This window comes from Actinomycetota bacterium (assembly GCA_035759705.1).
GTDB lineage: Bacteria > Actinomycetota > CADDZG01 > JAHWKV01 > JAHWKV01 > JAJCYE01.
Genome location: DASTUJ010000175.1, coordinates 1 through 45,110, shown reverse-complemented (window position 1 = coordinate 45,110; position 45,110 = coordinate 1). Strand labels below are relative to the sequence as shown.

48 protein-coding genes and 1 pseudogene are annotated in these 45,110 nt (G+C 66.6%); 14 read left to right on the top strand and 35 right to left on the bottom strand.

The window, feature by feature from the left end; genetic code table 11:
* The 3 genes from VFV09_12195 to sucC all read right to left on the bottom strand — a co-directional run.
* The coding region (locus tag VFV09_12195) for a succinate--CoA ligase subunit alpha (protein ID HEU4868473.1) at window positions 1-492 on the bottom strand (492 nt) is incomplete at its 3' end.
* The gene (locus VFV09_12190; protein ID HEU4868472.1) at window positions 493-1,431 is read right to left on the bottom strand and encodes a hypothetical protein; all 939 of its coding nucleotides are present in this window, start codon (window positions 1,429-1,431) and stop codon (window positions 493-495) included.
* The gene (gene sucC / locus VFV09_12185) at window positions 1,428-2,570 is read right to left on the bottom strand and encodes an ADP-forming succinate--CoA ligase subunit beta (protein ID HEU4868471.1); all 1,143 of its coding nucleotides are present in this window, start codon (window positions 2,568-2,570) and stop codon (window positions 1,428-1,430) included. The genes VFV09_12190 and sucC overlap by 4 nt, the downstream gene beginning before the upstream one ends.
* A 99-nt stretch (window positions 2,571-2,669) precedes the next feature.
* Here sucC and VFV09_12180 point away from each other — a divergent pair, with 99 nt between their 5' ends.
* The gene (locus VFV09_12180) at window positions 2,670-3,218 is read left to right on the top strand and encodes an ATP-dependent Clp protease proteolytic subunit (GenBank protein ID HEU4868470.1); all 549 of its coding nucleotides are present in this window, start codon (window positions 2,670-2,672) and stop codon (window positions 3,216-3,218) included.
* On the opposite strand, the gene VFV09_12175 is transcribed toward VFV09_12180, so the two are convergent.
* Window positions 3,208-4,416: an MFS transporter gene (locus VFV09_12175; GenBank protein HEU4868469.1), complete on the bottom strand. Its 1,209-nt coding sequence runs from the start codon at window positions 4,414-4,416 to the stop codon at window positions 3,208-3,210. The two genes, VFV09_12180 and VFV09_12175, sit on opposite strands and share 11 nt — an antisense overlap.
* Before the next feature lie 45 nt (window positions 4,417-4,461).
* On the opposite strand from VFV09_12175, the gene VFV09_12170 reads away from it, so the two are divergent.
* Window positions 4,462-5,190, top strand: coding sequence for an MOSC domain-containing protein (locus VFV09_12170; GenBank protein ID HEU4868468.1), 729 nt, complete (start codon window positions 4,462-4,464; stop codon window positions 5,188-5,190).
* Window positions 5,183-5,491 carry a non-heme iron oxygenase ferredoxin subunit gene (locus VFV09_12165; protein HEU4868467.1) on the top strand — a complete coding sequence of 103 codons (309 nt, stop codon included), beginning with the start codon at window positions 5,183-5,185 and terminating at the stop codon, window positions 5,489-5,491. Before VFV09_12170 ends, VFV09_12165 begins: the two co-directional genes overlap by 8 nt.
* Here the strand turns inward: VFV09_12165 and VFV09_12160 are convergent.
* A complete protein-coding gene (locus VFV09_12160; protein HEU4868466.1) occupies window positions 5,488-6,066 on the bottom strand; it encodes an HD domain-containing protein in 579 nt (192 codons plus the stop codon). The genes VFV09_12165 and VFV09_12160 overlap by 4 nt on opposite strands.
* A gap of 78 nt (window positions 6,067-6,144) precedes the next feature.
* Between VFV09_12160 and VFV09_12155 the strand changes: the two genes are divergently transcribed.
* Together VFV09_12155 and VFV09_12150 are read left to right on the top strand one after the other, a co-directional pair.
* Complete coding sequence (locus VFV09_12155) at window positions 6,145-7,014, top strand: uroporphyrinogen-III synthase (GenBank protein ID HEU4868465.1); 870 nt, start codon at window positions 6,145-6,147, stop codon at window positions 7,012-7,014.
* A 2-nt stretch (window positions 7,015-7,016) separates the two neighbouring features.
* The gene (locus VFV09_12150) at window positions 7,017-8,447 is read left to right on the top strand and encodes a hypothetical protein (GenBank protein HEU4868464.1); all 1,431 of its coding nucleotides are present in this window, start codon (window positions 7,017-7,019) and stop codon (window positions 8,445-8,447) included.
* Here VFV09_12150 and pcrA read toward each other — a convergent pair.
* Window positions 8,444-10,696, bottom strand: coding sequence for a DNA helicase PcrA (pcrA, locus tag VFV09_12145; GenBank protein ID HEU4868463.1), 2,253 nt, complete (start codon window positions 10,694-10,696; stop codon window positions 8,444-8,446). The two genes, VFV09_12150 and pcrA, sit on opposite strands and share 4 nt — an antisense overlap.
* An 81-nt stretch (window positions 10,697-10,777) precedes the next feature.
* Between pcrA and VFV09_12140 the strand changes: the two genes are divergently transcribed.
* From VFV09_12140 to VFV09_12130, 3 genes are all read left to right on the top strand, one after another.
* Window positions 10,778-14,350, top strand: a complete 3,573-nt coding sequence (locus VFV09_12140) for a peptidoglycan-binding protein (GenBank protein ID HEU4868462.1) — start codon at window positions 10,778-10,780, stop codon at window positions 14,348-14,350.
* A gap of 32 nt (window positions 14,351-14,382) precedes the next feature.
* Window positions 14,383-14,727 carry a hypothetical protein gene (locus tag VFV09_12135; GenBank protein HEU4868461.1) on the top strand — a complete coding sequence of 115 codons (345 nt, stop codon included), beginning with the start codon at window positions 14,383-14,385 and terminating at the stop codon, window positions 14,725-14,727.
* 100 nt (window positions 14,728-14,827) lie between these two features.
* Window positions 14,828-15,103 carry a hypothetical protein gene (locus VFV09_12130; protein HEU4868460.1) on the top strand — a complete coding sequence of 92 codons (276 nt, stop codon included), beginning with the start codon at window positions 14,828-14,830 and terminating at the stop codon, window positions 15,101-15,103.
* Here VFV09_12130 and VFV09_12125 read toward each other — a convergent pair.
* Together VFV09_12125 and guaA are read right to left on the bottom strand one after the other, a co-directional pair.
* A complete protein-coding gene (locus tag VFV09_12125; GenBank protein ID HEU4868459.1) occupies window positions 15,082-16,311 on the bottom strand; it encodes a PQQ-dependent sugar dehydrogenase in 1,230 nt (409 codons plus the stop codon). The genes VFV09_12130 and VFV09_12125 overlap by 22 nt on opposite strands.
* 16 nt (window positions 16,312-16,327) lie before the next feature.
* Window positions 16,328-17,926: pseudogene (gene guaA / locus VFV09_12120) on the bottom strand (glutamine-hydrolyzing GMP synthase).
* 391 nt (window positions 17,927-18,317) lie between these two features.
* Between guaA and VFV09_12115 the strand changes: the two are divergent.
* Both VFV09_12115 and VFV09_12110 read left to right on the top strand, forming a co-directional pair.
* Complete coding sequence (locus tag VFV09_12115) at window positions 18,318-19,253, top strand: hypothetical protein (GenBank protein HEU4868458.1); 936 nt, start codon at window positions 18,318-18,320, stop codon at window positions 19,251-19,253.
* Window positions 19,254-19,400: 147 nt separating this feature from the next.
* Complete coding sequence (locus VFV09_12110; protein ID HEU4868457.1) at window positions 19,401-19,931, top strand: hypothetical protein; 531 nt, start codon at window positions 19,401-19,403, stop codon at window positions 19,929-19,931.
* A gap of 31 nt (window positions 19,932-19,962) precedes the next feature.
* Here the strand turns inward: VFV09_12110 and VFV09_12105 are convergent, their stop codons facing one another.
* From VFV09_12105 to VFV09_12090, 4 genes are all read right to left on the bottom strand, one after another.
* The gene (locus VFV09_12105) at window positions 19,963-21,444 is read right to left on the bottom strand and encodes a hypothetical protein (protein HEU4868456.1); all 1,482 of its coding nucleotides are present in this window, start codon (window positions 21,442-21,444) and stop codon (window positions 19,963-19,965) included.
* A gap of 43 nt (window positions 21,445-21,487) precedes the next feature.
* Complete coding sequence (locus VFV09_12100) at window positions 21,488-22,996, bottom strand: pentapeptide repeat-containing protein (protein HEU4868455.1); 1,509 nt, start codon at window positions 22,994-22,996, stop codon at window positions 21,488-21,490.
* Window positions 22,997-23,116: 120 nt separating this feature from the next.
* Window positions 23,117-24,277, bottom strand: a complete 1,161-nt coding sequence (locus VFV09_12095) for a GuaB3 family IMP dehydrogenase-related protein (GenBank protein ID HEU4868454.1) — start codon at window positions 24,275-24,277, stop codon at window positions 23,117-23,119.
* A gap of 115 nt (window positions 24,278-24,392) precedes the next feature.
* Window positions 24,393-24,761, bottom strand: coding sequence for a hypothetical protein (locus tag VFV09_12090; protein HEU4868453.1), 369 nt, complete (start codon window positions 24,759-24,761; stop codon window positions 24,393-24,395).
* A 98-nt stretch (window positions 24,762-24,859) separates the two neighbouring features.
* On the opposite strand from VFV09_12090, the gene VFV09_12085 reads away from it, so the two are divergent.
* Window positions 24,860-25,999, top strand: a complete 1,140-nt coding sequence (locus VFV09_12085) for a peptidoglycan DD-metalloendopeptidase family protein (GenBank protein HEU4868452.1) — start codon at window positions 24,860-24,862, stop codon at window positions 25,997-25,999.
* A 57-nt stretch (window positions 26,000-26,056) separates the two neighbouring features.
* Here VFV09_12085 and groES read toward each other — a convergent pair whose 3' ends face one another.
* The 3 genes from groES to VFV09_12070 form a co-directional block, all read right to left on the bottom strand.
* Window positions 26,057-26,341 carry a co-chaperone GroES gene (gene groES / locus VFV09_12080; GenBank protein ID HEU4868451.1) on the bottom strand — a complete coding sequence of 95 codons (285 nt, stop codon included), beginning with the start codon at window positions 26,339-26,341 and terminating at the stop codon, window positions 26,057-26,059.
* 82 nt (window positions 26,342-26,423) lie between these two features.
* On the bottom strand, window positions 26,424-27,473 hold the full coding sequence (locus VFV09_12075) for a hypothetical protein (protein HEU4868450.1): 1,050 nt from the start codon (window positions 27,471-27,473) through the stop codon (window positions 26,424-26,426).
* Window positions 27,474-27,489: 16 nt separating this feature from the next.
* Window positions 27,490-27,639, bottom strand: a complete 150-nt coding sequence (locus tag VFV09_12070; GenBank protein HEU4868449.1) for a hypothetical protein — start codon at window positions 27,637-27,639, stop codon at window positions 27,490-27,492.
* A 76-nt stretch (window positions 27,640-27,715) separates the two neighbouring features.
* Here VFV09_12070 and VFV09_12065 point away from each other — a divergent pair, with 76 nt between their 5' ends.
* Both VFV09_12065 and VFV09_12060 read left to right on the top strand, forming a co-directional pair.
* Window positions 27,716-28,336 (top strand): DsbA family protein, encoded by a 621-nt coding sequence (locus tag VFV09_12065; GenBank protein HEU4868448.1) that lies wholly within the window; start codon window positions 27,716-27,718, stop codon window positions 28,334-28,336.
* An 86-nt stretch (window positions 28,337-28,422) separates the two neighbouring features.
* Window positions 28,423-29,571, top strand: coding sequence for an SAM-dependent methyltransferase (locus VFV09_12060; protein ID HEU4868447.1), 1,149 nt, complete (start codon window positions 28,423-28,425; stop codon window positions 29,569-29,571).
* A 55-nt stretch (window positions 29,572-29,626) separates the two neighbouring features.
* Here VFV09_12060 and tsaD read toward each other — a convergent pair whose 3' ends face one another.
* The 20 genes from tsaD to infA all read right to left on the bottom strand — a co-directional run bounded on the left by tsaD (window position 29,627) and on the right by infA (window position 43,976).
* On the bottom strand, window positions 29,627-30,763 hold the full coding sequence (tsaD, locus tag VFV09_12055; protein ID HEU4868446.1) for a tRNA (adenosine(37)-N6)-threonylcarbamoyltransferase complex transferase subunit TsaD: 1,137 nt from the start codon (window positions 30,761-30,763) through the stop codon (window positions 29,627-29,629).
* Complete coding sequence (rimI, locus tag VFV09_12050) at window positions 30,756-31,322, bottom strand: ribosomal protein S18-alanine N-acetyltransferase (GenBank protein HEU4868445.1); 567 nt, start codon at window positions 31,320-31,322, stop codon at window positions 30,756-30,758. Before rimI ends, tsaD begins: the two co-directional genes overlap by 8 nt.
* On the bottom strand, window positions 31,322-32,026 hold the full coding sequence (gene tsaB / locus VFV09_12045; protein ID HEU4868444.1) for a tRNA (adenosine(37)-N6)-threonylcarbamoyltransferase complex dimerization subunit type 1 TsaB: 705 nt from the start codon (window positions 32,024-32,026) through the stop codon (window positions 31,322-31,324). The genes rimI and tsaB overlap by 1 nt, the downstream gene beginning before the upstream one ends.
* A 3-nt stretch (window positions 32,027-32,029) precedes the next feature.
* Window positions 32,030-32,608: a tRNA (adenosine(37)-N6)-threonylcarbamoyltransferase complex ATPase subunit type 1 TsaE gene (gene tsaE, locus VFV09_12040; GenBank protein HEU4868443.1), complete on the bottom strand. Its 579-nt coding sequence runs from the start codon at window positions 32,606-32,608 to the stop codon at window positions 32,030-32,032.
* A 1-nt stretch (window position 32,609) separates the two neighbouring features.
* Window positions 32,610-33,269, bottom strand: a complete 660-nt coding sequence (locus VFV09_12035; GenBank protein ID HEU4868442.1) for a uracil-DNA glycosylase — start codon at window positions 33,267-33,269, stop codon at window positions 32,610-32,612.
* Window positions 33,270-33,367: 98 nt separating this feature from the next.
* A complete protein-coding gene (gene alr / locus VFV09_12030) occupies window positions 33,368-34,504 on the bottom strand; it encodes an alanine racemase (GenBank protein HEU4868441.1) in 1,137 nt (378 codons plus the stop codon).
* Window positions 34,501-36,030 carry an NAD(P)H-hydrate dehydratase gene (locus VFV09_12025; protein ID HEU4868440.1) on the bottom strand — a complete coding sequence of 510 codons (1,530 nt, stop codon included), beginning with the start codon at window positions 36,028-36,030 and terminating at the stop codon, window positions 34,501-34,503. The genes alr and VFV09_12025 overlap by 4 nt, the downstream gene beginning before the upstream one ends.
* Before the next feature lie 22 nt (window positions 36,031-36,052).
* Complete coding sequence (locus VFV09_12020; protein ID HEU4868439.1) at window positions 36,053-36,424, bottom strand: STAS domain-containing protein; 372 nt, start codon at window positions 36,422-36,424, stop codon at window positions 36,053-36,055.
* 173 nt (window positions 36,425-36,597) lie between these two features.
* Complete coding sequence (glmM, locus tag VFV09_12015) at window positions 36,598-37,923, bottom strand: phosphoglucosamine mutase (protein ID HEU4868438.1); 1,326 nt, start codon at window positions 37,921-37,923, stop codon at window positions 36,598-36,600.
* A gap of 37 nt (window positions 37,924-37,960) precedes the next feature.
* A complete protein-coding gene (locus tag VFV09_12010; protein HEU4868437.1) occupies window positions 37,961-38,908 on the bottom strand; it encodes a hypothetical protein in 948 nt (315 codons plus the stop codon).
* Between the two features lie 75 nt (window positions 38,909-38,983).
* A complete protein-coding gene (gene rpsI / locus VFV09_12005; GenBank protein HEU4868436.1) occupies window positions 38,984-39,382 on the bottom strand; it encodes a 30S ribosomal protein S9 in 399 nt (132 codons plus the stop codon).
* Window positions 39,382-39,843, bottom strand: a complete 462-nt coding sequence (gene rplM / locus VFV09_12000) for a 50S ribosomal protein L13 (protein HEU4868435.1) — start codon at window positions 39,841-39,843, stop codon at window positions 39,382-39,384. Before rplM ends, rpsI begins: the two co-directional genes overlap by 1 nt.
* Before the next feature lie 24 nt (window positions 39,844-39,867).
* A complete protein-coding gene (truA, locus tag VFV09_11995) occupies window positions 39,868-40,614 on the bottom strand; it encodes a tRNA pseudouridine(38-40) synthase TruA (protein HEU4868434.1) in 747 nt (248 codons plus the stop codon).
* Window positions 40,615-40,637: 23 nt separating this feature from the next.
* On the bottom strand, window positions 40,638-41,231 hold the full coding sequence (gene rplQ / locus VFV09_11990) for a 50S ribosomal protein L17 (protein HEU4868433.1): 594 nt from the start codon (window positions 41,229-41,231) through the stop codon (window positions 40,638-40,640).
* A complete protein-coding gene (locus tag VFV09_11985; GenBank protein HEU4868432.1) occupies window positions 41,231-42,175 on the bottom strand; it encodes a DNA-directed RNA polymerase subunit alpha in 945 nt (314 codons plus the stop codon). Before VFV09_11985 ends, rplQ begins: the two co-directional genes overlap by 1 nt.
* Before the next feature lie 35 nt (window positions 42,176-42,210).
* Window positions 42,211-42,837 carry a 30S ribosomal protein S4 gene (rpsD, locus tag VFV09_11980; protein ID HEU4868431.1) on the bottom strand — a complete coding sequence of 209 codons (627 nt, stop codon included), beginning with the start codon at window positions 42,835-42,837 and terminating at the stop codon, window positions 42,211-42,213.
* Between the two features lie 3 nt (window positions 42,838-42,840).
* The gene (gene rpsK, locus VFV09_11975; GenBank protein HEU4868430.1) at window positions 42,841-43,227 is read right to left on the bottom strand and encodes a 30S ribosomal protein S11; all 387 of its coding nucleotides are present in this window, start codon (window positions 43,225-43,227) and stop codon (window positions 42,841-42,843) included.
* A gap of 3 nt (window positions 43,228-43,230) precedes the next feature.
* Window positions 43,231-43,608: a 30S ribosomal protein S13 gene (gene rpsM, locus VFV09_11970; protein ID HEU4868429.1), complete on the bottom strand. Its 378-nt coding sequence runs from the start codon at window positions 43,606-43,608 to the stop codon at window positions 43,231-43,233.
* The gene (gene rpmJ / locus VFV09_11965; protein ID HEU4868428.1) at window positions 43,608-43,721 is read right to left on the bottom strand and encodes a 50S ribosomal protein L36; all 114 of its coding nucleotides are present in this window, start codon (window positions 43,719-43,721) and stop codon (window positions 43,608-43,610) included. The genes rpsM and rpmJ overlap by 1 nt, the downstream gene beginning before the upstream one ends.
* Window positions 43,722-43,733: 12 nt before the next feature.
* Window positions 43,734-43,976 (bottom strand): translation initiation factor IF-1, encoded by a 243-nt coding sequence (gene infA, locus VFV09_11960; GenBank protein ID HEU4868427.1) that lies wholly within the window; start codon window positions 43,974-43,976, stop codon window positions 43,734-43,736.
* A gap of 352 nt (window positions 43,977-44,328) precedes the next feature.
* Between infA and VFV09_11955 the strand changes: the two genes are divergently transcribed.
* The coding region (locus VFV09_11955; GenBank protein HEU4868426.1) for a hypothetical protein at window positions 44,329-45,110 on the top strand (782 nt) is incomplete at its 3' end.

Below are 45,110 nucleotides of genomic sequence, written 5' to 3'. Positions count from 1 at the left end.
CATGATCTGGTAGGTGAGCGTGCCGGAGCGGGAGACCAGGCCGACCCCTCCCGGGCTCGCGACCGACCCCGGGATGATGCCCACGTTCGACTTGCCGGGAGAGATAACGCCGGGGCAGTTGGGCCCGATCAGGCGGCTGGTGGGCCGGCCGCAGTCGAGATGGTTGTACACCCGGGCCATGTCGTGGACCGGGATGCCCTCGGTGACGCAGATCACCAGCGGGACGTTCGAGGCGGCGGACTCCAGGATCGCGTCGGTGGCGTAGGGCGCAGGGACGAAGATCACGGCGACGTTGGCGCCGGTTGCCGCCACGGCATCCTCCACCGCATCGAAGACCGGGACCCCGTCGACCTGCTGCCCCCTCTTGCCCGGGGTGACCCCCGCCACGATATTCGTGCCGTACTCGGCCATGCGGGCGGCGTGAAAGCGGCCCTGCTCCCCGGTGAGCCCCTGGACGAGAACGCGGGTGTTCTCGTCGATGAAGATGCTCACCTAGGCAAAAACTATGGTCCTGAGGTCCCCGAGGTCGGTGGCCTCCTCGTCGAAGGTCTCACCTCCGTCGTTGGAGTAGAACAGCTGGCCGGTTGACGTGCCGAACACGATTTCGGAGGGCACCTTGGAGTTGATGACCAGCGCCTTTCGGTGCACGCCGCCTTCGAGCCCCCGGACCACCGTGCGAAAGCGCCGGCCGGAGTCGGTGGAGAGGTAGATGTCGCACTGGGCGCCGTCGGGTCCGTCCCACATCGGCGGTGGGCCCTGGGCGGCGGAGACGATCACCCGGTCGGCCTCGGACGGGTGGGCCGCCAGGCCCATCGTGTACTGGCGCTTGTTGGAGGTCCCCATCGCCCGCCAGCCGAAGCCTTCGTCGTCGGAGACGAAGCCCCCCTCCCCGGTGGTGACGTATACCCGCTCCGGCTTGGCCGGGCAGACCTGGATCGAGTGGATGTCGGAGACCGGGGCGTTGAGGTCCGCCCACGACTTTCCTGCGTCCCGGCTGCGGTAGATGCCGCCTACCTCGACTCCGGCAAAGACAGTGCCCGGATCCTTGGGGTGGGTGGCGATAGCCGACACCAGCGGGGTCTCCCACGGCGCGTGCCAGGAGCTTGCGTTCGGGATCTTGCCGAAGGCGTCGAGCTCCTCCCAGGTGTCGCCCTGGTCGGTGCTGACCCACATCGCTGCAGGGATCAGCCCGGCAAAGATCGTGCCGTCACACCCCACCGCCAGGCCCTCCACTCCCCGGCCCAGGTCCTTGGCCGCCACCCGGACGTCGCCGTTGCCCTCGTAGACGAGGATCGACCCGGAGTCGGTGCCTGCAACCAGTCGATTGGAGCTGGGCCTGACCGCGCTGAGAAGCGGCTCGCTGTGGAGCTGGGTGAGCTCCTCGTCCTCGTACAACACCAACCCCTTGGAACCACCAAGGAAAATCCTCATCGTGTAGCCTCCACCGCTTTTTCGGCCCCCTCGAGCATGGTCTCCACAGGGACCAGCATCGGGTGCCCGGCCTCACTCAGGATGCGGCGACCTGCCTCCGCATTCGTTCCGGCCAGCCTGACAACTATAGGAACTTTGACCTCCACTGCGCCGAGGGCGTCGACCACTCCTTCTGCGACCAGATCGCAGCGGGTGATGCCCCCGAAAATGTTCACCAGCACCGACTTGGCCCTGCCGTCCGCCAGGATGAGCTGCAGGGCGCTCGATAGGACCTTCGCATCGGCTCCCCCACCGACATCGAGGAAGTTGGCGGCCTTGCCGCCCACTTGATCAACCAGATCCAGTGTGGACATTACCAGTCCGGCGCCGTTCCCGATGATGCCGACGTCGCCGTCGAGCGCCACATAGTTGGAAAGACCCTGCTCCACGGCCTTCGACTCCTGGGAATCGGACCCCTTGTGGGCGGCGTAGACGGCCAGCTCGGGGTGCCGGAAAAGCGCCGAGTCGTCCAGCGAGACCTTGGAATCCAGGGCCATCACGTCGCCCGACCCGGTGACTATGAGCGGGTTGACCTCGACGAGAGTCGCCTCGGCTTCGGTGTACAGCCGGTACAGCCGGCGGACCACGTCGGCCCCCTGCCGGCGGGAGGCGGCTGGGATGCCGAGACCGGCCAGGATCTTGTTCACCTGAAACGTCTGGAGGCCGATCAACGGGTCGACAAAGACCCGGGTTATCGCGTCGGGCGTCTCGGCGGCCACCGCTTCGATGTCCATGCCGCCCTTCGAGGAGGCGATTGCCAGGTGGGTCTTGGTCGTGCGGTCGAGAAGGATGGAGAAGTAGGACTCGCTTGCGATGTCCACGCCGGCCTCGACCAGGACCTCCAGCACCGGGTATCCCTTGATGGTGAGAGCGAGGATCGCCTCGGCTGCCTTTTCGGCATCCTCGGGGCTCGAAACGACCTTCACCCCGCCGGCCTTGCCGCGGCCCCCTATCCGTACCTGGGCCTTGACGGCTACCACGGGCCCCATTGCCCGCGCGGCCCCTGCCGCAGCCTCGGGTGTGCTCGCCACATGACCTTCAGGCACCGCCAAACCCCACCTGCGAAACAGCTCTTTGCCCTGGTATTCGAGTAGGTCCAAGTGCCAAAGATTATCAGGCGCAACTGTGGCCCAACGACGGATGGATTACGGTAGGCGCTGCCCGGACTCAATTGGAGGCTTCGACTGAACTATCGACTGGTGTTCAACGGCCCTTTGAAGGCCACCCCTGGGAACGCCCTGCGGGCCCGCGTTGCCTCGGTTCTGGAGCAGGAGGACTTCGAGTCGCTCACGATCCTGTTCTCCACCGAGGGCGGCGACACCCGGGAGGGGCTGGCCCTCTACAACTTCCTACGCTCCCTGCCCCAGCCGGTTCACATGCACGCGTGCGGGCACGTCGACAGCATGGGGGTCCCGGTTTTCCTCGCCGGGGCAACCCGGACCTGCGCACCGGCCTCCCGGTTCTACTTCCACCCGTTCGCCTGGAGCTTCGACTCCTCGCAACGGCTGGATGCCCTGGACGACGTGGGCGAGCGAATGTTGAACGACGTCCTGTCGGCACGAAGGATCGTCGCCGAGCGGGCGAACGTGCCCGGCGAGCTGGTCGAGACCCTCTACGGCCGCGGCTCCAAGCCGGTGGTTGCCGACCCGGACAGGGCCGTGGAGTGGGGGCTGGTCACCTCGATCGAAGAGCTCAATCCCAAAGCAGAAGCCCAGGATGACGTGGCGATCTGGGCGGTCAGCTGGTAGTCCGGGTGGCGAAGATCGCACCGAGCGAGATCAACATGAAGGCACAGACGTAGAGGAACGCCACCCGGGGCGACGCTGCGCTCCACAACGCGCCGACAATGGCGCTGGCGGCGAAGTTGCCGAGGCTCTGGATCGTCGCCAGCAAGCCGAAGGCCGAGGATCTGATCGCTTCCGGGGCCAGGGCGGCGACCGCCGCGTGTTCCGAGGTCTCCACGAACCCGATGCCGATCCCGGCGGCGACAAACCACGGCGCCAGGGCCACCACACTGGGGCCGCCGGCCGCAAACCCCAGGTAGGCCAGGGCGAACAGGGCCACCCCGAGGGCGAGAACCCTGGTGGTGCCCCTGGCGTCGCTCATCCGCCCGGCCGGAACGCTGGCCAGGGTGGCTGCGGTGTTGTAGGCGACATAAAGACCGATCGCGAGCTGGGTGGCGGCCTGGCGGCCGTGCTCCGGGCGCAGCAACTCGGTCGCCCTGAGGATCAGCAGGGTGGCGGCGACGTTGCCGAACTCGAACGCGGTCACTCCGACCATCACCCGGCCGAGCCGACCCTGCAGCACCGGGCGGATCTTGAGCCGGATCGGCTCCCGTTTCCCGCGGCTCGCGCGGGGCACCCGCCGGACCGCGTAGTAGATGGAGGCGGCAGCCAGGAGGCCGGGAATGATCGAGAGGGCGATGGCGTTCCGGACCCCGACCAGCCCCACGAGCAGAATCGCCAGCAGGGGGCCGGCGATCGCTCCCAGGTTGTCCATTGCCCGCTCGAAACCGTAGGCCCGTCCGTAGGCTGCGGGCGGGACCAGGTCGGCCAGGATCGCATTGCGCGCAGGCCCCCTGGCGCCCCGGGCGGCCCAGGCCCCGGCCCGGAGGACGCCGACCTGCCAGGCAGCCGTCGCAGCGGCGGAGACGCTCACCAGGACCGCGGTCGTCGAGTAGCCGCCTATGGCTATCGAGCGGCGCCGTGACGGGTCGTCGGCCAGGGCGCCGCCGGCCAGCTTCGCCGCGCCGGCTGCCCCGTCCGAGATGCCCTCGATCAACCCCAGGACCGAGGCCGGCGCTCCGAGGGTTACCGTCAGCAGGTCGGGCAGCAGGGCGGTGGAGATCTCATGGCCTGCGTCGGAGAAAAAGCTGGCCAGGCCGATCCCCGCGACCCCCGGGCTCATCCACGACGCAGGCTCCGGCAGGTACACCTCTTCGCTCACCCGCCGAATCCTAACTAGGGTCGTAGCCGCAACTACTATCTATGCATGGAAAGCAACGGCAAGGGCGTGGTCCGGTCCGTCAACGTCGGGCAGGTCCGCGAGCTGGAGCTGCGCGGCAAGCCCCACAAAACCGGCATATTCAAGGAGCCGGTCGAGGGCCGGGTGCGGCTGTCCGGCAACTCGGTCGAGGGCGACGTCCAGGCCGACCGCCGGTTCCACGGGGGCCCCTACAAGGCGGTCTACTCGTACACCGTGGAGGACTACGCCTGGTGGGAGCGGGAGCTGGGCAGGTCGCTCCCCCCGGCTACCTTCGGGGAGAACCTGACGATCGAGGGCATATCGGCCGTCGACGCCCTGATCGGCGAGCGGTGGGCAGTCGGGACCGCCCTGCTGGCGGTCACCCAGCCGCGGACGCCCTGCTGGAAGCTGGCGGCCAAGATGGGCGAACCATATTTCGTCCGGCGGTTCAAAAACGCCGGGCGGGCCGGCGCCTACCTGGCCATCGTCCGTGAGGGCGACGTCGGCGCCGGCGACACCATCGAGGTCGTCTCGCGGCCGTCGCACCCAGTCAGCGTCGGCATGATCGCCTTCCTCAACAACACCGACCCGGAGCTTTCCCGACTGTTCATGGCGCTCATCCCGGAGGAACCGACCCCCGACGAGTGGGCCGAGGTCCTGGGCGCCCTCAATCTCCCGCCAAAATACCCTTGGAGCGACGAGGCGCCTTCACCTAATATCCCAGCAGGGGACAGTCGGGAGGGTGAGGATGAGTGATTTTGTTCCGGTAACCACGGTCGGCGACATGGAGGAGGTCGAGGTCAAGCAGTTCGACGTCGACGGCCAGCTCATCTCCATCGCGGTGGTCGGCGACCAGTACTACGCCTTCGACGACACCTGCACCCACGAGCACTGCTCGCTGGCCGATGGAGACCTGAGCGGCACCACCATCATCTGCCCCTGCCACGACGGCGAGTACGACATCACCACCGGCGAGGTTCTCGACGGCCCCCCTCCGGAGGCGATCCTGACCTACCCGGTCAAGGTCGTCGGCGACGAGATCCAGGTCGAGATCTAGAGCCCCAGCCGCTCCCTTTCACCCCGAAGGGCGTCGATGCAGGTCTGGATGTGCTGGGTGCCGAACGCGGCCGGGTCGGGCTCCCCGCAGACCGGGCCCAGCTCGTTGAACCCCCGGGAGATGTCCTCCCGGTTGACCGCGGCGGCGAAGGCCTTGTCTTTCAGCTTCTTCTTGACGCTCTTGGGCTCCAGGTCCCCGATCCCGTTCGGCCGGACCTTGCAGCAGGCGACGATGAAGCCGGCCAGCTCGTCGCAGGCGTAGAGGGCTATGGACATCGGGGACTCCCGGGGAACCCCGCTGAAGTCGGCGTGTCCGAGGATTGCGTTGCGAATATCCTCGTCCACCCCCAGGCGCTCTAGCTCCTTGACGCCCACGAACGGGTGGTCGCCCAGGGTCGGGAAGCGTTCGTAGTCGAAGTCGTGGAGCAGGGCGGCGACCCGCCAGCGTTCGGCGTCGTCGGGGTCGAGGCGGTCGGCGTAGGCTCCGACGCAGACCGACACCGCCTCCATGTGGATGCGGAGAGCCTCGCTCGAGACCCACTCGTGCATGAGGGCCCGGGCCTCGTCCAGTGTCATGGCAAAAAGTCTACCCGGCCTACATCCCCAAGCCCCCTAAAATGGACTGCCCACCACGACCGTTAGGACACGACTGCGTTGAGCTCTGAGTCTGAACAACCCGTGCCGGGGGGCCTTGCGGGCATGGTCGTGGGCGTTCCCGCCGGCCGGAGGGCGACCGAGACCGCCAAGCTGATCGAACGGTGGGGCGGGATCCCGCTGCTGGGCCCCACGGTTGAGGAGGTCGAGGTCGACGACCCGGCCCCGGTGCTCGCAGCCACCCGCGAGGTGATCGACTCCCCCGCCGGCTGGTCGGTCCACCTGACCGGCGTGGGCACCAAACGATGGTTTGCGATCGCCGGGGACCACGACCTGCTGGACCCGCTTCTCGCCGCGCTGGGCCGGGCCCGGGTGGTGGCGCGGGGGCAGAAGGCGTCGTCGGCGCTGCGCGGCTTCGGGCTGACCCCGGAGTGGGTGCCGGAGGGCGAGACCTCCAGGGAGATCGCAGCCTGGATGCAGGACAGGGTCGCCGGGGGCGAGGTGGTGGCGGTCCAACGCCACGGCGAGCGCGTCCCCGGCCTGACCGACCCGCTGGAGCAGGCGGGAGCCCGGGTCGTCGAGCTGGCCACCTACCACTGGGAGATCCCGGCCGACCGGGGGCCGGCGAACCACCTGGTCCGGGAGCTGGCCGCAGGGCGGGTCCACGCGCTGGTGATCACCAGCGCCCCCCAGGTGCGCAACCTGTTCCAGGTCGCCCGCGACATCGGCCGGGAGCAGGAACTTCAGGACGCTTTGCAGAACCGGGTGTTCCTGGCGTCGGTTGGGTCGGTGGCGTCGGTCTCCCTCGAGGAACGGGGCCTGGCGCCGGGCCTGGTCGCCAGCCCGCCCCGGCTCGGAGCGCTGCTCAGGTCCCTGGCCGCGGCCCGGGAGCAGGTTCTGGCCAAAGCCGGCTCCCCCGGAGCGGCTTAGTTGTGGCCCTGACGTTGGGGACCCGGATGCTGGCCGCCCTGGTGGCGACGCTTCTGGCCCTCGGCTCGTCGATGGGCGCGGCCCGGGCGGACGAAACCCCCCACAGCGGGCCCGTCGACGCCCCCGCTCCCACGACGGAGGCCGGCCACCACGAAGAGGTGGCGCTGCCCGGCATGGCCCGGAAGATGGCAGGCGGCAACGCCCGGGCCTACTCCGACGGCGACGAGCTCTCCTACCGGGTCGAGGTGACGCAGAACCTGCAGCCGAAAGGCCCCCAGGCGGCCGACCCCGTGAGCGGGACCCTGGAACTGGTCCTCACCGAGAGCGTCACCGAGGACGACGACGGCCCGCTGGTGACGGTTGAGGTCACCGAGGCCAAAGCGGAGGGGTTCCTGGCGGAAGCCGAGGAGGAGTCCGCCCTGGGCCGCGAGCTTCAGCTGCGGCCTGAGTCCGGCCAGATGCAGGTGATCTTGAAGGAGGACTCAAACGGGGACCCCGACCTGACCGACGCCGAGGCGATCTCGGCATTCGGCGACCCGGGAGCCATCCGAATGGTCGACCTGGCGATCTGGTCCCACCTGCTGAACCCGGTCATCCCATCGGACGACTACCAGGACGGCGAGAGCTTCACCGACACCGCGGCGCTGCCCTCGGGCTGGTCGCTCGGGCACCGGACCGTCGACGGGTCGATAACGGTGGAGGGCCCTGCAACAGAGGAGGGCCGGGACGTGGTCAGGGTCAAAGGCGTCCACGTATCGAACGACGGGATGCTCCGGGTCCGAGCGATGGACAACGCGGTGGAGGCGTTGCAGGGCAAACAGAAGCCGGTTCCCAACGACTTTTTCGCCGGAACGATCTTCAGCGCCCTGTTCCCCGAGGGGTCGACCTACGAGTCGCTCATGCCGCCCCTGCCGCTGAAAGCCATCCCGGCGCAGCGGAGGCGGCCGGAGAGGGCCCGGAGGCGGTCACGCCGTGGAACCCGGATGGTGATCGCCTGCCTGATGACGCTCCTCGGGCTGGCCGCGTGCAACAACCCGGCCCAGAACGAAGGCGTCGTCTCCCTCAACCTACAGGGGCCGGTGCAGCTCAACCACCGGTCGGTGGTCGACCGGGAGACCGGGGTGCTCATCAGCTCCGAGGTCGACGCAACCGCCAACCTCACCGGGAACGTCCACAAGATTCCGCCCGAGCTGCTGGAGGCGGTTCCCGAGAACCTCCGGTCGCTCGCGGGTGTGGAGGTCGGCATGGACGCGAAGTGGACAGTTACCGAGGAGCTCGCCGGCGAAGTGCCCGAACGCTCGGCTTTCGCGTCGATCGCACCGAAGGCGTTGATCGCCGTGGGATCTGCACTTCTGGCGCTGGCGCTGGTCCTGTCGTTGCGTCGCAGGAGGCCTTCAGGCGAACCCGGGGCGCCGGAAGCCGGCTCCGACTAGTCCATTGCCTTGATCGGGGCGTAGGCGAGCAGCAGGGTCTTCTCGCCGATGTCGCTGAACCAGATCTTAGCTTCCGCCTTCTCGCCGCTGCCGGTCAGGGCGGTGATCACCCCGGACCCCCAGCGGGTGTGCGAGACCTCCTGGCCGATCCGCCAGCCGGCGGTGGCCCGTTCGAGGTTGGGGTAGCGGGTGGGGGTGGTCGAGACGGGACGGGAGGGGTAGCGGTTGCCCGAGTAGCCGGTGTTGCCCCCCGTGCCACCCGAGTACCCTGAATTTGCTCCGTTGCGGCGCGGCTTCTCCCCCATCCGCTTGACCAGCTCCTCCGGGATCTCCTTTAAGAACCTCGACGGCGGGTTGTAGTTGACCCCGCCCCAGAGCGAGCGGCTCCAGGCGTGGGTCAGGTAGAGGCGCTGACGGGCCCGGGTGATGCCGACGTACGCCAGCCGGCGCTCCTCCTCCAGCTCGTCGGGCTCGGTGAGCGACCGCATGTGCGGGAAGACGCCCTCCTCCAGGCCGGTGAGGAAGACAATCGGAAACTCCAGACCCTTGGCGTTGTGCAGGGTCATGAGGGTGACGGTGGACTCCTCCTCGTCGTACTCGTCCTGCTCGCTGACCAGTGAGGTCTGGGCGAGGAAGTCCTCCAGCGTGCCGTCGGGGACGCGGTCCTGGAACTCGGCGGCCACACCCGCCAGCTCCTTGAGGTTCTCCACCCGGCCGAGGGCCTCGATCGACCTCTCCGACTCCAGCTCCGCCATGTAGCCCGACCGCTCCCAGGTGACCTGGACGATGTCCCGCACCGACGCGCCGTCCCGGCGATACGCCTGCAGCTCGGCCATGAGGTTGTTGAACGCCAGCAGGCCGCCCAGCGTGCGCTTGGTGAGAGCGGGGTTGTGCTCTGCGGTGGCGATGGCCTCGTACAGCGTGATGTTGCTGATGGCGGCAAACGCCTCGAGCTCGGCGATGGTCCGGTCGCCGATCCCCCGCCGGGGCGTGTTGACGATCCGCCGGAGGCTGACGCCGTCGGCCGGGTTGACCAGGACTTTCAGGTACGCCAGCAGGTCCTTGACCTCCCGACGGTCGTAGAACCGCTGGCCGCCGACGATGCGGTACGGGATCCCGAAGCGGGTGAAGATCTCCTCGACCACCCGGGACTGGGCGTTCGTGCGGTAGAACACTGCAGCGTCCTTGAACCGGTGCCCCTCGGTCTCCCTCAGGCGTTCGATCTCCATGGCAATGAACGCCGCCTCGTCGTGCTCGTTTCCCGACAGGTGGACCACCACGTGGTCGCCGGGGCCGGAGTCGGTCCACAGGTTCTTGGGCTTGCGGGCGTGGTTGTGCTCGATAAGCGCGTTCGCCGCGGAGAGGATGCGCTGCGTCGACCGGTAGTTCTGCTCCAACGTGATGACCTTGGCCGTGGGGAACGCCTCCTCGAAGCGGGCGAGGTTGCGGTAGTCGGCGCCCCGGAACCCGTAGACCGACTGGTCCATGTCCCCCACCACCGCGACGTTGCCGTCGGGGGCCCCCAGCAGACGCACCAGCTCGAACTGGGCGCCGTTGGTGTCCTGGAACTCGTCGACCAGGATGTGCTGAAAGCGCTCCTTGTAGTGGGCCAGGATCTCGGGGAACTCCTGGAACAGGCGCACGGTCAAGTTGATGATGTCGTCGAAGTCCAGGGCGCTGGCTTCTTTCAGGCGGCGCTGGTAGTGGGTGTAGACCTCGCCGATCTGCCGCTCCATCCAGTGGGCCGCCCGGGCGACGTACATCTCCGGAGTGATCATCTCGTCCTTGGCCCGGCTGATGGCGTGGCGGACGCCCGAGGGCTTGACCTTCTTGGGGTCGATGTTGGCGTCCTTCATCACATAGGAGATGAGCCGGTCGCTGTCGGCGGAGTCGTAGATGGTGAAGGCCGACTTGTAGCCGAGGCTGCCGATGTTGCCCCGCAGGATCCGCACGCAGGCGGAGTGGAAGGTGCCGATCCACATCTTCTGGGCGACCGGGCCGACCAGCCCGGCCACCCGGTCCTTCACCTCGCCGGCCGCCTTGTTCGTGAAGCTGATGGCGAGAATCGCAAAGGGCGAGACCTGCCGCTCGTTGATCAGGTTGGCGATCCGGCGGGTCAGCACGGCGGTCTTGCCGCTCCCGGCCCCCGCGACGATAAGAAGCGGCCCATTCCCGTGGGTAACCGCCTCGCGTTGGGGAGTGTTGAGACCGCTGAGATCGTCCAGCAGAGAACCTTCGGTACTGCTCACCTTGTAATTATCCCTCGGAGAGGTGACCGCCGGGTGGGAAACGGGAAACTATGATTCGTCGAAGAGTGAAAGCCGCCTGCGATGTCTGAACTGGTCACGCCCGAAGAGCCGAGGGAGTTGCGTCCGGCCAGCCAGGGCGAGGACGTCACCAACCTACAGACCGCCCTCTTCAACGCCGGATACGACCCGGGCCCGGTGGACGGCGTTTACGGCCCGAAGACGGTGGCCGCCATCAGGGCGTTCCAGCTTGAGGTGGGATTTCCGGATGACGGGATGACGGGCCCCCCGACCTGGCGGGCACTGAGCGAGAGGGACGGAGCCCAGTTTCTCCGCGATTTCCCGCTGCGCCGGATGCTGCACGGCGCCAGCGAAGGACCCGACGTGGCGGAGCTCCAGGAAGCCCTCGCCTCGGCGGGACTGATCTCCGGCGCGCCGAACGGCATCTACAGCTCCGGAACCGAGTCCGCCGTCAAGCGGTTCCAGAACAACGAGGGTCTGCCGGCAACCGGGGTCCTGGACGCAGCAACGAGGGCCTTGTTGATGCCGGTCAGAATCGGCGACCATCTACTGAGCCCGACTGCCGCCGAGGTGATGACCCTCGCCGCCAGGCTGGTGGGCAACAACCCCGAACGGGTACCGGGACCTCCAGCGGTTCTGGTGGCGGCACTCAAGATCGCAGTCGACGCCAACCGGGATGCCGTCGCAGTGGCTTTCACCGATCAACTGCCCGGCTTGGAGAGCTCGCGCCCGTACGCCGAACGGGACGCGGCGCTCCGCCGCTTGGCCGGTTCCGCCGGGACCATCAGCGACTTCAGCCTTCTGGACCCGGCCCCGGTGAACTTTGGACGGATTATGAGGTGGCCGCTGCCCCAGATCCTGGGCACATCGGCCGAGATGGCGGCGGTGGATCACAGCTCGACCGTCGGTGTCGTCCACCTGCTGGTCGCTTGCGTCTCGGGCCGGGTGGAGGTTCTTTCCGGTGCCATTCCTCTGGTACTGGGTATCTCGGGCGAGGAGCTGCAGTCCCGGCTGGGCCTGGCCATCCAGGCAGTTCGTCCCAACACCTCTTCAGAGCCGTGGCCCCCCTGGTGGGCCGCCGCCCTCGATCTACCTGCTCCGCCGGACGAGCATCTCGCCAGCCCGGAGGCGGCCGAGCCGCCCACCGAACCCGAGCCGGGCCCCGAGGAAACCTCGGAACCCGCCAACTTCCTCCTCAGCGGGGGCCTCAGCGGCGACGCGGTCCCCTCCCTCGACGGCGCCACCAAATTCGTCGACGAGCTGGATGTCCAGATCTACGTCTCGATGCTCGCCCTCGCCATCGCCGACCGCAACACCCCGATGCCGCTGTCGGTCGGGCTGTTCGGGGAGTGGGGCACCGGCAAGAGCTACTTCATGAGGCTCCTGCAGCAGGAGATCGGCGAACTCACCTCCCGCTCGGGCGAGCCGGGCTCGACCTTTCTCTCGGACGTCGTCCACATCAACTTCAACGCCTGGCACTACTCGGACGCCAACCTGTGGGCCAGCCTCGCCGACGAGATCTTCGAGCAGCTGGCGGGCCGGGACGGCGTCGCCGACCCCAACTCCGACCGGCGCGACAAACTGCGGGAGGAGCTGGGCCGCACCCTCAACAAGCGCAAGGAGCTCGAGGAGAGCACCGCCCAGGCCCGGGCCCGGGCCGAGGAGCTCCGCGGTGAGCTAGAGGCGGAAAGGGCGAACCACGAGGCGTCGGCCATCGGAGTAGCCAAGGCTCTGTGGGCCGATCCCGAGGTCAAAAAGCAGCTCGACGTGGCCGCCGACAAGCTCGGTCTGAACAAGGAGGACGAAATCCAGCGGCTGGCCGACGAGCTTTCCGGCACCCACCGGGACGCCCGCTCAACCTGGCAGCTGCTTGCCTCGGCCAAGTGGTCTACCGGGCGGGCTGTGACTTTGGTGCTCCTGCTACTCCTGGGGGTGGGAGCGGTACTGATCGCCGATCAGGTGGAGTTCAAATGGGCCGGTCTCGCTGCGATCGCCGCGGCCGCGACGAGTGTGACGAAGTTCCTGTCCGGGCTCCGTCAGGGCATGGTCGCCCTGCAGAGCGGGATGGTCAAAGCCCGCGAGCTGAAACGGACGGCGACGAGCAACGAACTGAAGGACAAGATCGGCGAGCTTCAGGCCGCCGAGGCTGGGGTCCAGGTCGCAAGCGCCCAGCTCGACGAGGTCGTCGCAAAGGTGGGGCAGCTCGGCCGGGAGCTGGCCGAGCTCAACCCGGGTTCCCGCCTCTACGCGTTTCTGGCGGAACGGGCCGCCAGCGCCGAGTACCAGCAGCAGCTCGGCATCGTATCGATGATCCGGAAGGACTTCGAACAGCTGGTGGCGCTCATCGCCTCCTGGACCAAGGAGCGGGACACCCCGCTGCCGGCCACCGACCAGGCCGTCCAGCCGCCTCCGCTCGACCGAATTGTCCTGTACATCGACGACCTCGACCGCTGCGAGCCCGCCCAGGTGGTCGACGTTCTGCAGGCGGTCCACCTGTTGCTGGCGATGAACCTGTTCGTCGTCGTGGTTGGAGTCGACCCCCGCTGGCTCCAGCGTTCCCTCCGGCTGCGGTACCAGGGGATCATGGGGGCTTCGGACGAGGTCGAACAGGATGGGTTCCGGGGCTCGACCCCCAACGACTACCTGGAGAAGATCTTCAACATCCCTTTGGTGCTGCCCGCCATGGACAAGAAGGGATTCTCCAAGCTGCTGAGGGTCATGGCTTACGGCACCTCCAAACAGGCCCCCAGCCCGGATTTATCCTCCGAGCCGGCAGCCCCGTCCGTCGAAGCCGTCGTTCAGGCGGACCCGGCACCCGTCCCATCGGAAAGCCCGGCCCCGGAGGAGGCTCAGCCGGCGCAACCAGTCGAGACAAAACCCCAGGAACCCACTGCGGAGGCTGCTCCTGCAACACACGAGCAGGCTCCCGCCGCCACGGACGCCGCACAGGCTGCAGCCACCATCGCCGCCGCAGCGGTGCCGCTCACCGGCCAGGAGGGCTCCGCGGTCGACAACCTCGCCACCGGCAAACAACCCGTCATCCAGCCGCTCACCGACCGGGAGCTCGAGTTCCTCGATGAGCTTGGCGACCTGGTCAGGACCCCCAGGTCGGCCAAGCGGATGTTCAACCTCTACCGCATGCTGCGCTCCGCCCGCAGCGTCGAGGAAGCTTCCGAGTTCCTCGGCACCGAGAAGCACCCCGGCGAGTACCAGGCGGTGGCCCAGCTCCTTGCGATCCTGACCGCGCACCCGAAGATCCTGGGCCACATCATCACTGCCCGGCCCGACGGAGGCGACATAAGGCTCGGCGGCCTGCTCCACCGGCCGGCCGGCGGATCGTGGAAGGAGTTTGTCGAGGGGCTCGCACCCAACTACTACTACAGCGGAACGACAATCGTGGCCGAGAATGCCCTGCTGGCGTCCATCCCCCCGGCCGACAGACCGGCGTGGGACGAGATCGCTACAACTCTCAAGGACCTGCTGCCCAAGGTGAAGCAGACCACCATCCGCCCCTACCAGGAGTGGGCGCCCCAGGTGGCCAGGTTCTCCTTCCTGCTGTCACCGTTCGCCGCCGACGTGGAGATCCCTCCCCAGCCGGCGGAGCCGGAAACAACACCGGAACCGTCCCCGGCATAGGATTCCAATAAGGGTTCAACAGAGAGGCGATCATGGGCTTTTTCGACAAGAAGATGAAAGAGGCGGAGGGCGACGCCGAGAAGCTGATCACCGACTACATGAAGTTGCTCGAATCAAGCGCCGAAGCGGCGTCGATCAAGCAGATGGCGCGGAAGGCCGCTCCCGCCACCTCAACCGGGGACCGGGCCGCCGACACCCACAAGGCGCTGTTCAAACAGCTCCTAAGCAACGCGGACAAGTCGTCGCTGCTCCGGAGCAAGACCCGCCAGCAGATCGTCGAGCAGTTCTGCGTTGCGTTGTGGCGCAAGTGGCTGGGCGACGACGCCTACCTGGAGATGACCAAGTCCCTGAAGATGATCCAGGCGCCGAAGGCCTAGTCAATCTCCGTAACCGGTTCCGCAATCCCACGGAAGTATCCGTAACGCCGCCCTCATAGGTTGGGAGCTAAACAAACCCAACCCAGGAGGCTCGAACACCATGACCCAGAACGCAGTTTTCGCCGACGACGAAGCTCCAGAGTTCCAGGCCTCCCCCGGCACCGGCACCCAGCTTCTCGCTTTCGGGTCGGCCGCTTGCGTCGGACTGGCGCTCTTCTTCGGAAGCATCCTTCTGGGCGTGGCCTTGTTCGCAATCGTTCTGGTCACCATGAACGTCGATGCCGGCGCCAGGTGGGCCGCCAAATTCAATAACCTGGCTGAGAGGCGCAACTGCCGCGTTATGCGGCGCGTCTCTCAGCCGGCTGTAATCCGGTAGACGTCGCCCTCGAGCGAGGTGATGTACACCTCGCCCTCGGAGTCGACCCCGAACGAGGACAGGTTCGCAGCGCTCAGCTCGTCGAACGTCCTCCTCTCCACCGCACGGCCGCCCTGCACCTTGAAGCCGTGCACCACGCCGCCGCAGTAGTCGGCGTACAGGTAGAAACCTTTGAGCTGCGCCACCCTTCCTCGGTAGACGCCTCCGCCGGTCACCGAGCAGTTGCCAGAAGAGTTCGGGTAGGTGTGGATAGGACGGATCAGGCGTGACTCGTCGATCCGTTCGCCCTCTGCGAACTCTTCGTTTCCTTCGAACTTCCGCCAGCCGTAATTGGCGCCCGGCTGGTCGGCCGGTGCTGCGTAGTTTACCTCTTCGATGGAGCTCTGGCCGACGTCACCGATGAACAGGTCCTTGGTCTCGGGGTCGAACGACCACCGCCACGGGTTTCGCAGCCCGTAGGCCCAAATCTCGGGGCGGGCGCCCGACCGGTCGACGAACGGGTTGTCGGCGGGGATGCCGTAGGCCCGGTCGCCGGAAGGCCTGCTCGGGTCGATCCGCAGCAGTTTGCCTAGCAGAGTGTTGAGGTTCTGCGCCCGGTTGCCCGGGTCCCCGGCCCCTCCGCCGTCGCCGAAACCGATCATCAGCATGCCGGTGGGGTCGAAGGCGATCAGCCCGCCGTTGTGGTTGGAAAAAGGCTGCTCCACCGCCAGGATCTCCCGCCGGGTTGCCGGGTCCAGCCGGCCGGGGTTGCCCGGGTCTACCTTGTACTCGTCGATGCGGCTGTCGCCCTGGGTGTTCGTGTAGCTGAGGTAGGCGAGGCCGCTCTCGGCGTAGTTGGGGGCGAAGGCGATTGAGAACAGACCCCTCTCGCCGCAGCAGCCGACCCGGTCGGTAATGTCGATGAACGGCGGGCTTTTGGCCCTGCCGCCGTCCACCTCGACCACCCGGCCCTCCTGCTCCACTACGAAGAGCCTCTTGTCGCCGGGCGGAGAGATGACGTGGATCGGACGGTTGAACGAACCGACCCTCTCCAGGCGGGGGTCTCCCTGCAGGTCCGCTGCAGCGGCCGGAGGACTCGCCGCAGGGGACTCGCTGGCCGCCGGGGAGGCCTCGGTGGGTGTCGGGTCGTCTGGCTCCACGTTGGGGTCCTGCCCGCACCCGGCGAGCAGCACCAGGAGGGCGAGGAAGCCCAGCAGCCGGAGCTTCAAGCCGGGATGCGAGGCCCTACTCCCACTCGATGGTGCCCGGCGGCTTGGAGGTGATGTCGTATGCGACCCGGTTCACGCCGGGAACCTCGGCGACAATCCGGTTCGCCATCCGTCCCAGCAATTCGTAAGGCAGGCGGGCCCAGTCGGCCGTCATCGCATCCTCCGAGGTGACCGCCCGGATGATCACCGGGTGGCCGTAGGAGCGGGAGTCGCCCTGGACGCCCACCGAACGGATCGTCGGCAGGACCGCGAACGACTGCCACAGGTCCTTGTACAGCCCGGCCCGCTTGACCTCCTCGATGACGATCGCGTCGGCCGCCCGGACCATGTCCAGGCGTTCGACGGTGATGTCCCCGATGATGCGCACCGCCAGTCCCGGTCCGGGATAGGGCTGGCGCCACACCATCTCCTCGGGCAGGCCGAGCTCCTCGCCGATCTTGCGGACCTCGTCCTTGAACAGGTTTCTGAGCGGCTCGACCAGCTCGAATTTCATGTCCTTGGGGAGACCGCCCACGTTGTGGTGCGACTTGATGACCGCCGCGGCATCGTTGGTCCCGCCGGACTCGATCACGTCCGGGTAGAGCGTCCCCTGGACCAGGAACCCCACGGGCTAGCCGTCGCGGGCGATCGGGGTGCCGTCCGGGGCGATGTCGTCACGCAGGCCGACCTCGGAGGCGACCTCCTCGAAGACCCGGATGAACTCGGTGCCGATGATCTTGCGTTTGGTCTCGGGGTCGGCGACGCCCTCCAGCTTGCTGAGGAACCGGTCCTGAGCCTTGACGTGGATGAGCTCCATGCCCATGTGCCGGCCGAAGGTGTCGACGACCTTCTCCGCCTCGTTCGCCCGCATCATTCCGTGGTCGACGAAGATGCAGGTGAGCTGGTCGCCGATGGCTTTGTGGACCAGCGCCGCCGCGACCGCCGAGTCCACTCCTCCGGAGAGCCCGCAAACGGCCCGGGCGTCGCCGACCTGAGCCCGGATCTGCTCCACCACGGCCTCGATGACGCTGGTCGCAGTCCAGCCGGGCAGGCAGTCGCAGGCGTTCTGGACAAACTTTCGGATGACCTCGGTGCCGTACGGCGTGTGGACGACCTCGGGGTGGAACTGGACGCCGAACAGGCCCCTTTCGGTGTCCTCCATCGCCGCCACCGGGCAGGAGGTGGTGCTGGCGACCGCCGTGAAGCCGGGCGGGACCTCGGAGACTGCGTCGTTGTGGCTCATCCAGACCTGCTGCTCCAGCGGGAGCTCGGAGAAGAGCAGCCCGCCGGTGGCGCTGAGGTCCGCCTTGCCGAACTCTCCCTTGGTGCCCCGGGCGACGACTCCGCCCATCGACGAAGCCATCACCTGGTGGCCGTAGCAGATGCCGAGGACCGGAATGCCGAGCTCGAACAGGCCGGGGTCGATTGCGGGGGCGCCGGGCTCGTAAACGCTACTGGGGCCGCCGGAGAGGATCAGCCCTTTGGGCCGGCGTTCGCCGATCTCGGCCGCGGTGACGTCGTGGGGCACGATCTCGGAGAGGACGTGGCACTCGCGCACCCGCCGGGCGATGAGCTTGGAGTACTGGGCCCCGAAGTCGACAACGAGAATGGTGTCGAAGTCATCCTGGAACGTCATGTGGATCAAGGATACCGTGCAACGGTCCCGCCGAGATTTTGAGGCATTTTGCTTGCGGTAAATGGGTACTTTTGCCGATCAACTTCAGTGCCCGGATGGGTAGGCTTAGCCGAGCTGTTGGCAGACAAAGAGCGATACCGTCATGGGACCAGTCAAGCGACTCTTCTTGCTTTGCGCACTCAGCACCTTGTTGATCTCGGCTGTTCCGGCGCACTCCGCCGGCTCCGATACCAGGCCCCAAATCGAACTCTCGTTTGCTTCCCCGGGTAACGGGGCCTATCTGGGCGGGCCTGTGCCGATTGTTGTCAACGCTCGCAGCGCTGAACCCATCCGCAGCTTCAAGTTAAACGTGGAGTCGGTGGGCCCGGTCTTTCCAAAGTGGAGCCAGCAGTTGACCCTGCAGAGCTGGGATGGCGACGAGGCACCGCGAGAACTGACTGTCGAGGGTAGATGGGACACGGACTACCCCGTTATCTACGAGTACCCGGGCTTCGTCGACGGCGCCTACCTGAGCAATGGGCGGTACCGTCTCTCTGCAATCGTGTCGCTCCACGGCGGACAAGCCGACTCGGAACAAGCATCAATTGAGTTCGATATCAACAATCGTCCCCTCCCGGTCCAATTTCTCCGCGCCCAGCGCTTGGGTGCAACCATCCGCCTTTACTGGTGCGCAGAGAGGCGTTACCTGGACATCGGGAAATTTCTCATTGAGCGCTCGGTAGGAAAGGAACCGTTCGTCCCGCTCAGTTCTGTTGAGGTCATCGGTCCGAAAGAAATAAGGCAGGAATCGAATCCTTCTTCATATTCGGACGAAAGTCCCCCGGCCGACGTCCCGCTTCGCTACCGGGTTACAACGGTTCGCAAGAGTACCGGCGGCGAAGTCATGCAAGCTCCTGCGCAGGAAACCGCGCCCATAGTCTTCGCCTCGGGTTTGTTCATCGTGGAGGAACCTACACAGATTGCATGTCCGCCGATAGTTTCGCTGCAGCCTGCATTCAACATGAAGGTGCTCAAGGATGACGCCAAGGACGTAAGGAAAGAGGACCCGAAGGGCGGTGGGGGAGCCGAACCTGACCGACCAATTGAAACAACGCCGGCGGAACATCCGACTGAACCGACCCCCGAGCCCACGGGGACCGGGATTCGGCGAGACGAGGATCAAAGGGTCAATCCGCCGGAGAATGGATCCCGGAATGAGCCCGGATGGATCCTGCGAAATCTTGCCGCACCGATTGCCGATGGTGCCGCCGCTGCGGCGATATGGACTGCAGGATTCGTCCTGGTGGTCCTCGGAATCTGGTTCTTGTTGCGCAGACGGGCGCCCTAGGTGCGCCGGCGCAGATCCAGGCAAGAACCGGCCGCCGAATCCGAGTCCGGAGCCGGCAAGAAGGAAAGAAAGCGCTCCCAGGACCAGGGTCCGAGGAGGAATAGTGCCGGGGCGGTCTTTGGGCGATGGAGTCCTGCGGCTTCAACGATGCTCGGTCTAACGACTGGAGTCATCGGCGTAGTAACGGGCCTATTGGGTGCGCTCTTTATCGTCAGGCCCAACCTCGCCCCTTCCACCGGCAACCTGGTCGAGATTGCTCAGGTAGCCGTTGAACCCAACGTTACCCTGGATCAATATCTCAATCATCCGACCGTCGAGAGAGTGGTCGGGGAGCGTGATTTGAAGGAGTTCCGGCGGGCGAAACGCGAGTTTCTGGACCGTGTCGGAGGGGTGGTTCATTTTGATTTCAGGGTGAACGGTGTCCGCAACATCGACCTGGCGCAGCGATGGTCCGTCTTTGACGCCGATTCCGGTAAACGATTGGGCGAGTCGGAGGATCTCGATCCTCTTCCGCTCACATTCACGGCCGAAAAGAAAGACGACGATCTGGGAAGTTGGGAGTTTTGGGTGGATACGACCACCGCCAGCGCCGCTCGAGTGTTCGTAAGAATCGAGTTGTTTGATCGGATAACCGGCTCGAGGTTGGTCTTCAAGGACACCGAGGTTTTTAGCAGTTGATTTGACGGGCATACTAGGCCGGCCGGCGCCCCTAGTCGACGACCGGAGGCGACTCGCACGTAACGGTGTAATCCGCCTTCTCCGACTGGACGTCCTGCTTCGGAACCACGAGGATCCACCACCCCGAGGCGCTTTCGTCCACCTGCAGGGCGGGCCGGTCCTTCAGCTCGAAGGTGCCCGCCTTTTCGAACTGGACCTCCTGCATCTTGGTGACGGTCCCGTCGGAGCTCAGGTACTGGTACTCCACGTCGCCCGGCCGCTCGATGACCAGCTTGCCGGAAAAAGTGACCCTGACCGGACAGCCACCCGAGAACTTCGCCGGGCTGGCCGCCAGAACCGCGCCGCCGACCTCGGCTTCCGCGGACGGCGACTGCCGGACCTCCTCCGGCTGGCGCCACTGGCTTCGGTTGGCCTGCTCGGAGTCCGGGTACACGAGCGACCGCACGGCTTCGTAGGTAGGCAGCCGGCCGAACGCACTCGCGTACGCCGCGGCGTAATCGCCCCGGTCGAGGGTGGTCTTCAGCAGGGTCTCCAGCACGGCCTGAAAGCCGGCATCCGGCTTGACGCGGAGGAACCAGGTCCGCTCGTCCTCGTCTCCAAACAACGGGATCCGCGCCGCCCCCGGCACCGGCTCCGGCGAGATGTACGCATCCAGGCGGCCCTCGGCGAGCGCCTGCGAGGCCTCTTCCCGCTCCAGCGGCCCGGCTTCCGACCGGACTCCCCAGCGACCCGAGATCACCCCGGCCAGTGCGTCGACGAAGTCCTCACTCTGTTCGGACGCGATGTCGTCGAACCCCAGTCGCAGGACGCGCTGCGACCTGACCTGGGGAAGGGTGCGCGAGTTGGCGGCCGGGGGGAATCCCCTTATGTCTCTCGGGAGGGCAGTCCGCATCCGGTTGAGCGCCTCGACGTCGAAGCGGCCGAGAGAGTCCATCTGGAACGAGGTGGCCCTGGGGGCCCGAAGGGCGCCCCGGCCCACGCTGTACTCGGAGCCCGGGCCGACCAACCGGGCTTCCGACCGGCCCGGCTTGCGGACCTGGACGAACCCGAAGTCAACCCTGACATCGGTTTGGGATTGGGTCACCTCCAACTGGAAGATCGGGTCCAGGAACCCCACCTCGGCCTGCCCGGCCTCGATTCGGAACTCGTCGCTGCCCGGCTTGGAGCGGCAGATCACGCTGCCCTGCTGGACCGCCAGCGGGTTCCGGGGGGCAGTCGCCACGGTGAGGCGGGAGTCGGACTGGATCTGGCAGTCCTCCAGGATGTCGAGGACGCTGAAGGTGGCGCGGCCCCGGACGTCGGTGCTCAACTCGCTCCCCTGGAAGATCGGGTCGCCGCCGCCGGCCCGCTCCCCCTGGATCCGGGCCAGGCTCTCGAGGACCGAGATCACCCGTCCCACCGGCTGCCCACCTGGGGACGGCTCGCTGGTCGCGCCGGTCTCGCCGGGGGTGGGAGTGGCCCCATTCTCTCCACCATCCCCATTGCCGCATGACACCAGGAGCAAGCTCAGCACTATCGCCCCAACACCCTTTCTCGTCGTCACCCCGATCACCGCCTTATCCGGTCACCGCATCCAATAGCTGGCGCACGGTCGAGTTCGAGTTACCCAGCGCCAGGACGAAAATTGCGAACACGAGCTTGTAGAGCAGGAACTCGCCCCACAGCAGGCCGGCCATGAGGTAATCGCGGACCCGCTCCCGGTTCTCCAGCTTGATCTCGGCTTTTCGCCTTATGGCGACGTTCAAGGTTCGGCTCAGCCCCTCGAGGACCCGGCTCACCCCCTTTTCCCCCAGCAGCAGCCACGCCCGCAGCTTGCCCCTCAGCGTGGGCGGCTCCGGGGTCGAAGACCGGGACCTCCACCAGCTCATAAACCCCAGGCGCAGCGACCCGGCGGACCGAATCATCGCGCCGGCGAGCAGCAGGATCGCCAGTGTGACCAGCGGGTGGATGGGTCTGACCAGATAACCGCTGATATCACGAAAGACCAGGCGGTCCCACCACCGCCAGAATCCCTCCTTCTCCTCGCCCTCCAGATCCAGGAGCTGAAATCGAGCGCGGTTGGCCAGCGCCAGGTCCCCCGACTCCCTGCCGCTCTTCTCCACCAGCTTCAGGACGGTCTTTTGAACGTTGCGGCCCTGTACCACTTCGATCTGGTCGACGTCCATCGTCAACCTGGAAACCGAGATCTGGTCCAGAAAGAGCCCGGAGTTGGACCCAAGCACCCGGATCCCGTCCAAAGCCAGCAACCCGGTGCTGGCAAAGTTGTTGAAGACGCCCTCCCCCTGGAGAGCCGCGCCCAGGAACTCAACCGACCCCGCGGCGGTAACCGCCTCGAGGCTAACGCCCTGGTCGAACCTTTCTACGCCCAGGTTGGCTCCTCCGCTCAAAACCGCCCCCCGGAACTCGGCGGCCCCGGCGAAATTGGACCGGGCGAACGACACCTTCTTGCCGAAGCCTGCCGACGCAAAGATTGCGGCGGCTTCGAAGTCGGCGCCGGCAAAGTCGGCGCCACTGCCGAACTGGGTGGCCTGGAAGCCGGCGTCCGAGGCGAAGACGGCATCGGAGAACAGCGCGCCTCCGCTGAACTGGACCCGGTCGAAGACGGCAGCCCCCTGGAACTGGGTCCCGGCGAACGACGCGTCCGCCAGGAACCGGGTCGAGCCGAACGTCACCGGGCCGCTGAAGGTCACTCCTTCAAAGCCGGCCCGGTCCCGGAACAGAACGGCGGACAGGTCTACGGGCCCCTCGAACACCGATCCGTTGAAGTCGACGATCCGTTCGAAGATGAGATCTGTCCCGGTGATCCTGCCGGTGAAACGGCAGCTCTGACACCTGAGGGGCCGGCGGACATTCTGCAACGCTGCCAGGTTCAGGTCCCCCTCCACCCGCAATCCCGAGAGGGTGGCCGCCTGGTCGCCGGCCAACATCCGGATCAGGTCTCCGCCCGCAATCGCCCCTGCGTCGCCGGGGGCGGCACGGGCTGCAGGGTCCCCTGAAGCCAGGGCCCCGCACACCAGAGCGAGAGTGAGGACCGATCTAGATCCCAGCGATCGAACCCGGCGCAAGAAAACCCCCTGAGCTGTCCCTGCGAATTCTCACGCCGCCGGCACTCTGTGGCTAGGCCCCGGTAAAAGAAACGATCCCCCAACGTGAAGCCGGTGGGGGATCGTCTTAGGGCGGCAGAGCTAGGTGTAGTCGACGATCCCCTGGTGCTGCTGCGCGAACTTGCCTTCGGTCTTGATCGAGGGAGCGATCACGACCTCCGCCTTCTGGAAGTCCTTGACCGACTCGTAGCCGGTGGTCGCCATCGAGGTCCTAAGGGCGCCGAACAGGTTCATCGTGCCGTCGTTCAGGCTCGTCGGGCCGGTCAGGATCTGCTGCGCAGTCCCGAGCGGCGGGGCGGCGATCCGAACGCCCCGGGGAAGCCCGGAGTGGAAGGTGGCCATGCCCCAGTGGAAGCCCCGCCCCGGCGCCTCGACTGCTCGGGCCAGCGGTGAACCGATCATCACTGCGTCGGCCCCGCAGGCGATCGCCTTGGCTATGTCGCCGCCGGTGCGCATACCGCCGTCGGCGATGACCTGCACGTAACGGCCGGTTTCGTCGAGGTGGCGCATGCGGGCGCCGGCTGCGTCGGCGATGGCAGTCGCCTGCGGCACACCGATGCCCAGCACCTGGCGTGAGGTGCAGGCGGCGCCCGGTCCGACGCCGACCAGGATGCCGATGGCGCCGGTTCGCATCAGGTGGAGCGCCGGCTGGTAGGAGGCGCACCCGCCGACGATGACCGGAAGGTCGAAGGTGGCGATGAACTCCTTCAGGTTCAGCGGCTCGGACTGGGTCGACATGTGCTCGGCCGACACGACCGTCCCCTGGATCACCAGGATGTCCAGGTCCGCCTCCACGACGATGTGGGCGTACTCCCGCACCTTCTGGGGGGTGAGGCTGGCGGCTGCGGTGACGCCCCCGGCCTTGATCTCCGAGATCGCCCTGGCCATCAGGTCCTCTTTGACCGGCTGCTGGTAAAGCTCCTGCATGCGGGCGGTGGCCGCGGCGGTCGGGAGCTCGGAGATCTCCTGCAGGATTGCATCGGCGTCCTCGTACCGGCTGTGCAGGCCCTCCAGGTTCAGCACGGCCAGCCCGCCGAGCTTGCCGATTAGCACTGCGCTGGCCGGGGAGACGACGGCGTCCATCGCCGAAGCCATCAGCGGCAGGTCGAAGCGGTAGGCGTCGATCTCCCAGGAGATGTCTACGTCATCGGGGTCCCGGGTGCGGCGGGAGGGAACGATTGCGATGTCGTCGAATCCATAGGCCTGGCGGGCCGACTTGCCAATGCCAATTACAGAATCCAAGGTATGGGTTCCAATCTGTGGGGGCCGGCACCGTACGCGGCCGATCTAGATATATACCACTGACTGGAGGCTTAAGAGCAAGCGGGGAAAAGCTCGGACCCCCTAGATGTTGGGGTCAGGCCATCTCCATACCGGTCATGTAGCCCCGAAGCTGCAGTCCGAAGATGAACAGCCCGGCCAGGGCGAAGGCCACCCACTCGAGCCCCTCGAGCTTTTTCGAATACTTGTGCGCCGCAATCAGGACCAGGATCGGGAACCCGCCGTAGATGAAGTGGAGGGGGTCGACGTCGCCCTCCCGGACCACCAGGAACATGATGGCGCCGACAATCAACTGGAGCCCCAGGCCGACCTGCGCCACGGCCAGGAGGCGGTAGTAGAGGGCGCCGGGGTCGGTGTTGCGGATCCACTGGACCATGCCCCAGAGAGCCAGCAGCAAAAAGATGCCGGCAATGACCAAGCCCAGGTACTGATGAATCTCGCGCACGAATCCCTCCCGATATCTACGAGAGCGACTCTACCCGAAGAGTCTTTCCGGCTCGCGAAACTTGACACCGCGCGCACCCCCGCCTAGGTTTCTTGCAGATGCATCCCCCAAACCCCCGCCAGGCCCGAATAGTCGTCCTCGTGCTGATCGCCACAATGATCAGTGCCGTCACCGCGTTTCCCACCCATGCGGCCGGCGAGTCGGAGAAGCTAAAAGCGACCAAAGCGCAGATCGCGGAGATCAAAAAGCGCCTCGCTGCAGCCAAGGGCAAAGAGGCCGAGATCGCCAAGGAGGTCGAGAACCTGGACAAGCAGGTCTCCGACCTCAACCGCCAGATCGAGAGCGGCCAGCACGACATCTCGTCGCTGGAGTCCGACATCCGCACGATGCAGGCCCAGATCGACCAGGTGCAGGCCCGGTTCAAGCAGGCGGCAGACGCATCCAACGCTCGGGCCAAGCGCCTCTACGTGCAGGGGCCGGCCGAATCCGTGGCCATGCTCTTCTCCGCCGACTCGATAGTCGAGCTGACCCGCCTGCAGTTTTTGATGGAGAAGTCCTCCGAGCAGGACTCCAAGATCATCATCGACACCTCACGGCTGCGTTCCGAGCTTCAGGAGAAGCAGGGCGAGCTGAACAAGATCAAAGGGAGCCTCACCGCGCAGAAGGAGTGGCTGAAGGCCCGCAAGGATCTCGCCGACTCCGCCCGGGCAGAGAAGTCCAAGGCGCTCTCGAGCGTGCAGGCGGAGATCGCCAAGACCCAGGCCCACGTCGACGGCCTGGAGCGTGACAGCAAGACTCTGGAGGCCGCACTGCGGAGGAGCAGTTCGAGCTCCCGTGGGGGCAGCACGGCCTCCGGCGAGGGAGGCGCCGCCTCCTCCCAGGGATTCGTCCGCCCCGTCTCAGGACGCGTGACCTCTCCCTACGGCCGGCGCTGGGGACGGGCGCACACCGGCGTCGACATGGACGGCAACACCGGCGACCCCATCCGGGCCGTCAAGGACGGAACCGTACTCGGCGTCTCCTGCGGCGGCGGCTACGGGCTGTGCACCCTGGTCGACCACGGCGGCGGCATCGTCACCCTCTACGCCCACATGAGCCGCAAGTCGGTTTCGGGTGGTCGGGTGTCCCGGGGCCAGGTGATCGGCTACGTCGGGTGCTCAGGCTCCTGCACCGGGTCCCACCTGCACTTCGAGGTCCGCGTGAACGGCGCCCCCCGCAACCCCATGTCCTACCTCTAGGCCGGTTTCGGGCATTAAAAAACCCCGCCCTTAGGCGGGGTTTTTGAATCGAAACCTTTAGCTGACGATGGCGAGAACGTCACGCTCGTTCAGCATCATGAACTCTTCGCCGCCGACCTTGACCTCGGTGCCCCCGTACTTGGAGAACAGCACACGGTCGCCTTCCTTGACGTCCAGGGGAACGCGGGTTCCGTCCTGGTAGGAGCCCGGTCCAACTGCGACCACGGTGCCCTCTTGCGGCTTCTCCTTGGCGGTGTCCGGAATTACCAGACCCGACGGAAGCGCATTCTCCGTCTCTTCAATCTTGATAAGTACGCGATCTCCAAGTGGCTTGAGACCCATAAAAAACCTCCTATGGCTAAATCGGCTCAGGAGCGGACGGAAACTCGCTCGCTGTCAGATTAGCACTCTAAGTCTGTGAGTGCTAATGAGCCATCTGTGTCAGCAGGATACCCAGGGCCAGTGACGCCAGCAGCGCCAGAAGGAACAAAGCCACCAAAACCGGCGGCACCCGACGTGAGGCAACCCTCCGGGCACCGGCCGAGGGCCGGGAGGCCGGAACGCTCGGCGACGCCGGTACCGGTGTTGGCGCAGCTGCGGCTTTGGGATCCGCCCGCTGTGACTCCCGGCCGGCGGGGGACGCCGCCTGGGTGGGGGCCCCGGTCGGTTCCCTGACCTGCTCGTAGCCCTCGATCGTCAGGATGCGGCCCTTGCGCCGGTTCCACGTCTCGCGCAGAACCCCTGACAGGGAGACCAGGGGTGTCGGGTCGTTCCGGACGTCGTCCAGCATCCGGTCGGCCAACCCCTCCTCGAGGCGCAACCCTCCCTTTCGTGCCGGCCCTTCGATCACCTCACGCAGCTCCTCGTCAGACGGCCGACCCACCAGCACGTGGTTCTCACTGATGGCCGAGGCCAGCCAGGGAACAGCCGAGCAGGGCCCGTAGAACTCGGTGCCGATACACAGGATCATCCGGACGCTCTGCTCGGAATCGAGCGCCTCCAGCACGCTGAGGAAGGCCCCCCGCTCGGCCGGGTCGGTGGCTGCGGTGAACACGGTTTCGAACTGGTCGACAACCAGGACGCCTTCCCGGACGAACCTGGTCGCCGCCGTTCCGGGCGCCTCCTCCAGCGAGAAGATGTCGGGCAGCGGCTCCGCGGAGAGACGGCCCATGGCGCCCCAGAGCGCGTCCAGAGGGTGCGTGCCGGGGATAAACAAGCTCTGCGGCCAGCCGGCGCTTCCGGGAAGTGCATTCCGGGAGATTGCCGGCAGAAGACCCGCCCCGACCAACGACGACTTGCCGCACCGCGAAGGCCCGGCCACCACCAGCGTGGTCCGCTCCTGAACTCGGGAAACCAGTTGCGTTACGAGCTTGGTCCGGCCGAAAAACCAGCCGGCATCCTCGGCCTGAAAAACGGCCGGTCCACGGTAGGGGCAGAGCGGTGCGGTCACCTCGACGGCCTCCTCGGTTCGCATCCGTCCCTGTCGCAGACTAGGGGCTCGATGAGGGGGTTGCAGACGCGCTCGGGCTGCTCTCCGGCGGTGTTCCCTCGAGAACCGGGTTGTCGTTCCTCACACAGCCGGCCAGGAAGGCCAGCGCCAGCACCGGCGGCAGGAGCCGTTTCAGAAGCGCCCTGACCAAAAGTCGATCTCCTTGAGTGGCGGGCGTCGATCGTAGCAAACTCCATAGTTCTCCCCGTACCGGTATCTTTGGGCGGGTGGAGACGGAGCGGGAGATCATCTACGTCGGGGACCCGATGTGCTCGTGGTGCTGGGGCATCGCCCCCCAGCTGGACGAGCTGCAGCGCCGCCTGCCCGAAGCCGGGTTCCGGGTGATCACCGGAGGTCTCAGGCCCGGCCCCAACGCCCGGCAGATGGACGACGAGCTGGCCCGGCACCTGGAGCACGAGTGGACCCTGATCGAGCAGGCCACCGGGCAGCCGTTCGACCACTCCACGACCGCACGCCGGGACTTCCTGTACGACACCGAGCCGGCCTGCCGGGCGGTCGCCCTCATGCGACTGCTCGACGAAGCAAGAGCCTGGCCGCTGTTCAAGCGGATCCAGAAGGCGTTCTATGCGGAAGGGATCATTACGACCGACCTGGAAACACTGCTGCCCCTGGTTGCCGAAGTCGGCGGCGACGTGGAGGCGTTCCGGGCCGCATTCGACTCCGAGGAGTACCGGGACGCCGCGTGGGCCGACTTCACGGTCGCCCGGGAGTGGGGAATCACGAGCTTTCCGACGGTGATCGCCCGGGTGGGCGACCAGGGCCACCTGCTGACGATCGGCTACTCGAACGCCGACGTGATGAAGGAGCGTCTCCCGGCCGGGTTCTGACGGACGAAGCGCATTGCATTTACCTTCCACCGGCCAAGGGCCTCTCGGATATGTCGGCCTTGCCTGTCGAGCAGCGGAGCGGTTCAATGGGATGCGTGAAGAGCGCCGCCGCCCCCGCGCCCCCCCGCCGCCCGACTCAGCCGCGCCCGCCCGAGGACATGTTGTCGGAGCTCGAGTCCCTGCTCACCAGAACCGGCCCCATCACCTTCGACCGTTACCTGCAGCTGGTGCTTTACCACCCGGTGCACGGCTATTACGCAAACCGGGTCCCCGGCAGAGGCGTCTCCTATGAGACCTCCGCCTCGATCGGCCCCGAGTTCGGCGAGATGGTCGCCGTCGAGCTCCGGGCGATGTGGGAGGCTCTCGGCCGTCCCGATCCGTTCACAATCACCGAGTTCGGCGCCGGTCTGGCGGGACTGGCCGAGGGAGCGATCCGGTCCGCCGGGCCTCTCCTTGAGGCCCTGCACTGGCGCATCGTCGAGCAGTTCGACTCGGTGGCCCGCATGCAGCGGGAGCACCTGGGGCCTGCGGCGCGGCACGTCGAGTGGGTCTCGTCGCTGGAAGGCCCACCGACGGTCGGCTGCGTCCTGGGCAACGAAGTGCTCGACAACTTCCCGTTCCATCGATTCCGCAAGACCGACGGCAGGATTCAGGAGGTCTGCGTCGCCTGGAGGGACAACCGGTTGGTGGAAACTGTCCGGCCGCCGTCGTCCGAGGCGATGACCTCACCGGTTCTCCCCTTCCAGGCGCAGCTGAACGAGGGCGACAGCTTCGAGATCCGTCCCCAGATCGCCGATTGGTGTAGGGCCGTCAGCGCGGCGCTCTCTCGCGGGTACCTGCTGATAATCGACTACGGGGACGAGGAGCCCGACATCTGGCTGAGGGGGCCTCGCGGCACTGTGGCCACCTATTCGGGTGCGGGCCGGGGTTCCGAGCCGCTGGAGGAGCCCGGTCGACAGGACATCACCGCCGACGTGGACTTCTCGGGGCTCGACCGGGGAGCCAGGGCGGCCGGGCTCAACTTCGAGCTTCTCTCGCTGCAGAGCTACTGGCTGGCTTCGCTCGGCGCCGGCGAGCGCGCCTCCCAGCTGGCTGCGGAAGCGCAGATCGCCGATGCGTTCGGGTGGCGCGCCGACTGTCAGGTGCTCGAGGGCTCACGGACCAGGCTCCTCCGGCTCACCGACCCGGCCGGCCTGGGAGGGTGCCTGGTGTACCGGGCCTCGAAGGGTTTCTAGGACCCGCAAGAACAAGCGATGCTCACAGGCGGATGGGCAAATGATCCGGGCGAAGCTACGCCAGGTGCAGGTTCGGATCCGGGTCGATGTTCGGGTCCGCCCGGATCCCGCGCTGGAACCGGTAGTGGCCGCAGCAGGCGACCATCGCCGCGTTGTCGGTGCAGTAGACCGGCGACGGGAAGAACAGGCGCAGGTCGTTCTCCTCGCACATCACCGTCATCAGCTCACGCAGGCGTGAGTTGGCGGCCACCCCCCCGGAGACGAAGACGTTCGTCACGTTGTACTCCTGGGCCGCCTTGATCGTCTTGTGGACCTGGACGTCGACCACCGCCTCCTGGAACGAGGCGCAGACGTCGGCCAGGTTGATCTCGTTGCCCGCCTCCTCCTGTTTGCGGATGTAGTCCCGCACCGAGGTCTTCAGGCCGGAGAACGAGAAGTCGTAGCCCTTCTTCATCATCGCCCGGGGGAACCTGATTGCCCGCTTGCTGCCTCCTAGCGCCATCTGGTCGATGGCCGGGCCGCCCGGGTAACCGATGCCGAGATAGCGAGCGATCTTGTCGAACGCCTCGCCGGCGGCGTCGTCCAACGTCTCCCCCAGCACCTCGTACAGCCCGTGGGCCGGCATGTGGACCAGCAGCGTGTGGCCTCCGGACACGATCAGGCCGATACAGGGCGGCGCAAAGTCGGGGTGCTCCAGGAAGTTGGCGTAGATGTGGGCCTCGAGGTGGTTGATCCCCAGCAGGGGGACCTCCAGGACCGACGCCAGCGCTTTGGCCGCCGCCACTCCGACGATCAGCGACCCGACCAGGCCCGGTCCAACCGTCACCGCGATCGCCGACATGTCCCAGAGCGTCACGTCTGCCTTCCGCAGGGCCTCGGCGATCGCCGGGTTCAGCGCCTGGACGTGGGCCCGGGAGGCGACCTCGGGGACCACACCGCCGTACTTGCTGTGCAGGTCGGCCGACGACGAGATGATGTTCGCCAGCACCTGGTCGCCGCCCCGAAGGATCGCCACGCCGGTCTCGTCGCACGACGTCTCGATGCCTAGGATCATGGTCTGCTCGTCGAACTTCTCCAGCTCGTCGATCTCGGTCTCGGTCTGGATGATCATGTCGACGTCGAGGTCGCCCACGAGGTCGGGGATGTCGACCTTCGGGATGTCCACCGAGGGTGGTGATACCTCGCTAGCCACCGGCGATCTCCCTTCGTCCGCTTCCCCGAGCCGCCAGCTTCGCACGCATCCGGTCGAGCATCTCTGCGTACTCCGGCCCGTCGGTCTGGTCCACCCACATCACGATCGCATCCTCACCGGTCTCCACGTAGTAGCCGGGGCGAAGTCCCACCGGCCGGAACCCGAACTTCTCGTACATGTTCTGCGCGGCGTAGTTGGAGCGGCGCACCTCCAGCGACAGCGTCCGGGCGCCCCTCTCGATGGCGGCGTCCAGCAGGCCGATCATCATCTTGGTCCCCACGCCGGTGCGGTGGTAGACGGGGTCGACGGCAATTGTGGTGATGTGAGCCTCCAGGCCCGAGGTGATCAGGCCGCCGTAACCGATGACGTCGCCCTCGTAACGGGCCGCCAGGTAGATCCGGTCCGCCCGGCGGACTATCTCCTGGAGGAACAGCGCCGAGCTCCACGGGCGCGGGTAGACCTGGGCCTCGATCCTCATCACCTGCCGGACGTGGCGCCGGCGCATCGTGACCAGCTCCACGCGGCTGAGATCCAGCTCCTGGGGGTTCGCCAGAGCCATCAATTGTTACCTGCGGCTTTCTTTTCCCAGTTGATCTCGGCGTCCGAGCGGCGCATGTACAGCGGCTCGAGGTCGAACAGGCGGTCGTAGTCCTCCCGGTACAGCCGGGGCAGGGCCAGCTCGACGAGCGATGCCGCCCCGGGAAATGCGTTGGCCATCGATCCGAACTCCACCTTGTGGGCGCCGTCCAGCCGTTCCCGGTAGAGCAGGGCGCCGTTGCCGACAAGCAGGAAGTCGTCTTTGCTCCCCTCCATCTCCGCCAGCAGCCGTTCCGGGCTTCCCACCACGTAGCTGCTCTCCCGAGTTATGCCCCCGGGCACCTGGCGGTAAAACGCGAAGAAGACCTCCTTGCGCTTGGCGTCGATCACCGGGCAGATCAGCTTGTTCGAGTACCGGACGTCGAACGCCAGAAGGTCGAGCGACGACACGCCGATGATCGGCACCGAGAGGGCCTGCGCCAGTGTCTTGGCGGTAGCCACGCCCACCCTGAGGCCGGTGTACAGCCCGGGGCCGAGCCCCACGGCGATCGCCGACAGGTTCCGGTAACTGAGGTCGGCCTCCTTCATCAGGAACTCGACGGCCGGCAGGATGAACGACCCATGGCTCACGCCGCGGGAGACCAGGCACGAGCCGATGATCCCCTGCTCCGACCCGATGGTCACCGAGGCGGCTGGCGTCGACGTCTCTATCCCCAGAACCAGCATCAGTTAATTGTTCCGTCCGGATTCGGTGGGGCTTCCCGGCTCGAAGTCCTGGCCGATGCGGGGCCCCTGGGCCCGGGTGGAGACGCCCAGGCCCTCGACCATCTTTTTGATCGAGGCCATCCGGCCCGCCCACGGCGTCCCCTTGCCGGTGAGGGTGATGTTGCGGACGTCGCCGCCCTCGTGGACCAGCTCGATCGTCAGGTGGTCCTGGGGCAGCAGAGGCTCTACCTTGTCCCCCCACTCGACGACCACCACGTAGGACGGGTCGAAGTACTCGTCGATGCCGAGGTCGATGACCTCCTGGACCTTGCCCAGACGGTAGACGTCCAGGTGCATCAGCGGGAAACGCCCGCCCTGGTACTCCTTCATCAGCACGAAGGTCGGCGAGGTGACCCGCTCCACGATGCCCAGGCCGTGGGCCAGGCCCTGTACGAAGGTGGTCTTCCCGGCCCCCAGGTCGCCGGACATCACCAGGACGTCGCCCGGAACCAGCAGCGGCGCCAGCAGCCCGCCGAGGCTTTGGGTCTCCTCGGAGGAGTGGGATTTAATCGTGAGCTTCTTGGGTCTCGGGGAAGTGGCCAATTTAAAAAAGCGAGTCCTGCTGGACCAGCGCCTCGACCACCGGAACGGGCGCCGGGACCGGCGCCACGGCAACAGGAGGCGGGGCCGGGGGTCGTTTGCCCTTGGCGAGCTCGGAGGAGACCAGTTTGAAGTCGGAGCGGAGCAGGGCGAACTGGGGTGAGGTGACACCGCCCGAGTGCAGGGCGGCCGCCGGGTGGAAGGTGGGGATCACCTTGGCGCCGAACGCCCGGAATATCTGGCCCCGCGCCCGGGTGATCGAAATCTGGCGCTCCAGGATGAACCGGGTTGCGAAGTTGCCGAGGGTGACGATCACGGTGGGCTTGATGAAATCGATCTGAGCTCTGAGGTAGGGGCTGCAGGTGGCGATCTCGTCGGCCTCGGGGTTACGGTTGCCCGGCGGCCGGCACTTGATGACGTTGCAAATCACACATTTACCCCTGTCGAGCCCGATGGAGTCGAGAAGCTGGTCCAGCAGCTTTCCGGCGGCGCCGACAAAGGGCCTGCCGATCTTGTCCTCGTTCATGCCGGGGGCCTCGCCGACGAACATCAGGTCCGAATCCGGGTTGCCGTCCAGCCAGACGACCTGCGTCCGGGTGGCCGACAGGCGGCAGCGGGTGCATCCGAGGGCCTCGACCTTTGCCTCATCGAGCGTCTGCCACACAACACATCACCCCCAACCGAAACCGAACCCAAGGCGCGACGTATCTAGTCCCCACCCGTTCCCTAGATGATAGCGACTGGGCAGTTCCTAGGAGTCCACTACCGGTTCAGGTAGACCCGCCGCACCCGGGCGCTGATGCCGCAGACCACCTCGTAGGGAATCGTCTCGAGCTTGTCCGCCATCTCCTGGGCCGTGACCTCCTCGTCGCCCTGGCGGCCGAGGATCACCACCTCGTCGCCGACCTGCAGCTCGTCGTCGCCTGCGTCGACCAGGAAGTGGTCCATGGTGATGGTCCCCGAGATCCGGTAGCGCTTGCCCCGGATGAGCACCTCGCCGGAGTTGGTCAGCGCCCGGCGCAGCCCGTCGGCGTAGCCGCAGGGGATCGTGGCAACCCACCCGTCCCGGCTCAACGTGTAGCGCTGCCCGTAGGAGATCGACTCCCCCGCCGGCAGGCGTTTGACCATCCCGACCCGGGACTTGAGGCTCATTGCCGGCTCCAGCTCCAGAGTCTCGGACAGGGCGGGCGACGGGTAGATGCCGTAGCTGGCGATCCCGGTCCTCACCAGGTCCAGATGCGCCTCCGGGAAGGTCAGGGACCCGGCCGAGTTCGACATGTGGCGGATCAGGCCCTCGGTCCGGCTGCCCAGCCCGTCGAGCAGCTCACCGAACAGCTTGTGCTGCTGCGACGTGAAGGAGTTCGACACGTCCTCCGCCACCGCGAAGTGGGTCCAGATGCCTTCGAGCTCCACCCCGTCCAGAGAGCGCATCAGATCGATGAAACGCCCGGCGTCCTCGCAGGGCACCCCATACCGGTGCATGCCGGTGTCGACCTTGAGGTGGCATCTGAGGCGCCCTGAAGGCCCGGCCTGCTCCGACCAGGCCCGGGCGGCCTCCTCGGTGTAGATCGTCGGCGTGAGGTTGTACTCGGCGGCTGCAGGCAGGGCGTTCAGCGGAGGCTGGGCGAGCAGAAGAATCGGCCGGTCGACCCCCGCCCGCCGCAGGGCGGCCCCCTCCTCTACCCGGGCGACCCCCAGCCAGTCGGCGCCGCCGTCGATTGCGGCCCCTGCCGCCTCCACCTCGCCGTGGCCGTAGGCATTGGCCTTCACGACCGCCAGCAGCAGCGTGCCGGGCGTGATCAGCCCCTTGATGCGGGAGACGTTGCGGCGGATGCAGGCAAGGTCGACCTCGGCCCAAAGGGCCAGGGCGCCGGTATCCAGATCGGGTCCGTTGTTCATGCCGTGGAGACCTGATGGATCACCAGGGGCAGTGCTTTCAGCAGGTCCCCGGCCACGACGCCACGCTCCCCCATCCACTCGGCCAGCGTGTCGCCGGCCAGCCCGTGGAGGCAGGCGCCCGCCCAGGCGGCCGTGAAGGCGTCGGTGCCGGCCGCCAGGGCGGCTATCACGCCGGTCAGCACGTCGCCCGAGCCCCCGGTGGCCAGCACCGGCCCTCCGGCGTCGACCATCACCGTGTGCCCGTCGGGACGGGCCACCACGGTGCGGGCGCCCTTCAGCAGAACCACGGCGCCGGTGCGCTCTGCCGCTTCCCGGACGGAGGCGATTCGGTTCGCGTCGATATCGGCCGGCGACCTGCCGAGCAGCCTCCCGAGCTCACCGGAGTGCGGGGTGAGGATCGTCGGGGCCCTGCGCTCCTTGAGCCTCTCCGGGTGGCCCTGGAAAGCCGAAAGGGCGTCGGCGTCGAGCACCACCGGTTGCTCCACCTCGCCCAGGACCTCGGTCACAAAGTTCATCGTCTCGGTATCTTTCCCAATTCCGGGGCCCAGAGCCACCACCTGCATCTGGGCGGCCAGCTCCAACACCTTGCCCACGCCTTCGAAGCTGAATGCTCCGTTGGCGGTGTCCGGCAAGCGGGCGGTGAGCGCCTCGATAACCTGCGGCCCGACCAGCCCGCCGATGCAATCCGGGACCGCCATACGAACCAGCCCCGCCCCGGCCCGAAGCGCCCCCGTGGCGGTGAGCACGACCGCTCCGGCCATCGACACCGACCCCGCGACCACCAGGACCTTGCCGACGCTGCGTTTGTGGGCGGTTGCCGGCCGGGGTGGAAGCGCCCGTCCAAGGTCGTCAGCGCCTGCCAGGTAGAGGTCGGTTTCCATCATCTCGTCCGGGATGCCGATGTCCTCGACGGTGACCCGCCCGGCGTAGCGGGCGCCGGGCTGCAGCAGCAGGCCGGTCTTCAGCGCAGCCAGGGTGAGCGTCCTCGAGGCCGAAACCGCCTCGCCTTCGACCAGTCCGGTTTCGCCGTTGACCCCAGACGGTATGTCGACCGCCAGCACGTGCACCGGATTGGCGTTCAGCACCGCGGCCGCCTCCGCCATCTGGCCTTTTAGGGAACCCTTGAACCCGGTCCCGAGCATGGCGTCGACCGCCAGGTCGGAGCGGTCCAGCTCCCGCTCCAGCCGCACGCCGTCGTAGGGCCAGGCCCTCACGCCCGAGCCCTTCATCTTGTCGAAGGCGTCGAGGGCGTCGCCCTTGAGGTCGGCAGGGTCCGCCATCAGTACCACGTTGCACGCCACCCCGCGGCGGGCCAGATAGGCGGCTGCGACGAACCCGTCGCCGGCGTTGTTCCCTTTGCCGCACAACACGGTCACCCTGCCCCCGTAGGTTCCGCCCAGCATCTCGACGGCCACCCGGCCGGCCCCCCGCCCGGCGCGATCCATCAGGTCCGCCGAGGGAATGCCGGAGTCAGCCGCAGCCTGGTCGGCCGCGGCCATCTGCGAGGGGGTCAGTACTTTTTGCACCCGCCCATTGTAGGGAGGGCTGTCAGGCGGGGGTTTTGACGCCTGCGGGCTCTTGCCTTGCGCTGCCGTTGAGGAGGTGTTTGCACCCGGTCAGGGTGAAAATCCGGCGGACGGCGGGCTGCGCGTTGGTGATGAACAGGTCGCGGTCGTCCCGGCAAGCCCGGTTGTAGGCCCCCAGCAGCACGGAGAGCCCCGAACAGTCCAGAAAGCGGACCTCGGCCATGTCGATGATCAGCGGGCCGGACCCGGCGATCTCAATGGGGGTGAGGGCGTCGCTCAGGATGTCGGCGGAACCCAGGTCCAGCTCCCCTTTGAGGTACAGGCTGGACGACCGATCGTTGTGCTGCGTGTCGACCAAGAAGTAGCCGTCGGCGGTGCGAGCGTTTGCGGGCAAGGGTGCGTCCTTATGGGAGGCCCAGTGTGACCGAGGTCCCTGAAGACTGGGGAGAGGCGGGCCGAACTGGTACCTAATTCGGTACCGGAAAGCTTATACCCAGCATCCACCGGTTCCACAAGGTTTCTCTAATGTTCTTGGCAGACTCTTAAGTAGAGCGCCGGGAACCGCCCTCAGAGCGCCTCGGCGGCGATCAAGGCCGCCAGACCTGCCGCCACCGAGTCGGCGGTCTGGGTGTCGGGTGCCTCAACCATCACCCGCACCAGGGGCTCGGTTCCGGATGGCCTGACCAGCACCCGGCCACGGTCGCCCATGTCCTTCTGCGCCGCCTCGACCGCGTCGGCGAGGGCCCTCGACGCACCGGCCCGGCGGGCGTCGGAGACCGGCACGTTCACCAGCACCTGCGGAAACTTCTCGACGACCGCCGCCAGCTCGGACAGCTTACGGCCCGACGAGACCATCAGCCCGGCGAGGCGAAGGCCCGTGATCAGGCCGTCGCCGGTGGTCGAAAACTTCGAGAAGATCACATGACCGGACTGCTCTCCGCCGATGGCGGCGCCCGTCTCACGCATCTTCTCCAGCACGTAGCGGTCCCCCACCGGCGTCTCCACGAGCTCGATCCCGGCGGCAGCCATCGCTCGCCGGAAGCCGAGGTTGGCCATGACCGTCGAGACCACCAGGTTGTTGTCGAGCTTTCCGGCTTCCTTCAGCTCGATTGCCAGAGCCGCGATCAGGCAGTCCCCGTCCACCACGCGGCCCTGCTCGTCGGCCGCGATTACCCGGTCGGCGTCTCCGTCGTGGGCCAGGCCGAGGTGGGCCCCGGTCGCCCGGACCCTGTCGACCAGCCCTCCCAGGTGCTGCGACCCGCACCCTGCGTTGATGTTCACGCCGTCGGGGTCGGCGTTGATGACGGTCACCTCGGCTCCCGCCCGTTGGAACGCTTCGGGGCTGGTGCGGAAGGCGGCTCCGTTGGAGCAGTCCAGGACCACACGAAGCCCCTCGAGGCTGCGGCCCTCCAGCGAGTCCAGCGCATGTTTGACGTACAGGTGGTGGGCGTCGGTGAGGGCGCCGCTGCTGCCCATCTCGGACCCGCTCGGGACGGCGTCGACCAGCGCTTCGATCCGGGACTCCTGCTCGTCGCTCAGCTTGAACCCGTCGCCCCCGAAAAACTTGATGCCGTTGTCGAGATAAGGGTTGTGGGAAGCCGAGATGACCGCCCCGGCGGAGGCCCCGAGGGTGGTGACCCAGAAAGCCACGGCGGGTGTCGGGACGACCCCGGCGTCTACAACCTCCGCCCCGGCCGACATGATCCCCGCCGCCAGTGCCGACTGCAGCATCGGCCCGGAAATCCGGGTGTCCCGCCCGATAACCACGCGTGGTCGCTTCCGGCCGGATGCCAGCTCGGTCGCCGCTGCCCGGCCGAGCCGCAGCGCCAGGTCGGGGGTCAGCTGGGAGTTGGCGACGCCCCGGACGCCGTCGGTGCCGAAAAGTTTGCCCATGGGTCGATCTTAGACCCGGCGGCAGCCGGGAACCCTGTCACTTCCCGGCCTGCTTCACCCGCGGGGCGCCGGTTGCCCAGGCGAGCAGCCCGTCACTTCGTTTGCGGACCAGCAGGTAGCCGGCGCCGCAGATGGCCAGCGGAAGAGGAATCAGTGCAAGTGCGATCGCCAGGCCGTTGGTCCCACCGGGAGGGGCCGCGGCCGGCTGGGCCGAGGCGGTGCGCAGCTTCGCAGGCGCCGGCAGAACCAGATCCGGAATTGGGGGAGGAGGCGCCAGGACCGGCGGCGGCTCCACCGGAACCGGCGCGGGGGCGGGCGGTGCGGGCACGTGAATCGGTGGAGGCGCGCTTCGCACGGTGGCGCCGAGGGTCGCCGGGTCGTGAAGCAGGCTGGAGACGTACGCCGCAGTCTCGGGGCTGCAGGGCCCGGACTCGCTGAGCGTGCGCAGGGTCGAGCCGGTCCAGACCCGGGCGACGCAGTCGGCCCACCCCTCACGGATGTCGCTGTACGACGGGGCGATGTCCATGAAGCCCTGCGGCGGCATCCCGATGACCGGGCTGACCAGGGCGAACGCGATCTGGTGTCCCATCTCGTGGGCAACGGTCGCCACGACCTCCTCGGCCGACCGGGTCATCAGCCGCGGCGACAGGATCGTGCGGCCGTCCAGGTAGGAGAGGGCCAGGTGCCCGCGGCCGGTGTTCCCGACCGTCCAGACCACACGCACCGACTCCCGCCACTCACGGGGGATACCCGTCTCCACCGCCCACTTCAGCCGGGCCTGGAGGTTGGCCGTGCCCGGATCGGGTCCCGTGCCGGAATCGGCAGTCAGCTGATCGAGGTTGAAGCCGCCGGTCTGGAACCGGGCGCTCACCGGATAGGCCCCCAGCACGATCAGCATCAGAACCAGTCCCAGAACGCGACGGAAAAACGCCGGTTTTCCGGCGCCGGGCACTGCAAGGAGGGGTGCTACCACTGCGCGTGACAAGTCGTCACATCCTAGGCGAAATCGAGAATAAGAAAAAGGCCGGGGAACCCCCGGCCCTTCTCGTAAGCTGCGTGCTTAACGCTTGGAGTACTGCGGCGCCTTGCGGGCCTTCTTCAAACCGTACTTCTTGCGCTCGATGATCCGGGAGTCCCGGGTCAGAAAACCTGCCTTCTTGAGCGCCGGCCGAAGCTCGGGGTCAAGCGCAATCAACGCACGGGAGATCCCGTGGCGAAGGGCGCCTGCCTGTCCGGCGGTGCCGCCGCCCTCGATGGTGGCGAGGATGTCGTAGTTCTTGGTCAGCTCGAGGATCTCGAGCGGCTCCAGGATCACCCGGCGAACCGCCAGGTTCGGGAAGTAGTCCGGCAGCGACCGGCTTCCGTTGATCACGAAGTTGCCCTCGCCCGGAATCAGGCGGACCCGGGCTACTGCTTCCTTGCGGCGTCCGGTTGCCCGGGCCAGTTCTTTGGTCGGCATTATTCGCCACCTCCTACACCCAGGGTGTTCTTGAGCACCAGAGGTTGCGGCTTCTGGGCTTGGTGCGGGTGCTCCGCACCTGCGTAAACGTTCAGCTTGCTCGCCATGGACCGGCCGAGCCGGTTGCTGGGCAGCATGCCCTTGATTGCCTTCTCGACGACGAGCGCCGGCCGCTGGGCCATGAGCTTGTCGTACTTCAGTTCTCGCAGACCGCCGGGATAGCCGGAGTGGCGGTACCAAACCTTTTGGTTGATCTTGTCGCCGGTCAGCCTCACCTTGTCGGCGTTGACGATCACGACGTGGTCCCCGGTGTCGAGGTGCGGGGTGAAGGTGGGCTTGTGCTTGCCGCGCAGCACGTGGGCCACCTGGGCGGCGAGGCGTCCGAGCACGAGACCCTCGGCGTCAACCACCCACCAGGCGCGCTCTATCTCTGATTGTTTTACGGAGTGTGTCTTCTGCATGTCATTCATCCTAGCGTCTCAGGCCTAAACCAACTCTTCGGGGTACTCCACCGAGACCAGGAAGAGGCCGTGCGGCGGTGCTACCGGTCCCGCTTGCGCCCGGTCACGGGCGTGCAGGATTCGGTCCATCTCATCGGGGCGAATCTTGCCAACTCCGACCTGCACCAGGGTTCCGACTATCGATCGGACCATCTGCTGGATGAAGGAGTTGGCGGTGATACGGATTGTGGTGAGGTCGCCGTCGTGCTCGATTTCGATCGACTCCACCCGGCGAACCGGGCTCTTGCCCTCCTCCACCCGGCCGAACGAGTCCCAGGCGTGCTCGCCCAGAAGCGACGCCGCCGCCTTGCCCATCTGCTCCCTATCGAGCGGGTACGGGAAGTGCCAGGTGGTGTGGCGGGCGAACGGGTCCGGCGTGGTGCGGGTGAAGATGCCGTACTCGTAGGTCCTGGCCACCGCGGAGAACCTGGCGTCGAAACCGGCCGGGGCCGGCTCTGCCGTCAGGATCGCGATGGCCGGACCGCACATCGAGTTCAGGCGGCCCCGAAGGTCCTCCGGGTCGACCGAGGCGTCGGTGCTGAACGACATGACCTGGCCCAGCGCGTGGACTCCGGCGTCGGTGCGTCCGGCTGCCGAGGTGACGATCGGGGCGCCGAGCACCTTGGCCATGGCGGCCTCGATGTTGCCTTGAACCGTCTCGACATCGGGCTGCCTGGCGAAGCCGTGGAACGGCGCGCCGTCGTAGGCAACAACCATTCGGTAGGTAGCCATCGGTCCGATGAGGCCCTTGGGGCCTACTCGCTCTCCTTAGATTCGTCGCTCGGGGCCTCGGCGGGAGCTTCCTCCACCGGGGTTGCCTTGGCTTCGGTCTCCTCAGCCTTGCCCGGAGCCGCGGAGTCGTCCGCGTCTTCGTCCTTGGCCTTGCGAGCGCGAGCCTTGGGCTTGCCGGCCTCCTCGGTGGTTTCGGTCTTCCGGCGGCCCAGGCGGCGCTTGCGAGCCGCCTCGGTCTCTTTCGGAGCGCCGGCCGACGGGGTCTCCTCGACGAACTCCAGGATTGCCATGGGCGCTGCGTCACCCTTGCGGGGGCCGAGCTTCAGGATCCGGGTGTAACCGCCGTTGCGATCGTGGAACCGCGGAGCCACCTCTGCGAACAGCTTGTGGATGATGTCGTCGTCGGTGATCCACTTCAGGGCCTGGCGGCGGGCGTGCAGCGTGTCCGTCTTGCCCAGGCTGACCAGCTTCTCGGCGTACGGCGCCACCAGCCTGGCCTTGGCCTCGGTGGTGCGGATCCGGTCCTCGACGATCAACGAAGCGATCATGCCCCTGATCAGGTGCTTCTGGTGGGTCGGCCCGGAGGCCAGGCGCGGTCCCTTGGTAGGAGTAGGCATTACCCGATGCTCCGCTGCTTGAGGCCCAGGCCGAGCTCGGCAAGCTTCTGCTTGACCTCGTCGATGGACTTCTGGCCGAAGTTGCGGATGTCGAGCAGGTCCTGCTCGCTCTTCTCCACCAGCTGGCCGATGTTGGTGACGCCTTCACGCTTCAGGCAGTTGTAGGAGCGGACGGAAAAGTCCATCTCCTCGATCGGCAGCGTGAGGTCGGTGCCGTCGCCCTCGGCGCCCGGCTCCGGTCCGAGCAGCAGGCCCGGGCCTTCCGCCAGCTCGGCGAACAGCGTGAACAGCTCCACCAGGGTCCGTCCTGCGGCCGACAGCGCTTCCTTGGCGGTAAGGCCGCCGTTGGTCTCGATGTCGACGATGAGGCGGTCGTAGTCGGTCTTCTGCTCGACACGGGTGGGCTCCACCGTGTAGGTCACCCGGCGTACCGGCGAGAAGATCGAGTCGACGGGGATGAGGCCGATTGGTGCGCCGGCGGGCTTGTTGCGCTCGCTGGACACGTATCCACGGCCCATCTCCACGGTCATCTCGATCTCGAGGCGGGCCCGCTTGTTGATGGTGCAGATGTGAAGGTCCGGGTTCAGGATCTCGATCCCGGCCGGAACCTCGATGTCGGCAGCGGTTACGTCCTGCGGGCCGTTCACGTTCAAACGGATGAACGCGCTGTCCTGCGACTCGGAACGCAGCACCAGCTGCTTGATGTTCAGGATTATGTCGGTGACGTCTTCCTTCACACCCGGGATGGTGGAGAACTCGTGCTGGACGCCCTGGATCTTGATGGCGGTCACGGCAGCGCCGGGGATGGAGGAGATCAGCGTGCGCCGAAGCGAGTTGCCGAGCGTGTAACCAAAGCCCGGCTCCAGAGGCTCGATGCTCACACGGGCGAAGTTTCCGTCCTCTTGAGAGTCGAAGCTGATCTGGGGGCGATGGACCACAAGCATGTTGGATTCCATGTAGAGATATGTCCTTCCTGGGGCTACTTCGAGTAGAGCTCGACGATCATCTGCTCCTGGACGGGAACGTCGATCATCTCGCGGGCCGGCTCGGCCATAACTGTGATTCGAAGCTCGCCAGCTTCGAGGTTCAGCCAGTCGGGGATGGTCCTTCCGGCGGCGTACGCGGCGGACTCGACGATTCTGTCGATGCCCTGCGAGCGCTGCCTGACCTCCACCTTGGAGCCCGGCTTGACGTGGTAGGAGGGGATATCGACTTTTTTGCCGTCGATCTGGAAGTGTCCGTGGCTTACGAGCTGGCGTGCCTGGGCACGGCTCATGGCCAGTCCACCGCGGTAGACGACGTTGTCGAGGCGGTGCTCCAGAAGCTGCAGGAGCTTGGCGCCGGTAACGCCCTTGGCCCGGGTGGCCTTGTCGTAGTACAGACGGAACTGCTTCTCACGGACACCGTAGATGCGGCGGGCCTTCTGCTTCTCACGAAGCTGCAGAAGGTACTCGCTCTCCTTGATGCGCCCGCGGCCGTGGTCGCCCGGAGGGTAGGGACGGCGCTCGATGGCGCACTTCGGGGAGTCGCAGCGGGTTCCCTTGAGATAAAGCTTCACTCGCTCCCGGCGGCAAAGCCGGCAGACGGGGTTTGGTTGATTAGGCACGCCTTATACCCTTCTTCGCTTGACGGGGCGGCATCCGTTGTGGGGGACCGGAGTTGCGTCCATGATCCCCAGGATCTCCAGGCCGGAGGCCTGCAGCGAGCGGATGGCAGTTTCCCGGCCGGAGCCGGGGCCCTTTACAAATACGTCGACCTTGCGAACGCCGTGGTCCTGCGCACGCTTGCTGGCTGCCTCGGCGGCCAGCTGTGCTGCAAAAGGAGTGGACTTGCGGGAGCCCTTGAAGCCGACGTTGCCCGCGGATGCCCACGACAGGGCGTTGCCTTCGAGGTCGGTGATGCAAACGATTGTGTTGTTGAAGGAAGACTTGATGTGAGCCTGCCCGTGAGGAACGTTCTTCTTTTCCTTGCGCTTTGGCTTCTTAGGTTTGGCCACGCCTTACTTCCCCTTCTTCCGCTTCATGCCCACGGTCTTCTTGGGTCCCTTGCGGGTCCGGCCGTTGGTGTGGGTCCGCTGACCGTGCACCGGGAGTCCACGGCGGTGCCGGATTCCCTGGTAGCAGCCGATCTCGACCTTGCGCTTGATGTTTTGAGCAACCTCGCGGCGCAGGTCGCCCTCTACCTGGAAGTTGCCCTCGATGTAACCGCGAAGGCGCATTACCTCGTCCTCGGTGAGATCCTTGACCCGCTTGTCACCGTCGACCATCGTGCCCTTGAGAATGGCCTGGGACCTGGTGGGCCCGACGCCGAAAATGTAGGTAAGACCGGTTTCCAGTCGCTTGTCCCGGGGGAGGTCGACGCCCGCTATACGAGCCATCAGCCCTGTACCTGCTTGTGGCGCGGGTTCGTGCAGATGACCCGCACGCGACCGTGGCGGCGGATGATCTTGCACTTCTCACACATCTTTTTCACGCTAGGTCTTACCTTCATTTGCGAAAAGTCCTATCTGTTCCGGAAGAGCCAGACGATGCGGCCCCTGGTCAAGTCATAGGGGGACATCTCCACCTCAACCCTGTCTCCAGGCAGCACCCGGATGTAGTTCATTCTCATTTTTCCGCCGATATGAGCCAGGACTTTGTGGCCGCCGGGGATCTCGACCCGGAACATAGCGTTGGGAAGCGGTTCAACGACCGTTCCCTCAACCCTTATGGGTGCTTCCTTGCCAGACTTGTCCTTAGTGGCCATATCCTCACTTAATTCCGGCTTCCCAGGTGCCACAGCCGCTAACATTCAGCGGGTTCAGGCTCCTTGCAGATCCAAGCTCTCAATTCTGTAGAGCATCGATCTTGGGACTACGCCGGAGGATTGGTTCTCCCGCCCAAATTCTTCTGGGCACGCGTCAAGCGTGCAGCCTTTGGCCGGAACTTGAAACTATACCAGCGATTGGCTTGCCCCGCCACGGCCGACACACAGCCGTCCAACCATTATGGACCCTCCCGCGCGGACTTTCCTCCGCCTGCTGTTACGAGGCCCCAGAACGGGAAAATGAGCCGCCGTCTGTTCCCATTTGCCCGGGTCAATGAGAGACTTCGGGTGGATGCGACGTTCGAGATTCCCGTCCAGACCGCCCCATCGCCCGGCAGCGGTGCTGGCGATCCTGGCTCTTGTGGCACTTCTGCCAGTTCAGAGCGCCTTCGGCGCGTCCAGCGACTCCCTGCAAAAGGAGCTGGACCGGCTGGCCGCCGACTACGGCAAGGTCGAGACGCAGCTGGCCCAGACCGAGGCCAAGCAAGCCTCCCTCACCAAGGAGCAGGAGAAGGCCCAGGCGACCATCGACGCCAAGTCGGCCGCCCTTCGGTCCCGTGCCGGCTACATGTACAAGTCCGGAGGCGCGACCACCATGCTGGGCCAGCTGCTGACGTCTGCCGACTTCGGCGAGTTCGTGAAGCGGATCCACTACATGGGCGTGCTCGGCGGGGACGACGCGCAGCTGATGGAGGAGCTGACCGTCGCCCAGGCCCGCAGCAACGAGGTGGCCGAGGAGCTACGCGCGGCGAAGGCCCGGCAGAGCCAGCTCGCCAAGAACCTCGACTCCCAGAAGGACGCGGTTCAGGGCCGCCTGGCGGATGCCAAGAGGCAGGAGGAACAAAAGCGCAAGGCAGCCGAGGAGGCGCTTCGGACCCAGAAGCTGAACGCCCAGCGGCGGGCCCAGCTGGAGGCGACGGCCAAAGGCGCCCCCAAGGTCTCGGCAGTCACCGCTCCCCTGGCCGGGGCCCCCAGGCTGTCGAGTGCCGGAAGGTTCGCCAAGTTCACCCTGCCGGTCACGCCCGCCGGGTTCGCCAACACCTGGGGAGCGGCCCGCTCGGGCGGTCGCAGCCA

Coding starts and splice junctions, on each gene's coding strand:
- VFV09_12130 (HEU4868460.1), top strand. CDS start 14,828: ATGACCCAGAACGCAGTTTTCGCCGACGACGAAGCTCCAGAGTTCCAG.
- VFV09_12110 (HEU4868457.1), top strand. CDS start 19,401: ATGCTCGGTCTAACGACTGGAGTCATCGGCGTAGTAACGGGCCTATTG.
- VFV09_12140 (HEU4868462.1), top strand. CDS start 10,778: ATGTCTGAACTGGTCACGCCCGAAGAGCCGAGGGAGTTGCGTCCGGCC.
- rpmJ (HEU4868428.1), bottom strand. CDS start 43,721: ATGAAGGTAAGACCTAGCGTGAAAAAGATGTGTGAGAAGTGCAAGATC.
- VFV09_12085 (HEU4868452.1), top strand. CDS start 24,860: ATGCATCCCCCAAACCCCCGCCAGGCCCGAATAGTCGTCCTCGTGCTG.
- rpsI (HEU4868436.1), bottom strand. CDS start 39,382: ATGCCGACCAAAGAACTGGCCCGGGCAACCGGACGCCGCAAGGAAGCA.
- VFV09_11985 (HEU4868432.1), bottom strand. CDS start 42,175: ATGCTTGTGGTCCATCGCCCCCAGATCAGCTTCGACTCTCAAGAGGAC.
- VFV09_12190 (HEU4868472.1), bottom strand. CDS start 1,431: ATGAGGATTTTCCTTGGTGGTTCCAAGGGGTTGGTGTTGTACGAGGAC.
- infA (HEU4868427.1), bottom strand. CDS start 43,976: ATGGCCACTAAGGACAAGTCTGGCAAGGAAGCACCCATAAGGGTTGAG.
- alr (HEU4868441.1), bottom strand. CDS start 34,504: ATGAACAACGGACCCGATCTGGATACCGGCGCCCTGGCCCTTTGGGCC.
- rpsM (HEU4868429.1), bottom strand. CDS start 43,608: ATGGCTCGTATAGCGGGCGTCGACCTCCCCCGGGACAAGCGACTGGAA.
- VFV09_12075 (HEU4868450.1), bottom strand. CDS start 27,473: ATGCGAACCGAGGAGGCCGTCGAGGTGACCGCACCGCTCTGCCCCTAC.
- rimI (HEU4868445.1), bottom strand. CDS start 31,322: ATGGCTCTGGCGAACCCCCAGGAGCTGGATCTCAGCCGCGTGGAGCTG.
- truA (HEU4868434.1), bottom strand. CDS start 40,614: ATGGCTACCTACCGAATGGTTGTTGCCTACGACGGCGCGCCGTTCCAC.
- VFV09_12170 (HEU4868468.1), top strand. CDS start 4,462: ATGGAAAGCAACGGCAAGGGCGTGGTCCGGTCCGTCAACGTCGGGCAG.
- VFV09_12060 (HEU4868447.1), top strand. CDS start 28,423: ATGGGATGCGTGAAGAGCGCCGCCGCCCCCGCGCCCCCCCGCCGCCCG.
- rplQ (HEU4868433.1), bottom strand. CDS start 41,231: ATGCCTACTCCTACCAAGGGACCGCGCCTGGCCTCCGGGCCGACCCAC.
- rplM (HEU4868435.1), bottom strand. CDS start 39,843: ATGCAGAAGACACACTCCGTAAAACAATCAGAGATAGAGCGCGCCTGG.
- VFV09_12160 (HEU4868466.1), bottom strand. CDS start 6,066: ATGACACTGGACGAGGCCCGGGCCCTCATGCACGAGTGGGTCTCGAGC.
- groES (HEU4868451.1), bottom strand. CDS start 26,341: ATGGGTCTCAAGCCACTTGGAGATCGCGTACTTATCAAGATTGAAGAG.
- tsaB (HEU4868444.1), bottom strand. CDS start 32,026: ATGCTGGTTCTGGGGATAGAGACGTCGACGCCAGCCGCCTCGGTGACC.
- VFV09_12135 (HEU4868461.1), top strand. CDS start 14,383: ATGGGCTTTTTCGACAAGAAGATGAAAGAGGCGGAGGGCGACGCCGAG.
- VFV09_12165 (HEU4868467.1), top strand. CDS start 5,183: ATGAGTGATTTTGTTCCGGTAACCACGGTCGGCGACATGGAGGAGGTC.
- glmM (HEU4868438.1), bottom strand. CDS start 37,923: ATGGGCAAACTTTTCGGCACCGACGGCGTCCGGGGCGTCGCCAACTCC.